Here is a 56775-nt window from a genome sequence, read left to right on the forward strand (position 1 = left end):
TCCAGCACCACCCGAAACTTGTCCTGGCTCGACCACTGGTCGGCCTGCTGTCCATCTGCCGGCACCACTGCTCCCGCTGCTCTGGCCTGTTTGCGCCAAGCATACAGGGTGGCATCAGTAATGCCTGTCGCTTCCACCAGCTCCGGCACCGTCCGGTTCAAGGGCGGCATCATCTGCCGCACCACCCACTCCCGATGCTCTATCGAATAACGCGCCACACGGCTCTCACTTCCGCCCACCGACCAAGACTCATCGAATCAACTCACACGACAACTATCCTGACGCGGCGGGGTTAACCGCGGTTTTTTCAGGGAGCTAAGTAATGACGGCAGCGGAGATCGCGAATTTCTGTCGGGCACTTCCGGGCGCCCAAGAGGATCTGAAGTGGGGCAGCAACCGGGTATTTTCGGTTTATGAGAGCAAAATGTTCGCCATTCTGGATATTTCAGGTGAGCGGCTTGCCTTCAAGGTGAATCCGGAGCTTTTCCTCGGTTATGTGGATCGCCCGGGCATCCGTCCCGCTCCCTATCTGGCGCGTGCTCATTGGATCAGCATGAGCGTCCCACATCTACCACTGACTGAGCTGGAACTGCGCCACCTGCTGATTGCCTCACACCAACAGGTGGTGCGGCGGCTGCCGAAAAGAATGCAGCCCGGGTTACTACTGAATCAGTGAGCACCTTATGAGCGGGCTGTGCTCCAGTCGATCACATGAAGCTGCCAGGTGGCGAGAATCAGCATCCCGAATGCGATCCGGTACCAGGCGAATAACTGGTAGCTATGGCTGGCAATGAACTTCAGCAAGGCCCGCACCGTTAGCATCGCGACGACGAAAGTCGTGCCAAAACCGATGGCAAACACCGGCAAGTCGCTCCATTGCAGGCTCTCGCGATACTTGAACAGCGAATAGGTCGTGGCACCAATCATGGTCGGCATTGCCAGAAAGAAAGAAAACTCGGTAGCCGCCTTGCGCGAAAGCCCCAAGGCTAAGCCGCCGATAATGGTGGCACCGGAGCGGGATGTGCCGGGAATCATGGCCAAGCACTGCGCAAAGCCCACCTTGAGGGCCAGCACCCAGTTCATATCCTCGACCGACTCCACCCGCACCGTATGCTGACGCTTCTCTGCCCAGATCATGATCACTCCGCCAAGGATCAGCGCGCTGGCCACTGTGATCGGGTTAAACAGCCAGTATTCGATAAAGTCGGCAAACAGCAGGCCAATGATGGCTGCAGGAAGAAAAGCGATCAGCAGATTGACGCTAAAACGTCGGGCCGAGTGTTCTCTCGGCAGTCCCCGAACCACGGAAAGGATTCGTTCGCGAAACTCCCAGATCACCGCCAAGATGGCGCCTAACTGGATGATGATCTTGAACGCCGTGGCCTTCTCTCCCTTAAACCCCAGCAGGTCTCCTGCCACGATCAGATGGCCGGTACTGGATACGGGAAGAAACTCCGTCAAGCCTTCGATTACGCCCAGAATCAGGGCCTGAAAGGCCACCCAGATATCCATCAACTCCCCCGACAACGACACGGAACCGTGCAAAAAATGAAATGCTGCCCCGGCCTTGGGACAAGCTGGCGCCATAGAGGTTCCTTATGATGGCTCGACCGCTTCGCCTCAGGCATCGCCTCCGCTCTCAGAGGGGAAAGCAGATATCAAGAGGGAGAGATGCAGACACCGAAGTGGCGTTTGCGCCAAGCTCCGATACCCTGTCTGCTGGAAAACCGGCACCGCCAGAGTGCCAAGCCCTAGAGATGCTATCAGACATCTGGGGGGAATAATCCAGCTTTCGCTGCATTACCGCATGCAGAAGCTGCCAGTGCTGTTCAACGTCCGGCAGACCGGTACAATCGGCTGCTTTTTTCCATCGCGAGGATAGCGGATGTCCTGGGTTGAATTCATTGCGGCCGGACTCGGTGTCCTGGCTGTATGGCTTACTGTGCGCCAAAACGTCTTGTGCTGGCCGGTTGGGTTGGTCATGGTGCTGCTCTATGCCTGGCTGTTCTACGACTGGCGCCTGTACTCCAACCTGATACTGCAACTGCTGTTCGCCCTGCTGCAACTCTATGGTTGGTGGCAGTGGACACGCGGTGGCGAGCACCATGACGGACGTCAGGTCAGCCTGCTGGGCTGGCAAGGCATGTTCGGCGGTCTGCTCGCTGGCACACTGGGTGCAGTATTTCTCGGTTACCTGATGCAGGCCCACACCGACGCCAGCGCTCCTTGGCTGGACGCTGCACTCACCGCCTTCAGCCTGGTTGCCCAGCTTTGGATGGCACAAAAGCGCCTGCAATGCTGGACACTGTGGATCGTAGTGGATCTGTGTTACGTCGCCTTCTTCCTGCACAGTGCCCTGTACCTCACCGCGGCTCTGTATGCCGTCTTTACACTACTGGCCATTAGCGGCTGGCTCAGCTGGCGTCGGCAGCAACAGCTGCGAGGTGGCTTGTGAAAGTACTGGTATTGACCGGTCCAGAGTCCACGGGCAAGAGCTGGTTGGCTGAGGAAATCCGCGCTTGTTTCGGTGGCTGCGTAGTTGGCGAGTACGTGCGCCATTTCATCGACAGTGAGCAACGTGATACCTGCCACGCCGATATCCCGACCATCGCCCGGGGCCAGCTTGCCTGGGAGGATGCAGCACGTGCACAGCGCCCTCACCTGCTGATTCTCGATACCCATCTCCTGAGCAATATACTCTGGAGCCGCTATCTGTTTGGTGACTGCCCGGACTGGCTGGAACAGGAACTGTTGTCCCGGCACTACGACCTGCATCTGCTGCTTGACCCGCGTGGCGTGCCTTGGGTAGCTGACGGCCAGCGCTGCCAACCTCAGCTGGCCGAACGATTGGCTTTCCACAGCGATTGCAGAGATTGGCTGCAGGCGAATGAACAACCATTACGGGAACTGGGCGGCGACTGGCTGCTGCGACGTCAGACAGCTCTGCACGAGGTACAACGACTGCTGCACAGCGAATAACTCGTCCTTTTCTTTGGCTGAAGCGATGGCAACTTGCCAATAACTGAAGGTATTGGCATAACAGGCCGGTTAATAAGAACGCTACAAGGAAGTCTCCGATGCTTCGCCTACTGAGTCGTCTTGTCAAACTCGCCGTGTTATTGCTGATAGCTGTCCTGGCGGCGGTACTGTATTACATTGCCAACCCCAACCTGCCGGCATACGAACAGCCGTCGCAATTGCATTATCTGCAGCAGTGGAGCGACGAGCAGCGCCAGACCTACTACTACACCCCCCAGGGCACGACGGTAAAAGGCCTGCGCTACGACTGGTTTGTTGCTCTGGAAATGCCCTTTGGCACCGAGAAATTTGCTCGTCCGGATTACCTGGCGCGCTTTGGCTTCCTCAGCGATCCGCAGCAGCAGCCAACCGAACTCAACCCTGGCAACCTGCCTGTGGGTTTTGCCCGCCATCTGGATGACGAGAGCGGCGAACACTTCCTTGATATCAGTTGTGCCGCCTGTCATACCGGTGAGCTGCGCTACAAGGGCCAGGCCGTTCGGATCGACGGCGGTGCCGCGCTGCATTCGCTGGCCTCCACGGTACCTACCTTGCGAGGTGGCGGTTTTGGCCAGGCACTGGGCATGAGCATGGCCTTTACTTACTACAATCCCTCGAAATTCAACCGCTTCGCTCGCGAAGTGCTGGGTGAAAACTACTCCGAGGACAAGGATCGTCTGCGCAGCGACTTTAAGGCAGTACTCGACCGCCTGCTGGCCACCGCGTTTAACGACTGGCACCGTGGCCTTTACCCGACCGAAGAAGGGTTCGGCCGTACCGACGCCTTCGGACGTATTGCCAACAGCGTGTTTGGCGATGCCATTGACCCGGCCAACTACCGAGTGGCCAACGCCCCGGTGAGCTATCCGCACCTGTGGGACATCTGGAAGTTCGATTGGGTGCAGTGGAACGGCTCGGCCATGCAGCCGATGGCGCGCAATATTGGTGAGGCACTGGGCGTCGGTGCCAGTCTGCATCTGTTCGACGAGCAGGGTAACGCCGTTGCCGAGTCAGATCGCTACGCATCCAGCGTGCGCCTGCACGATCTCTACACCTTGGAAGAAACGCTCAAGTCTTTGCAGCCACCGAAATGGCCGGAAGAAATCTTCGGTCCAGTGGACCTTGCCCTGGCTAGTCAGGGCAAGGCGCTCTATCTCGAGAACTGCGCCTACTGCCACGCCCCGAACCCGCAACCGGAAGAGCGACGACTGGCGCCTAGCCGCGATCCAGAATGGAAGATGCGTGTTGTACCGACAACCATTGTCGGCACCGACCCCACTACCGCCAACAACATTGCCGATCACCGCTTCGATATCAGCCGCCTGGGCTGGACACAAGCCGAGCTGAACCGACTGGATGTCAAACTGTTTGGCACTGACCCGGAAAGCATAGATCTCACTAGTATCTCCAGCGCCAAGGGCCTGGCCTATATCACCGCTTACGTGGAAAACCGCGCCTATCAGGATGCCGGTATCGGCACCGAACAGCGCCACGCCATGGATGGTTACGGGCTGTCCATCGGCGTACAGGAAAAACGCGGTTATAAGGCCCGCCCTCTGGATGGCGTCTGGGCCACGCCGCCATTCCTGCACAACGGTTCCGTCTCCAATCTGTTCGAGTTGTTGTCGCCTATCTATGAGCGGCAAAGCGAATTCTGGGTAGGTAGTTTCGAGTTCGACCCGGTGCGTGTTGGCTATCGCACCGAGTCGTTCCCCGGCGGCTTTCGTTTCGATACCCGAGTCACCGGCAACTCCAATCGTGGTCACGAGTTCCGTGACGGTTGCCGCCAGGACGGCGTAATCGGCCGGGGACTTTCTCCGCGAGAGCGGATGGCACTGATCGAATATCTCAAGGTGCTCGGCAACCCGGAGATGGAGGGACGTCTCAGCGAAGTGCCGGTTAAACCCTGGACGCCCGGCCCGAGTTGTGAAGGCTGAATGAATCCTCTAGAGCAAGGAATCCGACAATGTTGAAACGCTTCTGGCTCTGGCTTGGCCGGCTGCTTGGCAAGACCCTGCTGATTCTGTTGTTTGCCGCTCTGGCCGGTTGGGGACTGGGCGAAGCCTATTACGCCTGGAAATTCTCCGGCCCGGTGGCCAGCGATGAGGAAATTCCGCCTGACGAAGCCCTGTTAACCCGCCTGATCATCGACGATGCTATCCGCATCGTCGAACAACATCGCGACAATACCCGGGTCTTGCGTGATGCCCATGCCAAGGCTCACGGCTGTGTCCGGGCCGAGGTACAAGTGATCGAAAACCTCGATCCGGCACTGCGGCATGGCGTTTTCAGCGAACCTGGACACACTTGGCAAGCCTGGATGCGGCTGTCGAATGGCAATGCCTACCCACAGTTCGATCGGGTACGCGATGCCCGCGGCATGGCCCTAAAACTACTGGACGTGCCTGGTGAGAAACTGATGAAAAGCTCGGCTCATGCCCGCGAGCAGGACTTTGTAATGTTCAACCATCCGGTGTTCTTTGTCCGGGATGTAGCCGAGTACCGCAGCAATTTCGCCGCCCAGGCCGAAGGGAAGAAGGCATTGGCCTTCTTCCCGAGCTGGGATCCGCGCAGCTGGGAATTCCGTCATCTGCTGATCGCACTCAAGACCCTGGCACCGGCGCCAGAGAGCCCAGTGGCGACGACTTACAACTCCATTGCTCCGTTCAAACTCGGCCCGCTCAACATCAAATACCGCGTCGTGCCGGCACCGCAGAACTGTCCGCCCTACGAGCTACCGGAACAGAACACCGATCTGCCTAACTTCCTGCGCAATGCGCTCTATCAGCAGCTTTCTCTGGATCGCAGTGCGGCCTGCTTTGAACTTCAGGTGCAGCGGCAGAATCCCGAGCACTACATGCCTATCGAGGACACCAGTGTGGAATGGAGCGAGGCGGTTTCCCCATTCGAGACGGCCGCTCGTATCCATGTGCCGGCACAGGATTTCGATACCCGTGAGCAGAACCTCTTCTGCGACAACCTATCCTTCAATCCTTGGCATGCGCTGCCCGAGCATCGCCCGATTGGCGGCATCAACCGCCTGCGCAAATCGGTGTACGAAGCCGTCAGTGCCTATCGACAACAGCGCAATGCCGCTGACCAGGTAGCAACACCCAGGGAGCCTGAGCGGCTACCAATGACGGAGCAGCCAGCTCACTGACTGGGATGATTGCGTGCGCCACTTGCGTACTTTTTCACTAACTTGACAGGACAGTTAAATATTTTCCAAGGATGTGTGACTTTTACGGTGTCTGCGGTCATCAACAGTAGTGAAAGGCCAGCCAATGAACGATTGGCTGCATTCATTACTGGGATCATTACGGAGAAACCGGATCCATGAACACTCCTCTGCGCGCCAACGATGCTTTGCTGATTGCTGATCGTGCATTTCGTCCCTTCCAGTGCGTAGCCTGGTCTCCTCAGGATGGTAGTGGCATGATCAGCATCAGCGTGATCGACCGTACCAGCACCCGCCTGCTCGGGCGTACCCAGCTGTCCTGCGAGACATACACCGATCCGGCCCAGTTGGCCGTTGTCCTGACTCGCTCCCGCGAGGAACTGCGCAACAAGGGCTTCGACCTGGCACCCTGGAGTATGCCGGAGTAAGTCTTTCAATCAGGGGCGCCAGATGGCGCCCTTAGATAACCGGGCTTCCGCCCTTGCTTGACTACTGCCCCTGAAAAGAAAAAGGGGCGAACATGTCGCCCCCTCCCTTCCGACCTTTGCGCTTAGTAATAGGCGTTTTCGCGGTTACTGTGATCCGTGATATCGCGCACGCCCTTGAGTTCGGGGATACGTTCTAGCAGCGTCTTCTCAATGCCTTCCTTGAGAGTATAGTCGGCCTGTCCGCAGCCCTGACAGCCACCACCAAAGCGCAGTACCGCAATCCCCTCCTCGACTACATCAACCAGACTAACCTGACCGCCATGACTGGCTAGGCCGGGGTTGATCTCGGTTTGCAGGTAGTAGTTGATGCGCTCATTCAACGGGCTGTCTTCGTTGATCATCGGTACCTTGGCATTCGGCGCCTTGATGGTCAGCTGCCCGCCCATCCGATCAGTAGCGTAGTCGACCACGGCATCCTCGAGGAAGGGTTCACTGACGCCATCGATCCAGGCCGTAAAGCTGGCCAGGCCGAGCGCTGTGTCCTCCGGCTTCTGCTCACCCGGTTTGCAGTAGGCAATACAGGTTTCGGCGTAGGGCGTGCCCGGCTGGGTGATGAAGATGCGGATGCCGATACCGGGCGTGTCCTGCTTACGCAGCAGGTCGGCCAGGTAGTCTTCGGCGGCTTGAGTAATGGTGATGGCGCTCATGACAACTCCTCGCGAACATGCAGGAAGTGTACGCCAGGGCGCGCCTCGATTAAAGCCCAAGTAAATTGGTAGGAATTGATCCTTTTCAGCGATCCGGCTCTGCAGTGCTCGGATCGTTCAGGATAGCGACTCATAGGTTCTGATAGCGGTTCATGTCCAGCACTCCGCTTTCCAAAGCTTGGGTCTCGCGAATATGTTCGGCCAGATCATGGAAGTAGTACCAGAATCGGGGATGGCTACGACGCACTCCCCAGCGCTCGACGATAGCCTCGAAATCACGACGCTCTACGACTTGCTCCATCAGCCTGACAAAAGTCGCCACATCCCCGGCCGGTAGGTTGAAGATGAAGTTCGGGTAACTGCTGAGTACCTCTGGATAAAGGGTCAGGGTGTCCAGCTGCGGCTGATAGCGCAGTTCTTCACCCAGCATGAAAGCCACATTGCTGTGTGCACGATTACGCAGCAGGCTGTAGATCTCACGGCGACCATCACTCAGCTCGATACGCAGCAGAGTCGCCTCTGGCAACTGCTCGATCACTCGCAGACCACCGGCCGGCCGGCTGGCGAGCCGTGCCAGCGTTTGCTCGGCCTGTCGCAGCTCGGCGGGCAGTTCTTCGCGGTGACAGTAGGCACCAGGGCAGCGGTTGATTGGATCGGGCCTGGCGTTAATTGCTGTAAAACGTTGCAGCAAGCCTTCGGCGAACTGGCGCTTAGGATCGCCGCCTGCCAGGCCGGTGGCGCTAGGCGTATGGTGATCCACTGTGGTGTAGTCCAGCAGCATCTTCAGCTTGCCACTGCTCTGGTACCAGTCATCCAGATAGCTCTTGCGGCTGTCCGCCGGCAGCAGACGCAAAAAATTGACCTCGGCGCCGTTGCGGATCAGATCGAAGTACAGGCGTGTCTGCGCCTGGTGCGAGACATTGCCGAAAACGTCGAAGTTGACCACCAACTGGTAGTAGGTGCGTTCCAGCAGCGGATAGTCCATCCACCAGATGGTCTGCGGCACCGCGCCGATCAGACCCTTGCGTACCGATGCGCTGTCATGCTGGCGAAAGATCGTCAGCAGCGCGTTGTCATTGCCGGCCCAGATGTGCGACCAGTCGGCAGGAGCCGACTCAGCATAGGCCTCACGGCGCAGGTTCTCGTAATCGTTGCGTTTGTCGCGATAGTTGCGCCAGAGCCCCAGCAAATCGCCGATTTCGTCGAACTGTCCAGGCATCGCCAGCAGCGGCGTGGCTTGCTGGCGGTACTCGGCATTGCTCAGGTAAAGGTCGTGCTCCGGAGCCTGGAATAAGGCCCAGAACTGGTCACGGATCACATCGGTGGCGATCTGCCCGCGGCAGACCGGGCCGCGGATGAAGGTACGCACGAAGTATTCGGCGTTATCCAGCATGAACTGATAGCGGGCTTGTGGAGGAATCGCGGCAAAGGTCTCGAAAGGATTGGCACGGCGCTGGGCGCCATAACCCGGCAGAGCCTCCAGTGTCCATTCCTCGCTGAAAAACAGATCCTGCACCCTCGTCAGTTTCTGTTCGCTGAGTGGATAGGTGATATGTGTTTTGTGCACTATCACTCCTTCCAACGGACGCAGCCGGTAGTAGAACTCGGTGCCCGGGTCGTCGTTCGGCCGGCGCGTGGCAATGGGATCGACCGGTTTGCCGCTGGGCGTGCGCGAGCGTACCAGCTCAAAGAAGTGTCCGGTCTCGTCGCCTTCGAAATGCAGATGAGCAAGAAACAGGTGCTCGTAAAGCCAGCGCGATACCAGTGCCTGGCGCGCCCCAGGCGCATTTAGGAAGTTCTCCCAGGTGACGATCTGCTGTTGCTCGGCGGCGCTGGGTACGAGCTCCTGCCGAGCCACCCTCCCTCCTTGTTCCAGCCAGCGCTGCAAGGTGCTGTATTCCTCGTCGCTCAGTCCGGTCACGGCAAAGGGCATGCCGCCCAAGGGCGTCTTGGCAGCATAAGCCTCAAACTGATCCGGCAAGGCGCAACTGTTGCTGCGAGTAATGGCCAGCTCGAGATCCTCCGGCAGCCGTTCGTTGGCCGGCAGAGGCTGGCTGTGGCCCAGCTCCAGCATGCGCCGCAGCAGCGCTGGCTGTCCCTGCTCGCCTTCCAGCACCGAGTGAAAACCTCGCTGGCGCCAGGCGGCTTCATCATGGGCGTCCAGAAACAGTCGTGTGGTGTCCTGTGCCTTGCTTCGTGCGCCATCGTACACAGGTTGTTGGCTGGCACCGCGCAACAGCCCTTCGGAGCTGCCGAGGTTGAGCTGGCAGGGGGCGTCGTAGCAACTGTGACAGGCCACGCACTTGTGGGTGAAGATGGGTTGAACCTCATCCAGATAGGAGACTGCCTCCGCCCGGGCCAGGCCCGCTGCGAAAGATAGAAGAACCACAGCAGCGCGCTTGAACATGGCCATTTCCCTGATCACGAAGGCGTCATTCTATCGACATACAGCACGCGGCAACATGAATGGAATTCATGAACATGCCTCTGCCGATCCAGAGCACGACAGCTTTGCTATCATCTCCGGCCTTTGTTTTCGCTTTGCTCAGGTAGTTCCCATGTCAGATCGCAGCAGCCGCCTCGCCCTTCTTCAGCAAGCCCTGAAAGAACGCATCCTGATCCTCGATGGCGGCATGGGCACCATGATCCAGAGCTACAAGCTGGAGGAAGCCGACTACCGCGGCGAGCGCTTCGCCGACTGGCCGAGCGACGTCAAGGGCAACAACGACCTGCTGCTGCTGACCAGGCCCGAAGTGATCGCCGAAATCGAGCGCGCCTACCTGGACGCCGGCGCCGACATCCTCGAGACCAACACATTCAACGCCACGCGAGTCTCGCAAGCCGACTACGGCATGGAGGAGCTGGTCTACGAGCTGAACGTGGCCGGCGCCCGCGTCGCCCGCCAGGTAGCCGATGCCAAGACCCTGGAAACACCGGATCGCCCACGCTTCGTCGCCGGCGTGCTTGGCCCGACCAGCCGCACCTGCTCCATCTCCCCGGACGTCAACGACCCGGGCTATCGCAACGTCACCTTCGATGAACTGGTGGAGAACTACAGCGAGGCCACCCGCGGTCTGATCGAGGGCGGCGCCGATCTGATCCTGATCGAAACCATCTTCGACACTCTCAATGCCAAGGCGGCGATCTTCGCCGTACAGGGCATATTCGAAGAGCTGGGCATCGAGCTGCCGATCATGATTTCCGGCACCATCACCGACGCCTCCGGCCGCACCCTGTCCGGCCAGACCACCGAGGCCTTCTGGAACTCGGTTCGTCATGCCAAGCCGCTTTCCATCGGTCTGAACTGCGCCCTCGGCGCCAAGGAGCTGCGCCCCTACCTGGCCGAGCTGGCGGCCAAGGCCGACACCCATGTCTCGGCTCACCCGAATGCCGGTCTGCCCAACGCCTTTGGCCAATACGATGAAACGCCGGAGCAGATGGCCAGCGTAATCGAAGAGTTTGCCGCCTCGGGCCTTCTCAACATCATCGGTGGCTGCTGCGGTACTACCCCGGCACATATCCAGGCGATTGCCGATGCCGTGGCCAAGTATCCGCCACGGGTGATCCCGGAGATTCCGCGCGCCTGCCGGCTGTCCGGTCTGGAGCCTTTCACCATTGACCGCAACTCGCTGTTCGTGAACGTCGGCGAGCGCACCAATATCACCGGCAGCGCCAAGTTCGCCCGACTGATTCGCGAGGAGAACTACACCGAGGCGCTGGAAGTCGCCTTGCAGCAGGTAGAAGCCGGTGCTCAGGTGATCGACATCAACATGGACGAAGGCATGCTCGATTCGAAGGCTGCCATGGTCCGCTTCCTCAACCTGATCGCCGGCGAGCCGGACATCTCGCGCGTGCCGATCATGATCGACTCCTCCAAGTGGGAGGTGATCGAGGCCGGCCTGAAGTGCATCCAGGGCAAGGGCATCGTCAACTCGATCTCCATGAAGGAAGGCGTCGAAGCGTTCAAGCACCACGCCAAGCTGTGCAAGCGCTACGGCGCCGCCGTGGTGGTGATGGCCTTCGACGAGGTCGGCCAGGCCGACACCGCCGCGCGCAAGAAGGAAATCTGCCAGCGCAGCTACGACATTCTGGTCAACGAAGTCGGCTTCCCGCCGGAAGACATCATCTTCGACCCGAACATCTTCGCCGTCGCCACCGGCATCGAGGAACACAACAACTACGCGGTGGACTTTATCGAGGCCTGCGCCTTTATCCGTGACGAGCTGCCCTACGCGCTCAGTTCGGGTGGCGTGTCCAACGTGTCCTTCTCGTTCCGAGGCAACAATCCGGTACGTGAGGCGATCCACTCGGTGTTCCTCTACCACGCAATCAAAAACGGCCTGTCCATGGGCATCGTCAACGCCGGTCAGTTGGAGATCTACGACGAGATACCGGCCGAGCTGCGCGATAAGGTCGAGGACGTCATCCTCAACCGCCACGCCGGCGCCACCGAGGCGCTGCTGGCTATCGCCGAGGACTATCGTGGTGGCGGCGCGGTCAAGGAGGTGGAAAACGAGGAGTGGCGCTCGCTACCGGTGAACAAGCGCCTGGAACACGCACTGGTCAAGGGCATCACCACCTGGATCGTCGAAGATACCGAAGAAGCCCGCCAACAATGCGCGCGCCCCATCGAAGTCATCGAGGGCCCGCTGATGGCCGGTATGAACGTGGTCGGCGACCTGTTCGGCTCGGGCAAGATGTTCCTGCCCCAGGTGGTCAAGTCCGCCCGGGTGATGAAGCAGGCGGTGGCCCACCTGATCCCCTTCATCGAGGCCGAGAAAGGCGACAAGCCGGAAGCCAAGGGCAAAATCCTGATGGCTACGGTCAAAGGCGACGTACACGACATCGGCAAGAACATCGTCGGCGTGGTGCTCGGCTGCAACGGCTACGACGTGGTCGACCTGGGCGTGATGGTGCCGGCAGAGAAGATCCTGCAGACCGCCATCGAGGAGAAATGCGACATCATCGGCCTGTCCGGCCTGATCACCCCGTCTCTGGACGAGATGGTGCATGTGGCCAAGGAGATGCAGCGCCAGGGCTTCCAGCTGCCGCTGATGATCGGCGGCGCCACCACGTCCAAGGCCCACACCGCAGTGAAGATCGACCCGCACTACCAGAACGATGCCGTGGTCTACGTCACCGATGCGTCCCGTGCCGTGGGGGTAGCCACCCAGTTGTTATCGAAAGAGCTGAAGGCTGACTTTGTGCAGAAGACCCGCGCCGAATACGCCACCGTGCGCGAGCGCACCTCGGCGCGCGCCTCGCGTACCGAGCGCCTGTCGTATGCCGACGCCATCGCCAACAAGCCGGTGTTTGACTGGAATAGCTATATCGCACCACGTCCCAGCTTCACCGGGGTACAGGTGTTGGAAGATATCGATCTGCGCACCCTGGCTGGCTATATCGACTGGACGCCCTTCTTCATTTCCTGGGATCTGGCAGGCAAGTACCCACGCATTCTCACCGACGAAGTGGTCGGCGAAGCAGCCACCAGCCTGTTCAACGATGCCCAGGCGCTGCTGGGCAAGCTGATCGACGAGAAACTGATCAAAGCCCGGGCAGTGTTCGGCTTCTGGCCGGCCAACCAGGTGCAGCACGACGACATCGAGGTTTATGGCGACGACGGTCGGCCGCTGGCTACCCTGCACCATCTGCGCCAGCAGACCATCAAGCCGGACGGCAAGCCGAACCTGTCGCTGGCCGACTTCATCGCCCCGAAGGAAAGTGGCAAGACCGACTACGTAGGCGGTTTTATCACCACCGCCGGCATCGGTGCCGAAGAACTGGCCAAAGCCTATGAGGCCAAGGGTGACGACTACAATGCGATCATGGTCAAGGCCCTGGCCGACCGCCTGGCCGAGGCTTGCGCAGAATGGCTGCACGAACGGGTGCGCAAGGAGTACTGGGGCTATGCGACAGACGAAGCGCTGGACAATGAAGCGCTGATTCGTGAGCAGTACAAAGGGATCCGCCCTGCTCCAGGCTACCCGGCCTGCCCCGATCACACCGAGAAAGCGACCCTTTTCAAGTTGCTCGATCCCGAGGCGGACTACAACAAGGCCGGCAGAAGCGGCGTGTTTCTTACCGAGCATTACGCCATGTTCCCGGCAGCCGCAGTTTCCGGCTGGTACTTCGCCCACCCAGAAGCCCAGTATTTTGCAGTTGGCAAGGTGGATCGCGACCAAATCGAGCAGTACAGCAAGCGCAAGGACCAGCCGGTCGAACTCAGTGAACGCTGGCTGGCCCCAAACCTGGGTTACGCCGACTGACCCGCAGCAGGGCCTGCAGCCGCAGGCCCTGCTGTCCGGCGAACTTGTTGGTACGCCGTGGCCTCCAATGCAACAACCGGAATCAGGGGGCTCCGGCTGCAAGATCAGCCACGGCAGGCAATTTTTCTCTTCTCAGGCTGCTCCTTAAGCTCCCGCCAGCCAGAAGCTCAGCAGCGAACCTGCAATGTCTTCAGCCCTTCGAGCGTCGGACGAATCTGATGCTGTACTCCATTTGCGGCTTGCGTGTCATGCTCACCGCGCGGCGGCTTACCGTGTCAAGAGTAATGTTCCAGAAACCACTGGATGGCACACGGATCTTTGCCGGGAAACGAATGAAGGCGCCACCGTGGTAACCGTGTCGACCACGGTTTCTGAAGGCGCGGAAGTTGGCATCGTTCATCAGACGGATATTGCACGGCTGCGAACACTGGATAACCACCAGGTCGCCCTCCTCCAGATATTCGCGTTGGTGGATGAATTTCATTGCGCAGAACTCGCAGGTAAAACGGGGACGCCATACTGCCGCAAGCGCCCGTGCATCGCCAGCGACTGCAGCTTTTCCCGTCGTATCGCCGTCATTTGCTCCTTATGAAATCACTGCTCAATCATCTTCCCCGTTTGTTGGCGTTATTCCAGCGCTATCCCGGCCTGGTAGCGCTGTTCGGCTTCTGCTCGGGAGTGGCCAGCTTCCTGCTGGTGGATCGTCAGGCCCATCTGGCTAAGGTGCTGGGTGTGGTGCTGCTGGTCAGCTGGATCTGGCTGCTGCTGGAAAATCTGCTGCGCGAACGCATTGCCCGCCGCTTTGGCTTCGAGTTGCCTCTGCCGCTGCTGCGCTACGGCACCCAGATAATCCATCAAGAAAGCCTGTTTTTCGTTCTGCCGTTCTTCATCATCACCACTACCTGGAACAGCGGGCAGCTATTGTTCAGCGGCCTGTTGGCGCTGGCTGCGCTAGTCTCGATCATCGATCCGCTTTACTTTCGTTGGCTGGCTCCGCGCCGCTGGTTGCTGCTGATAATGCACAGCCTGGCACTGTTTGCCGTATTGCTCACTGCCCTGCCAATCATCTTTCATCTAAGCACACCTCAGAGCTATTACCTGGCCCTGGCCACTGCGACGCTGCTGGCACTACCAAGCCTGCCCGGACTGATCGGCGGAGCTGGCTGGCCTCGGATTCTGCTCTTGGCTGTACTGCCACTATTACTGGCCAGCGGCGGCTGGTTGGCACGGGTATGGGTTCCACCAGCAACCCTGTGGCTGACCGAAGTGGCCATTAGTGATCGCTTCGACGGTGCCCTCCGCACGCCCGGGCGCAGCCTGAAGCAGATTAGCAGCGACCAGTTGCGGGCCGACGGGCTCTACGCCTACACCGCCATCAATGCTCCGCGCGGACTGAACGAACGCATCTATCATGTGTGGCAGCACAACGCTCGCGAGGTCGATCGCATTGCACTGAACATTCACGGCGGCCGTGAACAGGGTTATCGCGCCTGGACACACAAGCGGCACTTTCCGCCCAAGCCAACAGGACAGTGGCAGGTGCGAGTGCTGACCGAGGCCGGACAGATGATCGGCGTACTGCGCTTCGAGGTGGTGGCGCCTTAGCGATGCGCTTGGCGCCAGGCCGAGGGGGACTGCCCGAAGTGATTGCGAAAGGCCCGGGAGAAGGCAGCCTGATCCGCATAGCCGAGCACGTCGGCGAGCAGCGTCAACGGCATATTGGAGGCCTGCACGTACCAGCCGGCGTGATCCATCTTTACCTGATGTACCAGTTGCCTGAAGCACAGCCCCTCTTCCAGCAGGCGCCGCTGTAATGTACGCGGGTGTAAGTCAAGCAGTTTGGCGATGTGTTCCAGAGAATGCTGACGCACGCCCAATGTCTGAGCGATCAGGCTGCGCACCTGTAGTTCCAGATTCTGCTGCAGGCTTTCCAGCAGACTCTTCAAGTAGCCGTCGAGCCGCTGCGTCTGCGCCTTGGCCATCGACAGTACCGGGCGCTGCAACACGCGGGCGTCATATATCAGACCGTCATGCTCCTGATCGAAGTAGACCTCACACCCCAGATACTGGCGATAACTGGCGCGCGCTGCCACAGGGCTGTGGCTGAAGGTCACCCGCAGCGGACGCAAATCCCCCCCGCCCATGGATTGCACCATCCGGGCGTAGGCGGCGATGGCCATTTCCCGGTAGTACTGCGCTCCCTCCAGGGCAAAAAAGTGCTCGATGCGCAGGATCTGCACTTGGCCATTGAGTGGCACCAGACGCCAGTGTTCTGCTTTGTTGTGTAGTGCCAGATAGCGCTGAGCTGCGGTGAAGGCTGACTGCAGATCCGTCTCGCGCACCAGCAGACGACCAAGCAGACCGAGCATCTCCAGATTCTGGTGGCTAGCCACGCGCAAGCCAAGATCTGCACAGTCAAGACAGCTTGCTGCTTCGGCCAACAGACGAATCAACTGCTCGATGCGAATCATCCGGTCGCCATCTGCCAGTGCCGTCGGATCCAGCCCAACTCTCTCCAGCAGCGCCGTCAGGTCACCACCCAGCCGGGCAATCTCCTCCGGCAAGCCAGTCAGTGCAGCACTGCGTACCTCGTAGCGAATGGACATGCAAGCTCCTCCGGCAGTTGGCAAGAAGGTGCCAACTCTGTCGTCTCATGACAAGTCGAAGAAACCACGGCCTACTACCCTGACAGCACAACAACAAGAGTCGAGGCTATTGCCATGTCCAGCTATGACCTGATCATCCAGGGCGGCCGCTATTTCGACGGCAGCGCTGCCCCCTCTGCCATCCGTAGTCTGGCGATCAAGGACGGACGCATCTCCTTGATCAGCGCCGAGCCACTGGATGCAGGCCTGGCCAAACGGGTAATCGACGCCCGGGGCAAGTGGATCACCCCGGGCTTCCTAGATACCCATACCCATTATGACGCCGAGCTGATGGTCGCCCCGGCGCTGTCCGAATCGGTGCGTCATGGTGTAACCACAGTGCTGGTGGGAAGTTGCTCATTGAGCATGGTCTGCAGCGAGGCCGAGGACGCTTCGGACATCTTCACCCGGGTGGAGACCGTACCGCGCGAGAAGGTGCTGCCAATTCTGCGCGAGCGCAAGAGCTGGAGCACTCCTCGACAATGGCGCGAGTTCGTCGAACGGCAGCCGCTCGGTCCCAATCTGATCAGTTTCCTCGGCCATAGCGACCTGCGCGTCTCCGTCATGGGCCTGCATCGCGCCACGGATCGCCAGGTAGTCCCCAGCGAGGCAGAAATGCGGCGCATGGAAAAGCTCCTTACCGAGGCGCTGGACTGCGGCTTCCTCGGGCTTTCTACCATGTGCCTGAAGTGGGACAAGATTGATGGCGACCGTGAGTGGTCGAAGAGTCTGCCCAGCACTTACGCCCGCTGGAGAGAAGTGAAACGCCTCAACCGTCTGTTGCGCCAGCGCGGCCGTGTACACCAGGGCGCACCGAATGCTGCCAACCCGTTGCAGATCACTCGGTATCTGGGACAGGCCATCGGCCTGTTGCGCAAACCGCTGAAAACCACCCTGATCTCCCTGCTCGACCTCAAGGGCAACCGTAGCCTGGCGCTCCTCGCCCGCCTCTCCGGCTGGCTGACCAACCGTCTCGGTGGCGACTTCCGCTGGCAATTGTTGCCGACGCCATTTGCTATCTATGCCGATGGCATGGACGTGGTGCTGTTCGAGGAGTTCGGCGCCGGCGAGATGGCACTGGATCTCAAGGATCAAATCGAGCGCAACAAACTGCTGCAGGACAAGAAGTATCGACGCACCTTCCGCAGGTTTTACTCGGACAAGCTGTCGCCACGGGTCTGGCAACGCGATTTTGGCGATGCAGTGATCCTAGGCTGCCCGGACACCTCACTGATAGGCCGCAATTTTGCCGAGGTGGCGCGCGAACGCGGCCTGCATGTGGTCGATCTGTTTCTCGACATGGTGGTGCAGTACGGCCGCCAACTGCGCTGGTTCACCGTAATCGGCAATCACCGCAAGGAAAAGCTGCGGCGTATGGTGCAAAGCCCGAACACGCTGATCACCTTCTCCGACGCCGGTGCACATATTCGCAACATGGCTTTCTACAACCTGCCACTGCGCTTTCTCAAGCTGGTCAAGGAAAGCCATGACGAGGGCCAGCCGGTGATGAGCCTGGAACGTGCCGTGCACCGCCTTACCGGCGAGCAGGCCGACTGGCTCGGCATCGAGGCTGGCTATATTCGTCCGGGCGACCGTGCCGACCTGGTGGTGCTCGATCCAAACGGACTGCAGCAGGATCTGGAGCGAGAAAACTGGGACGAGATGCAGGGCTTCGGCATCCAGCGCATGGTCTGCCGAAACCCTGGTTGTGTCAGTCATGTACTGGTAAATGGCCGTCTGGCGGTGGATGACGAGCAGATCGTTCCCGAACTGGGTCACGAGCGCGGCTTCGGGCAGTTCCTGCCGGCCCGCTGATCCGCCTACGCAAGAGCGCACGGCGGTGGTAGCATGCGCGCCCCATGCAGCTCGCAGAACTGAATCAGCGCCTCGCCGACCTCGGCGCCAAACCCCGGCACATTGGGCGGATAACCCGTGCCTGGCTGCTGGGCAAGCCACTGGATACCGGCACCCGCCATCAGAAGACCGAAAACTTCCTGCCGTTATCCGTCCGTCAGGCCCTGCCGACCCTTGCCGGGGAGTTGGACGGTCTGGCGCGCCTGCGCTCCGAACATCCGGGCGCCGACGGCTCGGCCCGTCTGCTGGTGGAGCTGGCCGACAAGCAGATGGTCGAAAGCGTGCTGCTGCCACGCGACGGCCTGTGCATCTCCAGCCAGGTCGGCTGTGCGGTGGGCTGCGTATTCTGCATGACCGGCAAGAGCGGTCTTTTGCGCCAACTCAGCAGTGCCGAAATGGTTGCCCAGGTAGTTCTGGCCAGACGCCTGCGTCCGGTCAAAAAAGTGGTGTTCATGGGCATGGGCGAGCCGGCACACAACCTCGACAACGTGTTGGAGGCCATTGACCTGTTGGGCACTGAAGGTGGTATCGGTCACCGCAATCTGGTGTTTTCCACCGTAGGCGATCCACGTGTTTTCGAGCGCCTGCCGCAGCAGCAGGTGCGCCCTGCCCTGGCGCTGTCGCTGCATACCACCGATGCCGAGCTGCGCCGGCAGTTGCTGCCCAAGGCGCCGCGTATCGACCCTGAGGAGCTGGTAGAACTGGGCGAGGCCTACGCCCGGGCCATTGATTACCCCATCCAGTACCAGTGGACGCTGCTGCGCGGCATCAACGACAGCCAACAGGAGATGGATAACCTGCTGCGCCTGCTCAAGGGCAAGTTCGCCGTACTCAATCTGATCCCCTACAACAGTCTGCAAGACGATGAGTTCCAGCGTCCGGACGGTGACCGTATCGTGCAGATGGTGCGCTATCTGCACAGCCGCGGCGTATTGACCAAAGTGCGCAACTCAGCCGGGCAGGATGTCGATGGTGGCTGCGGCCAACTGCGTGCCCGCGCTGCCGGACTGGTCGTACAGCGGCGCTCATCGCCGCTGGCGGATCGCACCTGAGACGCCCCGAATATCAAAACGGGCTCAAGAAGCCTTGCGCCGGCCCGATACAGTAGACAGGGACACCCTCAATCAAGGCACAATGCCATCATTCTAATGGCATGCTATACAACAATAACTGCAGGGATGCAGAGCCCGTCGTACTGATGCGTCAGGAGCATTCAATGAAAATTGCCCATAAGGTTGGCATCGCTGCTGCCACCGTGCTGTTTCTTACCACCAGTCTGTTGTCGCTGTCCCAGGTCGGACAGGTACGCGACACCCTGCGCACGCAGGCCGAGTCGAGCATTACTGCCTCAAGCAACGCACTGGCCAGACAGATTGAAAACTGGCTAAACGCCAAACTGCGTTTGATGGATATGATGTCCCAGGCCATCGACAGCAACTACAGCCCGGAAGAGAACCAGCGCATCTTCGATCTGCCGCTGCTAAAGAACGAGTTCATTCTGGTATTCGGAGCACTGGAAAGTGATGGCAAACCAATCAAGAACTCCGAACACTGGAAGCCCAGCCCGGACTGGGACGGGCGCAAGCGCCCCTGGTACAACCTGGGCAAGGAAAATCGTCAGGCCATGCTGACCGAACCCTATGTGGACTCCACTACGGGCGAGATCCTCATCTCGGCGGTAGCCCGGATCAGCGATAGCGGCCGCTTCCTCGGCGTATTCGGCGGCGACATCCGCCTGCAGTCGGTGGCCGATGCCGTTAACACCCTGGATTTCAATGGCGCCGGTTACGCGTTTCTGCTCAGTCGATCCGGCAACATCATTTCCCACCCCGACGCCAGCTATAACGGTAAGCCGATCAGCGAGCTGTTCGCCGGCAAAACTCCGACACTGCAGCAGCAGCTGCAGGAAGCGAGCAACGGCACTCAGGATTTGCTGATTTCCTTTACGCCATTGCCAAATCTGCACGGCATGGACTGGTATATCGGTGTAGTTCTGGACGAAGACCTGCTGATGGCAGAGGCTGACCGGCTGACTTGGCTGGCGGTGATCGGCACCATCATTGGCGTAATCATCAGTCTGCTGGTGCTTGGTGTGCTGATGGGACGTCTGCTACGCCCGCTGTCCCAGCTCAGTGACTCACTGCACGAAATCAACAACGGTGAAGGCGATCTGACCCGCCGTCTGGCCATTACCAGCCAAGACGAAATCGGCGAGCTGTCCGGCGAGTTCAACCGTTTCCTCGAGACGCTGCAGAAGCTGATCGGCGATGTCATGGGAAGTTCACAGCAAGTGCGTGCAAGTACCGCTCTGACCTCCAATGAATCGGAGCAGGCCGCTCGCCGCCTGCAAGAACAGCTGCAAGAGCTGGATCAGTTGGCTACTGCCATGCAGGAAATGGCCTCTACAGCCGAAGAGGTGGCACGCAATGCTCAGGCCGCAGCCCAGGCTGCGGTAGCCGCCAACGAAGAGACCGAAAACGGCGTGCGCGTAGTATCTCAGTCCAGTGCAGCAATCCGTCATCTGGCCGATGAAATGGATGAAACCAGCCATGCCATCAATGAGCTCTCCAAGCTCAGCCACAATATCGAGTCGATTCTTCAGGTAATCACCAGCATTGCCGAGCAGACCAACCTGCTGGCACTTAACGCGGCTATCGAAGCAGCCCGAGCGGGTGAATCCGGCCGAGGTTTCGCCGTGGTGGCCGATGAGGTGCGCTCGCTGGCCTCGCGCACGCAACAGGCCACCCAGGAGATCCGTCAGATGATTGATCAGCTGCAAGGTGGCGTGCAGCAGGTAGAAAACCGGATGCAGCAGAGCCGTGATGCTGCCAGTCGCACTGCCGAAGAAGCTGGAGCTGCCAATGACATGCTCGGACGGATCCGCGATGCCATCACCCGCATCAACGATATGAACCTGCAGATTGCAACCGCTGCCGAGGAGCAGAGCGCTACCACCGAGGAGATTAACCGTAATACCACCAATATTCGCGACATTAGCCACGAGTTGGCCGGTGGCGCCGAGCAGCAGGTGCGTCAATGCTCGGTAATGGTGGATCAGGTAGGTCAACAGGATCGCTTGCTGGGCCGCTTCAAGGTCTGATCGACTTGCAAATCGTGAAAACGAGAGAGCCCCGCTTTGTGCGGGGCTCTCTCGTTCCAGCTATGGATCAACGACCACTCTTGACTCGGGTCCAAAGGCGGGTACGGATACGGTCGATATCCTTGGGCATGGCTTCCAGAGCGTACAGCTTGCTCATGACTTCCTGTGGCGAATAGACCGTCGGATCGTTCAGCAGCGCAGGTTCGACATAGGCATCGGCCGCCGTATTGGCATTGGGATACTGCACAAAGTTGGTGATAGCACCGATCACCTCGGGCTTGAGCAGGTAATTGATGAAGGCGTAGGCGGCGTCCTCATTGGGGCTGTCGGCGGGAATCGCGATCATGTCGAACCACACCGGGGTGCCCTCCTTGGGTATTACATACTCGATTTGCATGCCGTTGCCAGCTTCCTTGGCGCGATTGGCGGCCTGCATGATGTCGCCGGAAAAACCGACAGCCAGGCAGATTTCACCGTTAGCCAGATCCGCTACATACTTCGAGGAATGGAAATAACGGACACTCTTGCGCATCTCCAGCAATAGCGCCTCGGCCTTGCTGTAGTCGTCCTTGTTCAGACTGTGATGCGGCAGTCCCAGATAATGCAGCGCCATAGGGATCAGTTCGGGGCCGTTGTCCAGGATGGCCACACCACAATCGGCCAGCTTGCTCAGATGTTCGGGATTGAACAATACCTCCCAGGAGTCCACTACATAGTCGTCGCCGAGTGCAGCACGAACCTTGTCGACGTTGTAGCCGATACCCCCGGTACCCCAGAGATAGGGAATGCCGTAGACGTTGCCCGGATCATTGGCTTCCAGAACCTTGAGCAGTTGCGGATTGAGGTTCTCGTAGCCCTCCAGGCGGCTGCGGTCGAGCGGCTTGAATGCGCCGCCCTTGATCTGCCGGGCCATAAAGTGGTTGGACGGGAACACCACATCATAACCACTACGGCCGGCCATTAGCTTGGCATCGAGCGTTTCGTTGCTGTCGAATACATCGTAATGCACGCTCAGGCCGCTATCACGCTCGAAGTTCTTGACGGTGTCAGGCGCAACATAGTCGGTCCAGTTGTACACGCGTACATCAGCGGCCTGCGCGCTTGCGGCGGCCATCAGACTCAGGGCAAAGACTTTCTTAAACATTGAGACCTCGGTTCTTTTTGTTAGGCAGGTACAAGGCAAGCAAAGTGGATAGGCAGCCCGCGATCAGAAGGTGCCTGGCCGGTGCTTCTACTTGAAGATCAGCACGTAGCTCTTACGTACGGTCTCGTGGATATCCCAGATACCAGTGGTATTGGCCGGCATCATCAGTGCGTCGCCAGCGTTGATTTCCATAGGCTCGCCACCGTCCGGAGTGAAGGTGCAGCGCCCGCTGATGAAATGGCAGAACTCCTGCTGTACGATCTGCCGCCGCCAGCGCCCCGGAGTGCACTCCCAGATGCCTGTCTCGACCTGATCATCACGCTTCACGCTGGTGGTAGAGGCCACGGCTACAGGCTCGCCGAGCGGAACGGCTACGGGATTGGACTCGTCAAGGACGATGTGCTGTGTGTCACGAAAGTGGGTGATATTCATAGCTACTCCAGGTCAACCAACCTTCCATGTCATCAGTGCTTCCATGCGTTCGGCCAAGGTTTGTGCCAGACGCCGGCGCCATACCGGGCTGTTCGGATTGGCCAGCACCCGATCCTCATGAACGAAGCTGCGGATGATGGCGTTGTACCCCAGCCAGCGGCAGGGCTCCGGCTCCCAGCGGCGAAGGCTGGAAATCGGGCTGTCAGTAATGACCCAGGGATGCTGCAGCAACTCGCTGTCGCGCCCCAGGATCAGATCGGCCAGGGTGCGCCCGGCCAGATTGGTCGCACCGACGCCTTCGCCACCATAGCCACCGGCCATGGCAATGCGGCTACGGCAATCGCGCAGCATGTGGGGTTGGAAACGTCGAGCCATACCCAGGTTGCCGCCCCAGGCATGGGTAAGGCGAACGTCACGCAATTGCGGAAACAGCTCACCGAGCAGATAGCGGCGCAACTCGCGCTCGTCCTGAGTCAGATTGAAATCGCTGCGCAGCCGGCCGCCAAAGCGATAGCCTCCACGTGCGCCAAAGACCAGGCGGTCGTCCAGAGTACGCTGCCCATAGGTCACCTGTCGGCTGAACTCGCTGAAGGCCTGGCCGCGTTCCAGACCGATTCCGGCCCATACCTCGGCTGGTAGCGGCTCGCTGGCGACGATCAGGCTTTGCACCGGCAGCACGTGATCGTTCAGTGGTGGCAGCGTGGGAGAATATCCCTCCACGGCGGGTACGACCCAGTCGGTGCGAACCCGGGCAGCAGCCGTGTGCAACAGACCAGGCTGCCAATCGATGACTGGGCTGCGCTCGAAAATCTGCACCCCCATGGCTTCCACACAGCGGGCCAGGCCGCGCACCAGGCGGGCCGGCTGAATGGTGGCGCAGTGCGGGCTGTAAACCGCGCCATAGGCATTGTCCAGCCGCAGCTGCTGCATCAACTGGTTCGGCTCCAGCCAGCGATAGTCTTCTTCGCCCAGTCCCAGCCCACGCAGCTCGGCCAGATATTCGCGCAGCCGTACGTCCTGCTCCGGATAACGTGCGGCACAGTACAGCACACCGCCCTTGCGCAGGTCGCAGTCGATACCTTCGGCGGCAGTCACCCGTGCCACTTCGTCTGGAATAGCATGCAACAAGTCAAAGGAAGCTCGGCGCACGGACGGTGGTAGGCCGGCGAGTAAACGATCTTCGCCGAGCAGGTTGCCCATCAGCCAGCCACCGTTGCGCCCCGAAGCTCCGAAGCCGGCGGTTTCGGCTTCGATAACCACCACGTGCAGGCCAGGGGCCTGGCGTTTGAGGTAATAGGCTGTCCACAGTCCGGTGAAGCCGGCACCGATGATCGCCACATCGGCGTCCAGGTCGTTTTGCAGTGACGAACGGGCCTGCAGCGGATCCTCAAGCTGATCCATCCATAAACTGACATTGCGCCAGGAAGTCATCCTCGCCTCCATCGGTATTCAATGGCGCAAGGCTATTAGCGAGGCTCAATGGCTGTCTTGTGCGCGTGCCCGCGAGGAAATTTGCTTGAGATAGGCCTTGGGCGACAGGCCGGTATGGCGGCGAAAACAGTTGTAAAACGCCGACAGAGAGTTGAACCCGGCAGCAAAAGCCAGCTCATCAACCCGTTTGAGATCGCTGCCGGCCTGCAGTTCATCAAGCAGATACTGCAGACGAGCACGGTTGACATAGCGGTAGAAACTTTCGCCCAGAACCTGGTTGAGCAGATGGGAAATCTGGTTGCGGCTATAGCCGGTGGCTGTGGCCACCTGCTGCAGGTTCAGCTCGGCATCGAGAAAAGGCTTGCTGTTCTGGAAGTATTCCTGGAGATCGCGTGCCATCTGCTGCAACTGGCGCGGAGACAGACCAAGACGGCTGATCGCCGAACGTCCAGTGAAACCTCCTTCTCGGCCACAGACTTCGCGCACCAGAGTGGCGTACTCGTTGATTCTCCAGATCAGCCCGTCACGAACAGTAATCGCTTCGCCCGTACGGAAGGTTACCAGCCCCTCGCCGCCCAGCAGGCTTATACGAAACTGGATGAAGGCGGTATGACCATCGATGCGGATACGATCCACATGCTCAAGCAATTCGCCCGGGCGCTGCGGCAAGTTGTTCTCAACATACTCGCGCAAATCATCGAGGCGCATGCAGCGCTGCTGGTAGAAGTCGTTGTACTCGATGTCCGGGTGATACAGCGCCATCACCGCTTCCAGGTCGCGGCGCTTCCAGCTTTCGTGGTAACGCAGAATGGTTTCGCGCGTGCGCTCGGTCTGCGCCGCATCGTCGGCAAAGAGGTCGTCGGCAGACATAGTCGTTCGCTAACAAAAGGTAATGATGTCTCGCTTCACGGCATAAGGCATCCAGCGGCCTATTCCTTCAGCGCCTAGACTATAAAGAGATGCGTGCCGATCAGAGGATATGCCATGAATCGAGACGAAGATCAAAAACCGCTGAGTTTTCTGGAGATGCTGCAAAGCGTGCTGGCTGCAGCGCTTGGTGTGCAAAGCGGGAAAAACCGCAGCCGCGATTTCAGTCGCGGCAAGCCTGCACACTTCATCCTGCTCGGCGTAGGCTTCACCAGCTTGTTCGTCCTGCTATTGCTGGGCCTGGTCAAACTGATTCTGCACTTGGCAGCAAGTTGATCATTCCAACAGAGCATCAATGGAGCAGGCGTAGCGCTGCGCGCCCGGATTATGCACCATGCTGAAACGAGTAAAGTCAAGATTCAGTCGGGGCTGCCGCAGGCGTCGAGCCAGACGTGCAGCCTGCTGCGCATCAATCAGCCGTAACAGTTCGGCCGTTTGATCCTTACCGCCGCGCTCTGCGAAGTCCATACCGTGGGCATGGTCGTGAAGCATGGCCAGAGCGCAGCTACCCAGCAGGAAGTGGCCGCTGGCAAGAACCTCAATGCGGCCGTCGGCGCGGGCCTTGAGTACACGCTGAGAGTTATTCAGGGCAGTGTAATGCAGTGAGCGCCCCTGTTCATGCGCCGCTTGCATAACACCAAAAGCCATTTCGTCGTTGGCCGACCAGACAAGGCTAACCTCGGGATAGCGGTGCAACAACCGGCTCGCCTGCTCGTAGGCACGCTGCTGCTTCCATTCACCATACAAAGCCTGGACCAACCGCACGTGCGGCGCTTCATCGAGAGCCCGCTGTAGCCCTTCCAGGCGAAGGGTTGCTGAAGGAGTCTGTTTGATACCGGTAAAGGCGAGCATTTGAGCAGGCTGGCCCTGAGCCAGTTCGACCAGCGCACGGCCCATCTGGTAACCAGCCTGCTCATCATTGGGTACCAGGCTGCCGATCCAGTCGGCATAGCGCTCCCGACTTCTGCCGACAATCTCCAGTTGCTCCTGGTTCAGGGTATTGTGCAGGGCGAACAGTTTGATTCCACTATCGGCATACAGGCGCAGGATTTCCGGAGCGCTAAACTGCTCATTGGTGAAAATCAGGTAGTCGGGGCGCTCAGTCTCCCCCAGCACCTGCCGAGCATGATTCATCAGTCTTGCGGTGTCTCGCTCGCCATGAAGTACCCGAAACTTGATGCCAAGATCCTCGGCCGCTTCGTGCATATAGCGTGTGTAATCGACCCAGAAGCGTTCGTGACTGAAGCCGGGGTTCAAAAAAACAACGGAAATCGGGCGTTCCAGCGCTGCCAGAACCGGGGACATCATCCCCAGGATGGCCAACAGCCCCACCATACACTTGATCACCGGCACTGCCTCCCTACTCGAAAGGGCAGTATACGGTGATCTGCAGGCGGAAGCCGCCCCCGTTGTGTCTTTCGGTACAGTTAGCGCCCGCTGACCCAAAATACCGCCGTGCTGACTGCAATTAGAATCAGGAACAGGATCGCCCAGGCATCGACGACGCTGTCGCGGTTACCAGCATCTCCGTGATCGTTCATGCTTTTCCTCCGCTCTGTTCATTTCATTCAAGGAAACCGGCATCGTACCTAAGGCAGTAAAGACCAGCCTGATGCTGTCCTCAAGCCGAGTCAGTTGAAAGCGGCAGGCTTATTACCAAATGAACAAGCCATATATTCAAACTTCACTTTTACGCATAAAGCCGAACTGGTATGGTGCGCACGCTTCGTAGCCTGACGAGGCGCGCGGTCGTGCGCGCGGATTAGCAGTAGCCTGATAACAGGATTCTTATGTACGTATATGACCAGTACGATCAGAAGATCGTCGAGGATCGCGTCAAGCAATTCCGCGATCAAACCCGTCGCTATCTCGCCGGAGAGCTGAGCGGCGAGGAGTTCCGCCCTCTGCGCCTGCAAAATGGCCTCTACATTCAGCGGTACGCCCCGATGCTGCGAGTCGCAGTGCCCTACGGACTGCTGTCTTCAGCCCAGGTACGTATGCTGGCGAAGATCGCGCGCGACTACGACAAGGGCTATGCGCACATCAGCACTCGACAGAACGTTCAGTTCAACTGGCCGGATCTGGAGGACGTGCCGGAGATTCTCGCCGAGCTGGCGAGCGTACAGATGCATGCCATCCAGACCAGCGGCAACTGCATCCGCAACACCACCACGGATCAGTTTGCCGGTGTGGCCCGCGACGAACTGATCGATCCGCGCCCGTGGTGCGAGCTGATCCGTCAGTGGTCGACTTTCCATCCGGAATTCAGCCACCTGCCGCGCAAGTTCAAGATCGCTGTCAATGGAGCCGTCCATGACCGCGCGGCCATTGAGGTTCACGACATCGGCCTGGAGGCAGTGAAGAATGCTGCTGGTGAACTGGGCTTCCGCGTTTCTGTAGGCGGTGGCCTCGGTCGAACTCCGATCGTCGGTAGCTTCATCAACGAATTCCTGCCCTGGCGTCATCTGTTGAGCTATCTCGACGCCATCCTGCGCGTATACAACCGCTACGGTCGTCGCGACAACAAGTACAAGGCACGTATCAAAATCCTGGTCAAGGCGCTGACGCCCGAAGTCTTCGCCGAGCGGGTTGAAGCCGAGTGGGCCCACCTCAAGGATGGACCAAATACGCTGACCGAAGCCGAGATCTCGCGCGTTGCAGCCCACTTCACGGATCCGGACTACCTGAGCCTGCAAGACGAAGATGCCCTACTCACCGAGCTTGATGCCGAGCACCCGGGCTTCGCCCGCTGGCGTCAGCGCAATACTTTCGCCCACAAGCAGCCCGGCTACGTGGCGGTGACCCTGTCACTGAAAACCACCGGCGTGGCTCCCGGCGATGTCAGTGACAAGCAACTCGACGCTATTGCCGATCTGGCCGACCGCTACAGCTTCGGCGAAGTACGCAACAGCCATAATCAGAACATGATCCTGGCCGACGTCGAGCAGCGTCAGCTGTTTACCCTGTGGAACGAGCTGCGCGAGTTAGGCCTGGCCACACCAAATATCGGCCTTTTGACTGACATGATCTGCTGTCCGGGCGGCGACTTCTGTTCGCTCGCCAACGCCAAGTCGATTCCGGTGGCTGAGGCAATCCAGCGCCGCTTCGATGATCTCGACTATCTGTTTGACATTGGCGAAATCGACCTGAATATCTCGGGTTGCATGAACGCTTGCGGTCATCACCATGTCGGCCATATCGGTATTCTCGGCGTCGACAAGAAGGGCCAGGAGTTCTATCAGGTATCACTGGGCGGCAGCGCCGGACGCGATGCTGCTCTGGCACAGATCCTCGGGCCATCCTTTGCCCAGGATGACATGCCCGACGTAATCGAGAAAATCATCAAGGTTTACGTGGAACGCCGCAGTGAAGAGGAAAGCTTCCTCGACACCTACCGCCGTATCGGTATCGACCCGTTCAAGGAGCGCGTCTATGCAGCGAATCATTAAGAACGGCCAGGTCGTCGACGAGACCTGGCAACTGTTGTCTCGGGATGTAACGTTAAACGACATCCCCAATTGCGGGGACCTCATCGTGCCATTACCATTATGGCGTGAACATGCTCACGCGCTTCAGGCCCGTGATGGCGGCCTGGGCGTGTGGCTTGCTGCCGGAGAGGAAGTCGAGGAAATTGTCGATGACCTCGAGCACTTCCAGGTTGTGGCTCTGGAGTTCCCCAGCTTTACCGATGGGCGGCACTCCTCCAGCGCTTACCTGCTGCGCACCCGCTATGGCTACAAGGGCGAGTTGCGTGCCATTGGCGACATCTTGCGCGACCAGCTGTTTGCCCTGCGCCGAGTCGGTTTTGATGCCTTCGCTCTGCGAGCAGACAAGGATCCCTACGATGCCCTGAAAGCCTTCGAGGACTACAGTGAGGTGTACCAGGCGTCGGCGGATCAGCCTGTTCCCCTGTTCCGTCGTCGCGGCTGATTGCTGCGACGGCTTTGATTTGAGCCTGTTGCAGGCTCAATGAGAAAAGCCCTGCTCTTTCGAGCAGGGCTTTTCTGTGTTAGCTGCGCCCTAATCTCAGTGCATGGGTAGCTCAACCTCACTGAACAGCTCTTCCAGCTCAGACTTGTTCGAACACTGAACGGCCCTGGCCAACATCTCACGATTGAGATGCGGAGCAAAGCGCTCGATAAAATCGCACATAAAGCCACGCAGAAAAGTACCGCGACGGAAGCCGATCTTGGTAATGCTGGGCTCGAAAAGCTCGTCGGCATCGAGCACTACCAGATCTGCGTCGAGCTTCTCATCGACAGCCATCTTGGCCACGATGCCTACGCCCAGGTTCAGTCGCACATAGGTCTTGATTACGTCCGCATCAGCCGCAGTGAACACAACCTTGGGAATCAGGCCGCGCTGGCTGAAGGCCTCGTCGAGCTTGGAGCGCCCGGTGAAGCCGAAGACGTATGTCACGATGGGGTGCTCAGCCAGCGCTTCCAGCGTCAGTTTCGGCAGTTTGCTCAGCGGATGCCCCTGCGGTACTACCACGCAGCGGTTCCAGCGGTAGCACGGCATCATGATCAAATCGTTAAACAGCTCCAGGCCCTCGGTGGCGATAGCAAAGTCGACACTGCCGTCGGCAGCCATCTCGGCAATCTGCGTTGGGGTGCCCTGATGCATGTGCAGTGCCACATCCGGATACTGACGGATAAAGGCACTGATCACCGGCGGCAGTGCATAACGCGCCTGGGTATGGGTGGTAGCGATGGAAAGGGTTCCCTTCTTCTCGTTAGAGAATTCCTGAGCAATTTGCTTGATGTTCTCAACCTTGCGCAGAATTTCCCCGGCTGTGCTGATGATCCGCTCGCCAGCTGGCGTGACGCGCGTCAGGTGCTTGCCACTACGGGCAAAAACCTCCACACCCAACTCATCCTCGAGCAAGCGGATTTGCTTACTGATACCCGGCTGGGAGGTGTAGAGGCTCTGAGCAGTAGCCGATACGTTGAGATCGTGATGCGCAACCTCCCAGATGTAGCGCAGTTGCTGAAGCTTCATAGATTTCCCTCAAAGCAGTAATAAGCCGTCGAAACTGTTGGCCCAGGGACACTCTTCCTTGTCAACTGCCATACGCTGCCATGGGGGCTGACGAGGCCGCTGGGAGCCGGACCATACGATGGGCTTATATAACCATAAATCTGGTTATTTAGGACAATCTAGATCATTTATATATTTTCTAACCTAAACTCCATTGTGGATGCGATGCTGCGGCATTGGCACCAGATAAACCGGCACTTCGCACAGCTGGATCAAGCGCGCCGCCGTACGCCCCAGTGGAACAACCAGCTCGGCCCCATGACTATGACTGCCGATAACCAGCAGATCCACACCCAGCTTCTGCACCTGCTCCAGGATCACCACAGGCGGATCACCTTGCAGTACATGTACCGCTCGAATCAACCAGGGATCCTGCTGAACCTCACTCAGCTCGTCCTGAAAACCTTCCAGCACCCGCTGCTCAATGCTGGCCATTACCGTATCTAGACCTCCCCGGCGTAGATCATTCATGGTGCCTTCGTCCAGATAGGTCTGCAGCACGGAGTCAGCAAACAGCCCCATCGGCTCCACCGCATGCACTACGTACAAGTCGGCCTTGAAACTACGGCTCAACGTCAGCGCATGCTGCAGCACATAGGAGGTATATAGCCCCAGATCGGTGGCATAGAGTATGGAGCGGATCACCGCGGCCTCCTGACTGCTTCAGGCCCCTCTTTGAGCTTAGCAGGACGCTGGATAAAGCAAGTTGGAAGGCATTATTTAGGACGAATGGCTATAAAGCTGCAGAAGGTGGACTGCCTTCCGGTTCGTAAAGGATTGCCGGCCTCCAACAGCATCTCAAGGCGATGGTTCGTTACTTATTCCGTGCGGTACGTGACCTGTGGCCACAACCTGGCGGGCCCTTTCGCAATGTCCACTCTGATCGTCAAAGAAAACATCGGCGGCAAAAGCCTCAAGGATTGCCGACTTATCCAGTCCGCCAAGGAAGAAGGACTCATCCAGGCGTATGTTCCATTCGCGCAGGGTGCGGATTACCCGTTCGTGAGCGGGAGCCGAGCGAGCGGTAACCAGCGCGGTACGGATCGGGCAGTCGTCCTCCGGAAACTCCTGCTGGAGACTGTGAAGGGCAGACAGGAATGGTTTGAACGGCCCTCCTGGCAGTACCTGTCTCGCCGCTTTGCGCTCATGATGCTGAAAGGCATGCAGGCCACCGCTCTGATAGACGCGTTCAGAATCATCGGAAAACAGCACCGCATCGCCGTCAAAGGCGATACGCAGCTCGTTACTACTGGCCCGCCGACTGCCGCCGGATAGCAGCGTGGCAGCGCCGAAACCGGCCTTCAGTGCGTTACGTACATCGTCGGCGTGGGTGGAAAGAAATAGATGGCAGCCAAAGGCCGCCAGATAGGGATCGGGACTGCGCCCGCCGACAAAGGCAGCTCGCGAGATACCGAGGCCATAATGCTGGATGGAGTTGAAGGCTCGCAGGCCAGTGTCAGCACTGTTGCGCGAGACCAGAATCACTTCGACGCGCTGCTCATTCAACCGACTATTGAGGCCCAACAGCTTCTCTACCAGCAAGAAGGCATCTCCCGGCATCAGGACCTCGTCCTCATGCTCAATCTGGTAACGCCGGTAGGCTTCCACACCTTCGCTCTCGTAGACTGCGTGACTCTCACTCAGATCGAATAGCGCTCTCGAGGAAATCGCCAGCACCAGCTTGTTTCCCAACTTCTCGCTCATGCTAGACCCCTTGGCGAGCCTGAATGAAACACAGCGCCTGGTATAGAACACGTACCTTCGGCATGTCGCAACCAGCTGCGTCAGCCGCAGCTAGCGGCTCGGCATAGATGGCCTGCAACTCAGCCACGCGTCCCTGGGCGAAGTCGTGATACATGCTGGGCAGATAGTCAGGCATCCGATCAGTCGCCGACAACAGCTTTTCCGCATAGTGTGCGGGCATTCCGTAGCCCAGAGTGCGACCGGTTTGCACCACCTCCAGCATAATGTCGTAGATCAGCGAGCGGCTGACGGGATTGCCCATCAGTTGACGGGTATTGGCATCAAGCAGCACGGAAAGACCGTTATAGGGAATATTCCATACCAGCTTCTGCCAGCGCGCCTGATTCAGATCCGCCATGGCAGCGGAATCCAGACCTGCTGCCCGGAACAGACCGGCCCCCTCCTCCGTGATCCCCAGACGCTGTGGTTGGTCTGCCGGGCCTGAGTGGTAGGCCAGATTTATAGCTCCCAAGGCCTGATGCTCAATCACTCCAGGAGCACTACGGTGCACACAGATGTAGCAAAGCCCACCCAGCAGGTGCAGGTTGTCCGGTAATAGAGATCGTAGTGCATCCTCTACTGCCAGGCCGTTTTGCATTAGCACCACCTTTGCGTCTGGCGCTGCTACTTGGGCAATCAGCGGCGCCAACTCGGCATTGGCGGTGGTTTTCGCTCCGACCAGTAGCCAGTCACAGGGCGGCATATCCTCCGCCTGCCGGTAGAGTTGAACAGGCTGCAGATGCAGCGTCCCGTATACAGAGCTGTTCAGCTGAAGTCCCCGCTCGAGCACAGCCGGATACTCGCTGCGCGATAGAAAATGCACGTCATAACCGGCACGGGCCAACAGCAATCCATAGAAACCGCCAATGGCACCAGTACCGATTATGCCGATACGCAGCCTTGAAACGTCAGACATCAGGGAAGCTCCTCAGCCGGGCGGGTCAAAGCCTCACCAATGGCAGTAGCAAGATCATCAGAAAGTAATCGACATTGCACGGGCCCCATGAAAAAACCGTCACGCACCAGGAACAGCGCGGGCAAATAAAAGACTTCGTAGCAGCTTACCAGTCCTGCGTTGCGCTCTGCGTCAATCCAGCACAGCCGTATCACCGGCAACACGATTGACGGCAGTATCTTCCGGGCTAACCGACAACTGTCACATTCCTCGCTGGTAAAAACCACAAGCGAGACGCCAGGCAGCTCGAGCAACTGATGGTCAGCATCCAGATCCGTGAGCTCCATTTGCGGGACTATACTGAATCCACAATATCAAATTGCCTCTATCGAGATCGCGACCCATGCGTAAATTCTTGCGTCATCCAAGCGACATGCCGGTGGAGCTGGTCGTACGGAAGCAGTCCCTCATCTCTGGGCAACGTCTGCACAATATCAGCCTCGGAGGGGGCGCATGCAACTCACCACGCCGTTTTCGTCGCGGTACAGCCGTGGAATTGCGAGTACCACTACTAGGCGATCAGGCTCGCTGTCCTGGTGTAATCGCCTGGTGTAAAAGCCAGAATGGCGGCTACCGTGTCGGCATCGCCTTCATCGACGAGGACAGCCTGTTTCGCGCTCGCATGATCGAACAGATCTGCCAGATCCAGCGCTACCATGATCAGTTAGAGCGGGAGTCCGGAGAAAGTCATAGCATCGAGCAATGCGCCCGACAGTGGATCGCAACGAACGCCGCCGACTACCCACACTGATACGTTGATAATCCTCAGTAGTAGTTGCCTTGAACTTAACGCCCATTGTCGTCAGGCCCGCTACGCGCTAAGGTTCGGCTCCCCCTGCACAAACTAGCTGTGCACCGCCACAGGGGATGCTGGCGGCCGGCACCCGTGACCTGACGACCTGACCCGATGAATAGCACGATAGCTGATTTACCGATCGACGACCTCAACGTCGCCTCCAATGAAACCCTGATCACTCCCGATGAACTGAAACGCGAAATCCCCCTGACTGATGCAGCTCTGAAGACTGTTGCCCATGGCCGTCAGGTGATTCGCGATATCCTCGACGGCAAGGATCACCGGCTGTTCGTGGTGGTTGGCCCCTGCTCCATTCACGATATCAAGGCAGCACACGAATACGCCAAGCGCCTTAAGGTACTGGCTGCCGAGCTTGCTGACAGCCTGTTCCTGGTCATGCGGGTGTACTTCGAGAAGCCACGAACCACGGTCGGCTGGAAAGGTCTGATCAACGACCCCTATCTGGACGACTCGTTCAAGATTCAGGACGGTCTGCATATCGGCCGCACCCTGCTGCGTGACTTGGCCGAACAGGGGCTGCCCACCGCTACCGAAGCGCTCGACCCGATTTCCCCGCAATACCTGCAGGATCTGATCAGTTGGTCCGCCATTGGCGCGCGCACCACTGAATCCCAGACTCACCGCGAGATGGCCTCAGGTCTTTCGTCAGCCGTGGGCTTCAAGAACGGCACCGACGGCGGCCTGACCGTGGCGATCAACGCACTGCAGTCGGTTTCCAGCCCGCACCGCTTCCTCGGTATCAACCAGCAGGGTGGCGTCTCCATCGTTACCACCAAGGGCAATGCCTATGGCCACGTGGTACTGCGCGGCGGCAACGGCAAGCCCAACTACGACTCGGTCAGCGTCGCCATCTGCGAACAGGAACTGGCCAAAGCTGGCATCCGCCCCAACATCATGGTCGACTGCAGTCACGCCAACTCCAACAAGGATCCGTCCCTACAACCTCTGGTGATGGAGAATGTCGCCAACCAGATCGTCGAAGGCAACCAGTCCATCGTTGGACTGATGGTAGAAAGTCACCTCGGCTGGGGCAATCAGCCGATTCCGAAGAATCTCTCCGATCTCAAATACGGCGTATCCATTACCGATGCCTGTATCGACTGGGAAACCACCGAGAAGAGCCTGCGCAGCATGCGCGACAAGCTTAAGGACGTACTCCCGGGCCGCAAGCGCGTCTGAGAGAGAAGCGGCGGCAGAGCTACCTGCCGCCGTGCTTTAGCGATTCAGCCAGCTTCCTGGCGCTGACGCCGCTCCATATAGCGCTCCACATAGGAGCAGGACGGAATCACCGTGTAGCCGTGTGTTTCGGCATAACGCAAGGCATGCTCGGTCAGAGCTGCAGCAATGCCACGCCCACGCAGAGAGTTCGGCACAAAAGTGCGATAGATATCCAGCGTCTGCTTGCCCAGATCCATGTAGGCCAGATAGGCACGATCTCCACCTACAGTCGTCACGAACTGGTGATTCGTCTGGTCATGGCTGATGGACAACGCTTCGCTCATCATCACTCCTCTTGCCGCGATCGCCGTCGCGACGCGTTCGTATTATTTGGCGGCCCTTATCAAACACGCAAGCGCTGGTCGCCTGTGGTCTATTACTGCAAGCTTAACAGGCGAGCAAGCGCTCAGGCATGAACAATTGCTACAACCACACCAAGAACGTTCGAAAATCGGCCCATCTAGCTGCCTCGTTTCACAAGGCCTTAAAAGGCTAAGCGAGCATCCCGAGAGTTTAGCCGGTGACAAAAGATGTCCAGCTAAGAGCCGCTACGCGTCTTTTCAAGTCCACCCAAGCCTTCGTTCCAGAGAAGCCGGATCTTTTTGCGGTTTTCTTGGCGACATTTCCTTAAGTAGACCGGCGACAATAAAAAAAACGCCACTCTTGCTTCGCCTCCGTTTACTTACTAAAAGTAATAGGTAGTATGTACGCCGGCCAATTTCCCGCAGTTGGGGAATTGCTTTTTATGGAAAACTCCACCGCAAGGGGAACACGATGAACAACGTTCTGAAATTCTCTGCTCTGGCTCTGGCTGCCGTTCTGGCAACTGGTTGCAGCAGCATCTCCAAAGAAACCGAAGCTCGTCTGACTGCCACCGAAGACGCCGCTGCCCGTGCTCAGGCTCGTGCCGACGAAGCCTATCGCAAGGCTGACGAAGCTCTGTCTGCTGCTCAGAAGGCTCAGCAGACCGCTGACGAAGCCAACGAGCGCGCCCTGCGCATGCTGGAAAAAGCTAGCCGCAAGTAATTGCGATCTGGCTTTCAAAAAGCCGATCCGGATACCCGGATCGGCTTTTTTATTGATGTTTTTCGACCAGACAAGAAAAAACGCCGACACAGGTGCGAGCGTTTTTCCTGGAGGGGGACTATCAGAAGGCGATCTGCTCGCTGATTTCGAGCGGTTCGACTTGTCGGGCGATCGCTACTGGCAGACCATCCTCGGCGGCCACTACTTCGCGCACCATCTCCCAATCCAGACTCAGGCCACTGAGCTCCTCGCGCTGTAGCAGCGCATTGATCACCGTGGTGTGTTTGTCCACCACTGATGGTGTACCCTCGTCATCCAGCGGTGCATGTGCCTCCAGGTAGACCTTGCCACCACTGATGCCGAACTTGTACGGTTCGTTGATGATACGCACTGGCGTGCCCACCGGTACCATCGCCGCCAGCTCCAGTACGTTGTGGTTGAGCATGCGAAAACAGCCGTGACTGACTCGCATGCCGATACCGAACTTCTTGTTCGAGCCATGAATCAGGTAGCCCGGGAACGACAGTGTCATCTTGTACGGCCCAAGTGGGTTGTCCGGCCCCGGCGGTACCACGCTGGGCAGGAGCTCTCCTTCGGCAGCATGCTCCTCGCGAATGGACTTCGGCGGATACCAGGCTGGATTGGGCGTCTTGAGCGTCACCCGTCCGGTGCCCAGCGGAGAACCCCAGCCCTCTCTCCCGATACCCAGAGGATAGGTGTACACCACGCCTCGACCCTTGGGGTAATAGTAGAGGCGGTACTCAGGCAAATTGATCACGATGCCTTCACGCGGACCAGGCGGCAGAATGTAGCGTGTCGGCAGGATGATCTCGGTGCCTTCTCCCGGCAGCCAGGCATCAACCCCCGGGTTGGCCGCCACCATCTCAAGGTATCCCAGGTGATTGGCGGTTCCCAAATCCGCGAAGGTATCCTCGTAACGCGCCTTGATGACCTGAACTTCACCCACCACATCCTCTCCCGTAGGTGGCAGGGGAAATTCGAGCGCATGCGCAGTTGCGCTACAGCACAGCGCCAGCAGTGTCAGGCCTCGCCTGATTGCAACAAGTCGCGACAACATCCGGGCTTCCTTGGTGAGTTGAGTGAAATTGCGCCGATTGTACATCGCCCGAATATCGCAGTGCAGTGGTCAGCCATCGGCCCAGTTGGAGCACAAACCCTGGCGCTGCGCCTCCAGCGTGGCCAGGCATTGCGGGCACAGCCTCCGGTCACGCAGGCAGGTCCGCTCTACGTTCTGCCAGCGGGGCCTGGCCGGCAGCAGACTGCCGCACAGCGTGCGATCAGCATGACCTCCCAGGCGCAACTGTCGTGCCACCAGATGCAGACGTGCTTCCTGGCAGGCGAAAAGATCCAGTTGCTCGTCCGGCTCGATCAGTTGGTAGGCATACAAGGACCAGGCAAGGCGAGGCATCTGGGGCTCCATTGCGGGAGCCGGCACATTAGCCGAAAGACCGCAGTCGGGGAAGTCTCAAAGCAGTGGTTTCAGGGTCGGCCAGACATTGTCCAGAAGATGCTGCTGTGCCTCGGCGGTGGGATGGATTCCATCGCTCTGCATCATGCCTGATATCCCGCCAACCCCTTCGAGCAGAAAGGGCACAAGAGATACCTGCTTCTGTTCGGCCAGGTCGCTGAACACTCGGGCAAATGCCGTGGTGTAGCGCGGCCCGTAGTTGGGCGGCAGACGCATGCCAAGCAGCAAGACCTGGGCGCCAGCCTGACGCGAATCATCCACCATTGCAGCAAGATTCTGTTGCAATTGCGCCGGTGGCTGACCACGTAGTCCGTCGTTACCGCCCAGCTCGATAATCACCAGTTCCGGGCGATGTGCCTCGAGCAGCGCCGGCAGACGAGCCGCTCCACCTGCACTGGTGTCACCGCTGATGGAGGCATTGACAACCTGGTGCGGAAACCCTTCCTCCTCCAGTTGTTGCTGCAGTAATGCCACCCAGCCGTGGCGGCTATCCATGCCAAAAGCCGCGCTGATACTATCGCCGACTACAAGCAGGGTGCCAGCAACAGCTCCCTGGGCCCAGAACAACAGGGTCAAGGCTCCCCCCAGCCACCATACACGCATTGGGATTCTCCATGAACTCGAGCATTCTCGCTGCACGGAACCTTAGCAAAGTGGTCGACAGCACGGAAGGTGAACTAACCATCCTGCACAGCCTCGATCTCAGTCTGAGCAGAGGCGACAGCCTGGCCATCGTCGGCAGCTCCGGTTCGGGCAAGTCCACTCTGCTCGGCCTGCTCGCCGGCCTGGATCTGCCCAGCTCCGGCACAGTAGTACTGGCCGGTCAGCATCTCGGTGCACTGGGGGAGGATCAGCGTGCCCGCCTACGGGCCGAGCATGTCGGCTTCGTCTTTCAATCGTTTCAGTTGCTCGACAGCCTCAACGCGCTGGAAAACGTCATGCTGCCTCTGGAGCTGGAGGGCCATGCCGACGCCCGCCAGCGTGCCCGTGTGCTGCTTGAGCGCGTCGGCCTGGGCCAGCGTCTGAGTCATTACCCTCGCCAGCTTTCCGGCGGCGAGCAGCAGCGTGTGGCTATTGCCCGGGCCTTCGCGGCTGACCCTGCGGTTTTGTTCGCCGACGAGCCAACGGGCAACCTCGACAGCCAGACCGGCGAGTGCATCAGCGATCTGCTGTTTGAACTCAATCGGGAGCGTGGCACCACGCTGGTACTGGTCACACATGATGAGCGTCTGGCCCACCGTTGCAAGCGCCTGATCCGCCTCGAAGCCGGTCATCTGATCGCCTGCGTGGAGCCCTGATGAAACTGTCCATGAGTCGCCTGCTGACGCTGGCCTGGAGGCAGTTATTACGCGATGCCCGTGCCGGTGAGTTGCGCATTCTGTTTCTTGCGCTGCTGGTGGCCGTTTCGGCCAGCAGCGCCATCGGCTATTTCGGCGCCCGCCTGCACGATGCCATGCTACTGCGGGCCAGCGAGTTTCTTGCCGCTGACCTGCGTCTGAGCGGCAGCACGGCAGCAACACCCGAGCAAATCGACGGTGGCTTGCGGTTGGGACTGGAGCATGCACAGACCGTGGAATTTTCCAGTGTGGTCGCTGGCGCCGAGGCCATTCAACTGGTTAATGTCAAGGCAGTCAGCAGCAACTACCCACTGCGCGGTGAGCTAAGGGGGACTACCGCACCCTATGCGACGGAGCAACACCTGGCTGCACCTGCTTCTGGCGAGGTCTGGGCTGAGGCACGGCTACTAGTGGCGCTTGATCTGAAGATAGGTGACGAGATCGAAATCGGCGCCAGACAACTTCGCCTGAGTCGAGTACTGACCCACGACCCTGCCACTTCCGGCGACTTCTACAGTCTGACCCCACGAGTCCTGATGAGCCTCGAGGATCTGCCTTCGACCGAAGTGGTGCAGCCTGGCAGCCGAGTACGTTTTCATGACCTTTGGCGAGGCGATAGCACCACCCTCGCGGTCTACCGCCAAACCATGGAGGCGGATCTAGCACCACATCAGCGTCTGGAGGACGCCCGCGATGGAAACCGGCAGATTGGCGGTGCCCTCGGTCGCGCTGAGCGCTACCTGAATCTTGCCAGCCTCGCTGCGGTGCTACTTGCAGGGGTCGCTGTGGCCCTCTCAGCTGCTCGCTTCGCCCGCCGGCGCTACGACGCCAGTGCGCTGCTGCGCTGTCTTGGTCTATCCCGTCGGGAGACGCTGGCACTATTCGCCCTGCAACTGTCCGCGCTTGGCCTGATTGCCAGCCTACTCGGCGCCCTGCTCGGTTGGGCTGGCCAGCACCTGCTGTTCCATCTGCTACGTGACCTGCTGCCAGCGAATTTACCGCCTGCTGGTGTGGCACCGGCACTGGCCGGAATCGCCACCGGCCTGGTGGCCCTGGCAGGGTTTGCTCTGCCGCCGCTGGCTGCCTTGGGACGTGTACCGCCACTACGGGTGCTGCGACGAGACATCCTGCCGCTGCCGCCCAGTACCTGGTTGATCTATACCGCTGCCCTACTCGCTCTGGGGCTGATCATGTGGCGGCTAAGTCTGGATCTGAGCTTGACCCTGTCGTTGCTCGCTGGAGGCCTGCTGGCGGCACTACTGCTGGGTGGTCTGTTGCTGCTAGGGATGCAGAGCCTGCGCCGCCTGCTACAGCGTGCTGCCCTACCCTGGCGCCTGGGCCTGGGACAACTGCTACGCCATCCGTTGGCAGCTGCCGGTCAGTCGCTGGCCTTCGGCCTGATTTTGATGGCCATGGCACTGATTGCCGTACTGCGTGGCGAACTACTCGACACTTGGCAGGAACAGTTGCCGGAGAACGCACCCAATCACTTCGCCCTGAACATCCTACCTGCCGAGCACGACGCCTTTGCGGAGCACCTGACGCGCTTGTCGGCACATTCCTCTCCACTGTACCCGATAGTTCCCGGTCGCCTGCTGTCGATCAATGGCGAACCTGTGCGCCAGTTGGTAAGCAAGGAAAGCCGTGGCGAACGCGCGATCCAACGTGACCTGAGCCTCACCTGGGCACAGCAACTGCCAGAGGGTAACCGGATCGATAGAGGCCTGTGGTGGCCCGAACGTGGTCGGCGCGAAATACCTGGCGTCTCGGTTGAAGCCGAACTGGCACAGAGCCTGCGGCTCAAGATTGGTGACCGTCTGCGCTTTCATGTCGAAGGAGTCGAGCGCGAAGCGGAAGTCAGCAGCCTGCGCAGTGTGGAGTGGGACAGCTTCAGGCCCAACTTCTACATGATCTTCGAGCCACAGACGCTGGAGGACCTGCCTGTCACCTATCTGACCAGCTTCTACCTGCCACCGGACCGAGACAGCGAACTGGTGGCCCTCAGCCGAGCATTCCCCACGGTCAGCCTGTTGCAGGTCGATGCCTTGCTGGAGCAGCTGCGCGCTATCGTGGCACAAGTAACGCTGGCCATTGAATACGTATTACTGTTCGTGCTCGCCGCCGGTATCACGGTGTTGCTGGCCGGGCTACAGGCCACGCTGGACGAACGCATCCACCAGGGTGCTCTGCTGCGGGCACTTGGCGCGGAAAGACGCCTGCTGGTCAATGCACGGCGTGCCGAATTCGGCCTTCTGGGGGCGGCCGCCGGCCTGCTTGCTGCACTGGGCTGCGAACTGGTGACCTACCTGCTCTACCACTACACCCTGGATCTGCGCTGGCAACCACACTACTGGCTGCTGGTGCTGCCACTGATAGGTGCTTTACTGGTGGGCTTCGCCGGTGTGTTTGGTACTCGCCGGGCGCTCAACGCCAGCCCACTAAGCGTACTGCGCGAGGGCTGAGCTGTCGTGAGCGTTTTGCTAGACTGGCCTGCCCTGAAGCCAACTGAGATGCCATGAGTCGTTACCGTCCACCCCGCCCCGCCGGTACCCCGCTGATCACTCCCGAAGGCGAAGCGCGCCTGCGCGCCGAGCTGCATGAGCTGTGGCATGTCCGCCGCCCGCAGGTAACCCAGGCTGTCAGCGAAGCCGCCGCTCAGGGTGATCGCTCGGAAAATGCCGAGTACACCTATGGTAAGAAGATGCTACGCGAGATCGACAGCCGTGTGCGCTTCCTGACCAAGCGCCTGGAAAAGCTCAAGGTGGTCAGCGAGAAACCGTCCGATCCGAACAAGGTGTATTTCGGCGCCTGGGTAACCATCGAGGATGAGGACGGCGAACAGTCGCGCTACCGCATCGTGGGCCCCGACGAACTGGATCTGAAACAGGGTCTGATCAGCATCGACTCGCCACTGGCCCGCGCCCTGGTCGGCAAGGAACTGGACGCCGAGGTGCGGGTACACAGCCCCGGCGGCGAGAAGACCTGCTACATCGTCGAAATCAACTACCCATAGGCGCAGACATTCAACGTCGGGTAATCAGCCCCTGACGCGCTACCCGTACCAGCTCCTGCACCGTCTCGGCCACAGCCTCGGCAGCCGGAGCCTGAATCACCGCCAGGTCGAAGCTGTCTCGGGCGAAACGGGACAAAGATTCGCCGTTTTGCACGAACTGGATGCGAAAGGCACGCGGCCCGCCCCAACGCTTGGGCCAGCCTTCTAGGTAGCGCAGCAGGGTCGGTTGGTGATTTCCGCCCAGCAGAACACGGGGATTGCGCAGTTGCAAGCCGGTGGTAATAGGCACCAGACGAATCGGGGGTTTGGGACAAATCATTTATCGAGTCTCCGCCTCGGGCATCCCGCTGGGCAGCGGTGAGAGGCGACACCGAACCAGCGCTTTAGCGGAATTTCAGGCGTTGATGACAACACCCTGAGGCGCCCCGCAAGTAGCTGTTTAAATCGGCGCAAGGAGGCATCCTAGAGACTTGCTTGCGATAGTGTCAAGAAGCGATTTCTCAGGCGCTGTCACGCATCACCAGTTCGAACCCCACATCGATGCAGCGCTGCTCGGGGGTTTCTCCGCGCATCAGGGTCAGCAGCATGCCTGCGGCCAGTTCGCCAATACGCCCCCGGGTGGTACGCACCGTACTCAGGGCCGGATGCATCCAGGCGGCGGCCGGCAGATCGTTGAAGCCGGCGATTGCCAGGCGCCCCGGCACATCCAGACCAAGCTGACGCGCCCGGAACAGTGCGCCCATGGCCAGGTCATCGTTGTTGAAAAACACCGCATCGATCTGCGGCTGCTGGGCCAGCAGGCGATCAAGCAGCTCCGCCCCCAGGCCAATGGAAGAAAACTCCGGTGTCAGCAGCTCCAGTGACGCGTCATAGCGGCCGAGTTCGCGCATCACCTGCCGATAACCCTCGGCCCTTTGCAGAGTACGCGGGTCAAGCTGGGCTGCGGCAAAGGCGATATGCCGATAGCCACGCTGCACCAGCGCACGGGTCATCGTCGCACCGGCATCGATCTGAGAGAAACCGACACAGTAGTCTTCCGGATCCTCGCTAAGCTCCATCAAGGTCACCAGCGGGCAATTGCTCGCTCCGAGAATCTCCCGTGCCGAATCGCTGCGTTCGAATCCGGTCAGCAGCAGCCCTGCAGGCTGGTGCGCCAGGTAGGCGCGCAGCAAGCGCTCATCCTCCTCAACACGGTAGTGGCTGACACCAATCATCATCTCGAAGCCTGCCGGCATCAGCACCCGCTGAATGGCCTCGACAGTATCAACAAATACCGAGTTGGAGAGCGATGGAATCACTACCGCCACCAGATTCGAGCGCGAACTGGCCAACGCACGTGCTGCCGGGTTCGGTACGTATCCGAGTTCCCGCGCTGCCCGCATCACCTGCTCGCGCAGGCTGTCAGACACCCGTCCGGGCTGCGATAGTGCCCGCGAGGCCGACATCAGTGAGCAACCTGCGGCCTTGGCTACATCGGATAGGGTGACGCGTTCGGCGGAACGACGACGACGTTGACTCATGCTGCCTCCATAAAAAACCAGGCGCGATTCTAGCAGGCTGCCACTCAACTACCTGCTACTTGGCGTGCTTGATTAAAACGCGGGGTACGCAGCCCGGAGCAAAGTCGCCATGCAAGGAGCTGCCTCCCCGCAAAAAACGGCAGCGGACGCACATCTACAAGGCGGCCTTCTCTGCCTCCTGCTGAACTTTTTCGAACAACTCTCGGCCCACCGTATCGATTACCTTTTGTACAGCCGGAGCCGCTTTCTCGCGCATGCGCCGCACCTCGCCGGCATCGATCTCGTTAACCTGCATACCTTTGGCCTGAAGCTCGGCCAAGGCGCGCTGGGCTTCCTCGCGAGTGTCCAGACGCTCGAAGTCACGAGCCTTGCGCGCAGCCTCCAGCAGGATACCCTGCTCGGTTGCCGAGAGTTTGTCCCACCAACGCTTGGACACGGTGACTATCCACGGGCTGTAGGCATGATTGGTCACCGTCAGGTACTTCTGCACCTCGTAGAAGCGCGATGTAAGGATGGTATTGAATGGGTTCTCCTGACCATCCACAGCGCGCGTCTCCAGCGCCGTGAACAACTCGGAGAATGGTAACGGCAAGGCATTGGCGCCCATCATCCGGAAGGTTTCGAGAAACACCGGATTGGGCATCACGCGCAGTTTGATGCCGGAGAACTCTTCCAGCCGGGTAACAGGACGAACATTGTTGGTCAGGTTGCGGAAGCCATTCTCCCAATACACCAGCCCGACCAGTCCCTTCTCCTCAAGCTTGTCCATGATCTCACGGCCGACCGGACCATCGAGCACGGCATCAGCCTGCTGCGCGCTGCTGAACAGGAACGGTGTATCCCATACCGCCATTTCCTTGCTGATGCCGACCAGAGTAGCTGTGGAGCCCACCATTATTTCCTGTGCCCCACCGATTAGCGCCCTCTGCATCTGGTCATCCGAGCCCAGACTGGCCGCACCAAAGGCACGCACCTTGAGTTTGCCGTCTGAAGCTCTGGCCACCTCTTCGGCGAACAATTTAACAGCCCGCCCCTGGTTGCTGTTCTCATTGAGACCGTAGCCAAAGCGGATCATCCGCGAGCGAATCTCCTCGGCCTGAACATTGGCCGTAACCAGCGAACTGCACAGCAGTGCAGAGGTAAGCAGTGCGATGAAAGGACGTTTCATGAGATATAGCCTCTTATTTTTGTTCAGCAGTAAGAACCAGACTCAGCGCATCCAGGCCAGGGGAGCAGTGATGATTTGCGGGAAGGCTATCAACAGCAGAACGATGCCCAGATAAGTCAGGAAGAACGGCATGATGCCGCGCACCAGCACCTCGATGCGGATACGGCCGATACCACCCACCACATTGAGAACGGTGCTGACCGGCGGAGTAATCAGGCCGATCGAGCAAATCAGCACGAACATCACACCAAAGTACACGGGATCAATACCTGCCTTGGCCGCCAGCGGCGCCAGCACCGGCGCCAGAATCAGTACGGTAGGCGTCAGATCAAGCACCATGCCGACCAGAATCATCAGCACCATCACACCCAGCATCAGCAGTTGCGGATGCTGGGCCAGCGGGCCGAGCATGGCACCTATTTCATCGGGCAACTGGGCCAGCGTGACCATGTAGGCAGACGCCGTAGCGGCAGCACAAAGAAACATCACAGAAGCCGTGGTGCGGCTGGCGCGCGTCAGGGTCTCAATCAACCCTTCCCAGGTCAGCTCGCGATAGAACAGGGTCGAGACGCCCAGAGCATAGACCGCCGCCACTACTGCAGCTTCAGTAGGGGTGAAGATGCCGAAGCGCAGACCGCCGACGATGATCACCGGCAGCATCAGTGCCGCCACACCATCGACCAGCACCCGCCGACGCTCGGCGGCGCTGGCCTTGGGCGGAGTTGGCTCGGTAAAGCCCCGGGTTATCAGATGCCAGGCGACGATCAGGCCCGTTCCCATGATCAGTCCGGGTACGACCCCGGCCATGAACAGCTGGCTGATGGAGGTGTTGGTGACCACACCGTAGATCACGAAGGCCATCGATGGCGGCAGGATCAGCGCGATGATGCCGCCGGCAGCTACCAGCCCGGCCGACGAATGCAGAGGATAGCCGCGCTGACGCATCATGGGCAGCAGCAGCGTAGCCAGTGCGGCAGTATCCGCCAGCGCCGAGCCGGACATGCTTGCCAGCAGCATCGCCGCAGCAATAGCCACATAGCCGAGCCCTCCGCGCATATGACCGAAGTAAGCCTGCGCCATGGCGATGATGCGTCGGGAAATCCCGCCAGCATTCATCAACTCACCAGCCAGAACGAAGAACGGAATGGCCAGTAGCGGAAAGCTGTCAGCCCCGGCCAAAAGATTCTGAGCCAGCAGTTGCACATCCCAAAAGTCCAGATACCACATCAGTACGGCGGCAGTGAGCAACAAGGCGAAGGCGATCGGCATTCCGAAAGCCATGAAGCCCAGTAGCGACGAAAGAAAAACTGCGACAGTCATCGGCGAATCCTCGGCGGGCATTGCCCGATTTTGTTATTGGCGTCGTGCAAATTCGGGCGTCAGTCCGCCGCGATACCAGTCAGTCCAGTTGATGTATTGGTCAGAGGTCGACGCCAGACATTGACCAGTTGCACCAGCGCCAGAATTACCAGTGCCGACATGCAGCCGAGAATCGGCAGCATGGTCAGCACCAATGGATAGCCCGTCACCGTACTGAGATTGCCCCAGCCATATTCCACCTGGTTCCATGCCCCCACTGCCGAGAGCAGACTGGCCACTGTCACAAGCAACCAGCTGCAGGAGTCCACCAGTCGCTGCGCCAATCCGGGGAAACGATCACGGATCATGCGAAAGCACATCAGTTCACCACGACGCATGCTCGAAGCCACACCGACAAAAACCAGCCAGACAAAGGCCAGCCGCGACAGCTCCTCCGCCCCTGCCCAGCCGGTGCCGAAGACATAGCGCAGTACTACATTGCCGAACACAGCTACCACCATGAAAGTCATCAGCAAGGCCATCATGCCGTCGGTTAGTCGGTCGAACAGGTGTGCTACTCGTCCCTCATAGATATGCTCTTTGCCTGCACAGTTAGCGCTATCATGTTGAGACGAAACAAGTACCTCTCCTGCCCCGGCAAAAGGCGACTGAATATCGCTCTGAAACCAGTTGCAAACCTCTTCGACCAGCACCTCGCGCGTATTAACCGCGTCCAGTACCAGTACCCCTGGCTCTCCGTCAGGATCTTCGAGAGTCGAGAACTGGCTGTCGACCAGCGAAGCAGGCATGAAATGTCCGGGTCGGTTGCCAACCCTTTGCAGTGCAGTGAGCGGATCAATCCTCAGGTGCACGAAAGACAAATCTGGAAGCGCTTGGCGCAGGCGCTCACGGTAGGCCCGTTTGAGCGCCGAGCAGGACAGCACAAAGCCCTCTCCAGCCGCCTTGGCCGCCTGCATTTCCTGGCACAAGGCATCGAGCCACTGCTGGCGATCATCGTCATTGAGAGGGATTCCAGCACGCATGCGGGCGACATTATCGGCACTGTGGAAATCATCGGCTTCGATATGACGCCATTGCAGGCGGGAGGCGACTACGCTGCTGATGTCACTCTTGCCGGAACCGCTGACGCCCATAACCACTAGGGCTCGGGTAGATGGCTTGGCAGCAGAGGCTAAAGGCTGGTACGGCATGTGAACTCCTGGGCACCATCGGGGTGGGCCGCTCATTGTTTGAATCGAATGTTAGCGCTATCCATCAACCTCGACAAGTCGTACAAAAAAGATTTTTCACCGCTGTCGCCGCGTATGTCCGAGACCGTCAACCTACCATTGATGGCCGCCAGAGCAGCAGAGATGCGACCAAAGTAGTGCGACCAATACACAAGTCGCAGTCGACTATCAGTCCATGGCACCTGCGGCGCTTGCCTGGCACTACTGGCAGCCCTAGAGAAAGAAATCGCGAAAGGAAGTTTCCATGCGCTTGCATCTTGGCAGTCTTGTGCTGCTACCCGGTCTAGCCCTGGCTGAGCAGTCTCCTTACGAAATCGATGAGCTGGTGATTACCGGCAGCCGCTATCAGGCCAGCGGCTGGCAGTTACCCTTCTCGGTCAACCGGATCGATGCCGAGCAGGCCAGCCTCGGCAAACCTGGCGTCAACCTGTCCGAGGCGCTCGGCAGCGTGCCCGGGCTGGTGGTGCAGAACCGGCAGAACTACGCGCAGGATCTGCAGGTGTCCTCGCGCGGCTTCGGCGCCCGCTCGGCGTTCGGCATCCGTGGCATCAAGCTGCTGGCCGATGGCGTACCGCTGTCCAACCCTGACGGTCAGGGTCAGGCGGCGACCTTCGACCTCGACACGTTGGAGCGTATCGAAGTACTGCGCGGGCCGTTCGCCAGCGTTTATGGCAGCAACTCCGGTGGCGTGATCCAGCTGTTTTCGCGTGACGGCGAAGGTGCACCCAAGGTTTCCGTCGATACCTCACAGGCCGCTTACGGCACCAGCCGCACCCGTATCGCGGCCGAAGGCGGCAACGACAAGGCCGGCTTTATCATCAATCGCTCGCACTTCGAAACCGATGGGTACCGCGATCACAGCGCCGCCATTCTCGAGAAAACCTTCGCCAAGCTGACGCTCTACCCGGATGATCTCAGCAAGCTCAGCCTGAGCTTCAGCGAGCTGGATCAGAACGACACAGAGGATCCACAGGGCCTGACCTGGCAACAGGCGCAAAGCGATCGCCGAGCAGCGGCACCAAGCGCTCTGGAGTTCAATACGCGCAAGACTGTTGATCACCGCCAATTGGCGCTCAACTACGAACGCAGTTTTACTGCCGGAACCTGGCAAAGCACGCTGTACAGCGGCACACGGCGAGTAATTCAGTACCAGTCCATTCCCGTCGCGGTGCAGGGCAACCCGTCGCACTCGGGTGGCGTGATCGATTTCGAGCGGCGCTTCCACGGCATCGGCAACCGCTGGATTCAGCCATTCGACCTCGGCAGCAGCCTGCTGACCCTGACCGCCGGGCTGGACTACGACTTCTCGCGCGACGACCGTCAGGGCTATGAGAACTTTGTCGGCAGTACCCTGGGTGTGAAAGGCAACCTGCGCCGCGACGAACGCAACGAGGTGACCAGCCTGTCGCCCTATATTCAGACGGCCTGGCAGCTGGGCAAGCTCGACCTGCAGGCCGGTCTGCGCCACAGCCAGGTGGAGTTCGAGGTGGACGACCGCTTCCTCGGCAATGGCGACGACAGCGGTTCAGTGACCTACCGCGAGCTGACCCCGACCCTGGGCGCCAGCTACGCCCTGCTCCCCGAGCTGAATATCTACGCCAGCTGGGGCAAGGGGCTGGAGACGCCGACGCTCAACGAGCTGTCCTATTCAGGCCCCGACAACAGCTTCGGCTTCGACCTGAAACCGGCTACCAGCGAGCAGATTGAAGTTGGCCTCAAGGCGCGTCTGGCCGAGACCACCAGCCTGCAACTGGCACTGTTCCAGATCGATACCGACGACGAGCTGGTGGTGGAGTCGGCCAGCGGCGGCCGTTCGCGCTTCCAGAATGCCGCCCAGACCCGCCGTCGAGGGGTAGAGCTGGCAGTGGAAAGCCAACTGAGCGAAACCCTGCGCGCCAATCTCGCCTACACCTATATCGACGCCATCTACAGCAAGGATTTCACCAGCAACGGCCGGCTGATCGAGGACGGCAACCACTTGCCGGGCATACCCGCCCGCACCCTGTTTGGCGAACTCACCTGGCAACCGCGGGAGGGCTTCAGCACCGCCATCGAAGGCCTGTACCGCAGCAAGCTCTACGTCGAAGACAGCAATACGGCCAAGGCGGCTCCGAGCTACGCGCTGTTCAACTGGCAGGCGCGTTTCGAGCAGAGTCTCGGCGCCCTGACGTTCAATCAGGTGCTGCGCATCGACAACCTGCTGGATCGCGAATACATCGGCTCGGTGATCGTCGGCGACGGCAACGGCCGTTTCTACGAGCCCGGCCCGGAGCGTGCCTGGTATGTCGGCGCGGGGATGCAGTATCAGTTCGATTGACCAGGCTGACCGTGAGTGAACCCTCTCCCACTTGTGGGAGAGGGTTCATTGCCTCGACAACGGCGCCAACCCGGTGCGCGCGGTGCGCCTACAGACTGCGTGCAATCACCATCCGCTGCACATCGCTGGTGCCCTCGTAGATCTGACACACTCGCACGTCGCGGTAGATGCGCTCGACCGGGAAGTCCTTGAGATAGCCGTAGCCGCCGAGAGTCTGGATGGCCGCCGAGCAGACCTTCTCGGCCATTTCCGAGGCGAACAGCTTGGCCATCGAGGCTTCGGTCAGGCAGGGCCGGCCGGCTTCGCGCAGGCTGGCGGCGTGATGCACCATCTGCCGCGCCACGGCGATCTGTGTGGCCATGTCGGCCAGGCGGAAGGCCACCGCCTGGTGCTCGATGATCGGCTTGCCGAAGGTCACCCGCTCGCGGGCATAGTCGCGCGCGGCCTCGAACGCGGCGCGGGCCATGCCCACCGACTGCGCGGCGATGCCGATGCGCCCGCCTTCGAGGTTGGCCAGGGCGATGCGATAGCCCTCGCCCTCCTCGCCCAGGCGCAGCTCCGCCGGAATCCGTACCTCGTCGAGCTGGATCTGGCAGGTGTCCGAGGCATGCTGACCGAGCTTGTCCTCGACCCGCACCACCGAGAATCCCGGCGTGTCGGTGGGCACGATAAAGGCGCTGATGCCCTTCTTGCCCGCCTGCGGATCGGTCACGGCAAAGACGATCACCATGCCGGCATGGTTGCCGGAGGTGATGAACTGCTTGGCGCCAGTGAGCACGTAATGGTCGCCGTCACGGCGCGCGCGGGTGCGCAGGTCGCTGGCGTCCGAGCCGGCCTGCGGCTCGGTCAGGGCGAAGGCACCGAGTATGCGGCCCTCGGCCAGCGGGCGGAGGAAGCGCTCTTTCTGTTCCTCGCTGCCGTACTTGAGGATCGGCATGCAGCCGACCGAGTTGTGCACGCTCATGATGGTCGAGCAGGCACCGTCGCCGGCGGCCACTTCCTCCAGCGCCATGGCGTAGGCCAAGTGGCCGGTTTCGGCGCCGCCCCACTGCTCCGGCACCAGCATGCCCATGAAGCCCAACTGGCCCATTTCGGCAATGGCCTCGACGGGAAAGCGGTGTTCGCGATCCCAGTCGGCGGCAAAGGGTTTCAGCCGATCCTGGGCGAACTGCCGGGCCGCTTCCTGAATCTGCAGATCCTGTTCCGATGGCAGCATCACAAGGCTCCTCAATACAGTTCGATGGCGACGGCAGTGGCTTCCCCACCGCCGATGCAGACCGAGGCCACGCCGCGCTTGCCGCCATACTGCTGCAGCGCCGAGAGCAGCGTGACCAGGATGCGCGCGCCGGAGGCGCCGATGGGATGGCCCAGCGCGCAGGCGCCGCCGTGCACGTTGAGTTTGTCATGTGCGATGGCCAGTTCGCGCATGGCCACCATCGGCACCACGGCGAAGGCTTCGTTGATCTCGAACAGGTCGACCTCGTCCAGGCGCCAGTCGATGCGCGTCAGCAGGCGCTGGATAGCCGCCACTGGCGCGGTGGTGAACAGGTTCGGCGCCTGTGCGTGGCCGGCGTGCCCGACGATCCGCGCCAGCGGCGTCAGGCCGCGCTCCTGGGCCTGGGACAGACGCATCAGCAGCAGCGCGGCAGCGCCGTCGGAGATGGAGCTGGCGTTGGCCGCGGTCACCGTGCCGCCTTCGCGGAAGGCCGGCTTGAGCGTCGGGATCTTCTCCGGACGGGCCTTCGGCGGCTGCTCGTCGGCCTCGACCAAGTGACGGTCACGGCCGTGCGGTGCGTCGACCGCGACGATCTCGCCGGCAAAGCGGCCGTCGCCCATCGCCTGCTGGGCGCGGCGCAGCGACTCCAGGGCGTAGGCGTCCTGTTCCTCGCGGCTGAAGCCGTAGCTCTGCGCGCAGTCCTCGGCGAAGGTGCCCATCAGCCGGCCGCGCTCGTAGGCATCCTCCAGGCCGTCGAGGAACATGTGATCGAGCACCTGACCATGGCCCATGCGATAGCCGCTACGGGCGCGCGGCAGCAGGTACGGCGCGTTGGACATGCTCTCCATGCCGCCGGCCACCAGCACGTCACTGCTGCCGGCCAGCAGTTGGTCGTGCCCGAGCATCAGCGCCTGCATGCCCGAGCCACACATCTTGTTCAGCGTGGTGCACTGCACCGCCTGGCTCAGCCCGGCGCCCAGCGCCGCCTGGCGTGCCGGAGCCTGGCCCTGGCCGGCCTGCAGCACGCAGCCCATCAGCACCGTGTCCACCGCCTCGGGCGCCAGGCCTGCGCGCTCCAGGGTCGAACGAATGGCGGCAGCGCCCAGTTCGGCGGCCGAAAGGCCAGCCAGATCGCCGAGAAAGCCGCCCATGGGCGTGCGCACCGCACTGACGATAACCACGGGGTCGAGTTGTTGTTTCATGATTGTCACCTGCAAATCGCGTAGCCGGATGCAATCCGGGAAATCGCTGTAAGTCCTCCCGGATTGCATCCGGGCTGCCAGTCCGTTATTTCGCTGCCATGCGCAGCGCGCCGTCGAGGCGGATCACCTCGCCGTTGAGCATCGGGTTCTCGACGATGTGACGTACCAGCGCGGCGAATTCATCGGGCCGACCCAGGCGCGGCGGAAATGGCACATTGGCCGCCAGCGAGTCGCGCACCTCCTGCGGCATGCCGGCCATCATCGGCGTCTCGAACACGCCAGGGGCGATGCACATCACACGGATACCCGAACGCGCCAGATCGCGGGCCGCCGGCAGGGTCAATGCGGCCACACCGCCCTTGGACGCGGCGTAGGCAGCCTGGCCCATCTGCCCGTCGAAGGCCGCCACCGAGGCGGTATTGATAATGACCCCGCGCTCGCCCTCTGCGTTCGGCGTGCCCTTGGCCATGGCTTCGGCGGCCAGGCGCAGCAGGTTGAAGCTGCCCACCAGATTGATTTCCACGGTACGCCGGAAGCTGTCCAGACCGTGCGCGCCGTTGCGCCCGAGCACCTTCTCCGCCGGTGCCACGCCGGCGCAATTGACCAGCCCGTGCAGACCGCCAAAGGTGTCCAGAGCCTGCGCCACTGCGGCGCGGGCATCGTCCTCACGGGTGATATCGGCACGCACGAAGCGCGCTGCTGCGCCCAGCTCCTCGATGGCCTGCGCGCCGGCCTCGGCGTTGATATCCAGCAGCAGCACCCGGCCGCCCTGCCCGGTAAGTTCGCGGGCGGTGGCCAGGCCCAGGCCGGAAGCGCCACCACTGATAAGGAATACGGAATCGTCGATACGCATGCTCAACCTCTGTGCTTGTTGTTCGGTGAGATTGACAGCCAGATTTGCACAGGTTTACGTTAACGTAAAGGTAAACGAGCGAAGACCATGGCCACCACCTACTCCATCTCCGATCTGGCCCGCGAACTGGACATCACCACCCGCGCCATCCGCTTCTACGAGGAGCAGGGCCTGCTCGCCCCCGAGCGGCGTGGCCAGGAGCGCATCTACACGCCCAAGGATCTGGTCACCCTGAAACTGATCCTGCGCGGCAAGCGCATCGGCTTCTCCCTGGCCGAGTGCAAGGAGCTGATTGATCTCTACGACCCGGCCAGCGGCAACCGCAAGCAGCTGGAAACCTTCATGACGAAGATCGCCACACGTCGCGCGCAACTGCAGCAGCAGTTGCTGGACATCCAGCAGATGCAGCTGGAACTGGACACCGCCGAAGAGCGCTGCCTGGCCGCACTCGAACAAACCAAGCGTTAATAACCCTCTGCTACCGCCAACAACAATTACAGGTGCCTTATGAGTTATCCCTCCCTGAACTTCGGTCTCGGTGAAACCATCGACATGCTGCGCGACTCGGTTCGCCAGTTCGCCCAGGCCGAGCTGGCGCCGCGCGCCGCGCAGATCGACCGCGACAACGAGTTCCCCATGGACATGTGGCGCAAGTTCGGCGACATGGGCCTGCTCGGCATGACCGTGAAGGAGGAATACGGCGGCACTGACATGGGCTACCTGGCACATGTGGTGGCGATGGAGGAAATCAGCCGCGCCTCTGCCTCGGTGGGTCTGTCCTTTGGCGCGCACTCGAACCTGTGCGTCAACCAGATCCACAAGAACGGCACGGAAGAGCAAAAACGCAAATATCTGCCCAAGCTCTGCTCCGGCGAACATATCGGCGCGCTGGCCATGAGCGAACCGAATGCCGGCTCCGACGTGGTGTCGATGAAGCTGCGCGCCGAAAAGCGCGGCGACCGCTACATCCTCAACGGCAACAAGATGTGGATCACCAACGGCCCGGATGCCAACACCTACGTGATCTACGCCAAGACCGACATCAACGCCGGCTCCAAGGGCATCACCGCCTTCATCGTCGAGCGCGACTTCAAGGGCTTCTCCCGCCACCAGAAGCTGGACAAGCTGGGCATGCGCGGCTCCAACACCTGCGAGCTGGTGTTCGAGGACTGCGAAGTGCCGGAAGAGAACGTTCTCGGCGCCGAAGGCCGTGGCGTGGCGGTACTGATGAGCGGCCTGGACTACGAGCGCACCGTGCTCTCCGGCGGCCCGACCGGAATCATGAGCGCCTGCATGGACGTGGTGGTGCCTTACGTTCACGAGCGTCGCCAGTTCGGCCAGTCCATCGGCGAATTCCAGCTGATCCAGGGCAAGATCGCCGACATGTACGCCGGCATGAACGCCTCGAAATCCTATCTGTACAACGTGGCCAAGGCCTGCGACCGCGGCGAGGAATCGCGCAAGGACGCCGCCGCGGTGATCCTCTACACCGCCGAGATGGCAACGAAAATGGCGCTGGACACCATTCAGATCCTCGGCGGCAACGGCTACACCAACGAATACCCGGCCGGCCGCCTGCTGCGTGACGCCAAGCTATACGAGATCGGCGCCGGCACCAGCGAAATCCGCCGCATGCTGATCGGCCGCGAGCTGTTCAACGAAACCAAGTGATACGTAGGGTGGAAAACGGCCAAAGGCCTTTTCCACCAATGGATCTATCGGTGGAAAACCGCTTCGCGGGTTTTCCACCCTACGGGACCCCAGTCATGGCCATCCTGCATACCCAGATCAATACCCGTTCACCGGAGTTCACCGCCAACCAGGCGGCCATGCTCGCCCAGGTGAACGACCTGCGCGCCCTGCTCGCCCGCGTCCATGAAGGCGGCGGCGCCAAGGCCCAGGAACGCCACATCGCGCGCGGCAAGCTGCTGCCGCGCGAACGCATCAACCGCCTGCTCGACCCGGGCTCGCCGTTCCTCGAGATCGGCCAGCTGGCCGCCCATGAGGTCTACGGCGAGGACGTGCCGGCTGCCGGCGTAATTGCCGGCATCGGCCGCGTCGAGGGCGTCGAATGCATGATCGTGGCCAACGATGCCACGGTAAAAGGCGGCAGCTATTACCCGCTGACGGTGAAGAAGCACCTGCGTGCGCAGACCATCGCCCAGCAGAACCGTCTGCCGTGCATCTACCTGGTGGATTCCGGCGGCGCCAACCTGCCGCGCCAGGACGAGGTATTCCCGGATCGCGAGCACTTCGGCCGCATCTTCTTCAACCAGGCCAACATGAGCGCCATGGGGATTCCCCAGATCGCCGTGGTCATGGGTTCCTGCACCGCCGGCGGCGCCTACGTGCCGGCCATGAGCGACGAGACCATCATGGTGCGCAACCAGGCCACCATCTTCCTCGCCGGCCCGCCACTGGTGAAGGCCGCCACCGGCGAGGTGGTGACCGCCGAGGAACTGGGCGGTGCCGACGTGCACTGCAAGACCAGCGGCGTGGCCGACCACTACGCCGAGGACGACGAACACGCGCTGGCCCTGGCCCGCCGCTCGATCGCCAACCTCAACTGGCGCAAGCTCGGCCAGCTCGACTGCCGCGCACCGATCGCCCCGCGCTATGCGGCCGAGGAGCTGTACGGGGTGATTCCCGCCGACGCCAAGCAGCCGTTCGACGTACGCGAGGTGATCGCCCGCATCGTCGACGACTCACAGCTCGACGAATTCAAGGCAATGTTCGGCACCACCCTGGTGTGCGGCTTCGCCCGCATCAACGGCTACCCGGTGGCGATCCTGGCGAACAACGGCATTCTCTTCGCCGAATCGGCGCAGAAAGGCGCGCATTTCGTCGAGCTGGCCTGCCAGCGCGGCATCCCGCTGCTGTTTTTGCAGAACATCACCGGTTTCATGGTCGGCAAGAAGTACGAAGAAGGCGGCATCGCCAAGCACGGCGCCAAGCTGGTCACCGCGGTGGCCTGTGCCCAGGTGCCGAAATTCACCGTGATCATCGGCGGCAGCTTCGGCGCCGGCAACTACGGCATGTGCGGCCGCGCCTACGATCCGCGTTTCCTGTGGATGTGGCCCAATGCGCGGATCGGCGTGATGGGTGCGCAGCAGGCCGCCGGCGTGCTGGTGCAGGTCAAGCGCGAGCAGGCGCAGCGCGCCGGCCAGGCCTTCAGTGACGAGGACGAACAGCGCCTCAAGCAGCCCATCGTCGAGCAGTACGAGCAGCAGGCGCACGCCTTCTACTCCAGCGCCCGTCTGTGGGACGACGGAGTGATCGATCCGGCGCAGACCCGCGAGGTACTGGCCCTGGCCCTGTCGGCCAGCCTCAACGCGCCGATCGAGCCGACCCGCTTCGGCGTGTTCCGGATGTAATTACCGACACCCCCTCCCGCTCTCGGGAAAGGGCAATAACAGAATGCCTGGAGCCGTTGATGACCGACTTCACCACCATACAGCTTGAGAAAGACCCGCGCGGCTTCGCCACCCTGTGGCTGAACCGTCCGGAAAAGAACAACGCCTTCAACGCCGAGATGATCCGCGAGCTGATTCTCGCCCTCGACGCCGTTGGCGAAGACAAGAGCCTGCGCTTTCTCCTGCTGCGCGGGCGCGGCCGGCATTTTTCCGCCGGTGCCGACCTGGCCTGGATGCAGCACGCGGCCGAGCTGGACTACAACGCCAACTTGAGCGATGCCCGCGAACTGGCCGAGCTGATGTACAACCTGCACGGCCTGAAAATTCCGACCCTGGCTGTGGTACAGGGCGCGGCCTTCGGCGGCGCGGTGGGCCTGGCCAGTTGCTGCGACATGGCCATCGGCGCCGAGGACAGCCTGTTCTCGCTGTCGGAAGTGCGTATCGGCCTGGCCCCGGCGGTGATCAGCCCCTTCGTCGTGCAGGCCATCGGCGAGCGCGCCGCCAGGCGTTACGCGCTGAGCGCCGAGCGCTTCGACGGCAAACGTGCCCGTGAACTGGGCCTGCTCGCCGAATGCTATCCGGCCGCCGAACTGGAGACGCAGGTCGAGGCCTGGGTGGCCAACCTGCTGCAGAACAGCCCGCAAGCCATGCGTGCCAGCAAGGATCTGCTGCGCGAAGTGGGCAGTGGCGAACTGAGCCCGGCCCTGCGCCGCTACACCGAGAACGCCATCGCCCGCCTGCGCGTCAGCGCTGAAGGCCAGGAGGG

General features: G+C 60.3%; 53 protein-coding genes and 1 pseudogene (1 of these 54 only partly in view). 26 read left to right on the forward strand and 28 right to left on the reverse strand.

From position 1 onward, the window contains the following. On the reverse strand, window positions 1-218 hold a 218-nt coding region (locus NCCP436_RS05840), incomplete at its 3' end, for a transposase (RefSeq protein WP_220802935.1). Between the two features lie 104 nt (window positions 219-322). On the opposite strand from NCCP436_RS05840, the gene NCCP436_RS05845 reads away from it, so the two are divergent. Continuing rightward, complete coding sequence (locus NCCP436_RS05845) at window positions 323-676, forward strand: MmcQ/YjbR family DNA-binding protein (protein WP_220802938.1); 354 nt, start codon at window positions 323-325, stop codon at window positions 674-676. A 5-nt stretch (window positions 677-681) separates the two neighbouring features. Here the strand turns inward: NCCP436_RS05845 and NCCP436_RS05850 are convergent, their stop codons facing one another. After that, window positions 682-1512 (reverse strand): undecaprenyl-diphosphate phosphatase, encoded by an 831-nt coding sequence (locus NCCP436_RS05850; RefSeq protein ID WP_220803299.1) that lies wholly within the window; start codon window positions 1510-1512, stop codon window positions 682-684. A gap of 373 nt (window positions 1513-1885) precedes the next feature. On the opposite strand from NCCP436_RS05850, the gene pnuC reads away from it, so the two are divergent. The 5 genes from pnuC (at window position 1886) to NCCP436_RS05875 (ending at window position 6624) form a co-directional block, all read left to right on the forward strand. Beyond that, entirely contained in the window at window positions 1886-2455 is a 570-nt protein-coding gene (pnuC, locus tag NCCP436_RS05855; RefSeq protein WP_220802940.1) for a nicotinamide riboside transporter PnuC, read from the forward strand. Further along, complete coding sequence (locus NCCP436_RS05860) at window positions 2452-2979, forward strand: AAA family ATPase (RefSeq protein WP_220802941.1); 528 nt, start codon at window positions 2452-2454, stop codon at window positions 2977-2979. Before pnuC ends, NCCP436_RS05860 begins: the two co-directional genes overlap by 4 nt. A 98-nt stretch (window positions 2980-3077) precedes the next feature. Then, on the forward strand, window positions 3078-4955 hold the full coding sequence (locus tag NCCP436_RS05865; protein WP_220802942.1) for a di-heme-cytochrome C peroxidase: 1878 nt from the start codon (window positions 3078-3080) through the stop codon (window positions 4953-4955). A gap of 29 nt (window positions 4956-4984) precedes the next feature. Then, window positions 4985-6178 carry a catalase family protein gene (locus NCCP436_RS05870; protein ID WP_220802943.1) on the forward strand — a complete coding sequence of 398 codons (1194 nt, stop codon included), beginning with the start codon at window positions 4985-4987 and terminating at the stop codon, window positions 6176-6178. 176 nt (window positions 6179-6354) lie between these two features. Beyond that, on the forward strand, window positions 6355-6624 hold the full coding sequence (locus tag NCCP436_RS05875) for a hypothetical protein (protein WP_220802945.1): 270 nt from the start codon (window positions 6355-6357) through the stop codon (window positions 6622-6624). Between the two features lie 122 nt (window positions 6625-6746). Here the strand turns inward: NCCP436_RS05875 and nfuA are convergent, their stop codons facing one another. Together nfuA and NCCP436_RS05885 are read right to left on the reverse strand one after the other, a co-directional pair. Next, window positions 6747-7331, reverse strand: coding sequence for a Fe-S biogenesis protein NfuA (gene nfuA / locus NCCP436_RS05880; RefSeq protein WP_220802946.1), 585 nt, complete (start codon window positions 7329-7331; stop codon window positions 6747-6749). Between the two features lie 130 nt (window positions 7332-7461). Beyond that, entirely contained in the window at window positions 7462-9738 is a 2277-nt protein-coding gene (locus NCCP436_RS05885; RefSeq protein WP_220802948.1) for a fatty acid cis/trans isomerase, read from the reverse strand. Between the two features lie 151 nt (window positions 9739-9889). Here NCCP436_RS05885 and metH point away from each other — a divergent pair, with 151 nt between their 5' ends. After that, complete coding sequence (gene metH / locus NCCP436_RS05890) at window positions 9890-13600, forward strand: methionine synthase (RefSeq protein ID WP_220802951.1); 3711 nt, start codon at window positions 9890-9892, stop codon at window positions 13598-13600. Between the two features lie 190 nt (window positions 13601-13790). Here metH and NCCP436_RS05895 read toward each other — a convergent pair whose 3' ends face one another. Then, window positions 13791-14084 (reverse strand): DUF1883 domain-containing protein, encoded by a 294-nt coding sequence (locus NCCP436_RS05895; RefSeq protein ID WP_220802952.1) that lies wholly within the window; start codon window positions 14082-14084, stop codon window positions 13791-13793. Between the two features lie 104 nt (window positions 14085-14188). On the opposite strand from NCCP436_RS05895, the gene NCCP436_RS05900 reads away from it, so the two are divergent. Next, window positions 14189-15205, forward strand: a complete 1017-nt coding sequence (locus NCCP436_RS05900; RefSeq protein WP_220802954.1) for a DUF5924 family protein — start codon at window positions 14189-14191, stop codon at window positions 15203-15205. On the opposite strand, the gene NCCP436_RS05905 is transcribed toward NCCP436_RS05900, so the two are convergent. Then, window positions 15202-16206, reverse strand: a complete 1005-nt coding sequence (locus NCCP436_RS05905; protein ID WP_220802957.1) for an AraC family transcriptional regulator — start codon at window positions 16204-16206, stop codon at window positions 15202-15204. The genes NCCP436_RS05900 and NCCP436_RS05905 overlap by 4 nt on opposite strands. A gap of 114 nt (window positions 16207-16320) precedes the next feature. Between NCCP436_RS05905 and NCCP436_RS05910 the strand changes: the two genes are divergently transcribed. The 4 genes and pseudogenes from NCCP436_RS05910 to NCCP436_RS17780 all read left to right on the forward strand — a co-directional run bounded on the left by NCCP436_RS05910 (window position 16321) and on the right by NCCP436_RS17780 (window position 21199). Then, window positions 16321-18060 carry an amidohydrolase family protein gene (locus tag NCCP436_RS05910; protein WP_220802959.1) on the forward strand — a complete coding sequence of 580 codons (1740 nt, stop codon included), beginning with the start codon at window positions 16321-16323 and terminating at the stop codon, window positions 18058-18060. A 44-nt stretch (window positions 18061-18104) separates the two neighbouring features. Continuing rightward, entirely contained in the window at window positions 18105-19151 is a 1047-nt protein-coding gene (locus NCCP436_RS05915; protein ID WP_220802961.1) for an RNA methyltransferase, read from the forward strand. A 164-nt stretch (window positions 19152-19315) separates the two neighbouring features. After that, window positions 19316-20341, forward strand: a pseudogene (locus tag NCCP436_RS17775) (cache domain-containing protein); the annotation flags it as partial. A 30-nt stretch (window positions 20342-20371) separates the two neighbouring features. Then, entirely contained in the window at window positions 20372-21199 is an 828-nt protein-coding gene (locus NCCP436_RS17780; RefSeq protein ID WP_375709475.1) for a methyl-accepting chemotaxis protein, read from the forward strand. Between the two features lie 67 nt (window positions 21200-21266). Here NCCP436_RS17780 and NCCP436_RS05925 read toward each other — a convergent pair whose 3' ends face one another. The 4 genes from NCCP436_RS05925 to NCCP436_RS05940 form a co-directional block, all read right to left on the reverse strand. Beyond that, window positions 21267-22343, reverse strand: a complete 1077-nt coding sequence (locus NCCP436_RS05925) for a polyamine ABC transporter substrate-binding protein (RefSeq protein WP_220802963.1) — start codon at window positions 22341-22343, stop codon at window positions 21267-21269. An 87-nt stretch (window positions 22344-22430) separates the two neighbouring features. Continuing rightward, window positions 22431-22775 (reverse strand): cupin domain-containing protein, encoded by a 345-nt coding sequence (locus tag NCCP436_RS05930; RefSeq protein ID WP_220802965.1) that lies wholly within the window; start codon window positions 22773-22775, stop codon window positions 22431-22433. Between the two features lie 12 nt (window positions 22776-22787). Further along, complete coding sequence (locus tag NCCP436_RS05935; protein WP_220802967.1) at window positions 22788-24206, reverse strand: FAD-binding oxidoreductase; 1419 nt, start codon at window positions 24204-24206, stop codon at window positions 22788-22790. A gap of 45 nt (window positions 24207-24251) precedes the next feature. Further along, complete coding sequence (locus NCCP436_RS05940) at window positions 24252-25076, reverse strand: nuclear transport factor 2 family protein (protein ID WP_220802969.1); 825 nt, start codon at window positions 25074-25076, stop codon at window positions 24252-24254. 114 nt (window positions 25077-25190) lie between these two features. On the opposite strand from NCCP436_RS05940, the gene NCCP436_RS05945 reads away from it, so the two are divergent. Continuing rightward, on the forward strand, window positions 25191-25409 hold the full coding sequence (locus NCCP436_RS05945) for a DUF2970 domain-containing protein (RefSeq protein WP_220802971.1): 219 nt from the start codon (window positions 25191-25193) through the stop codon (window positions 25407-25409). Here NCCP436_RS05945 and NCCP436_RS05950 read toward each other — a convergent pair whose 3' ends face one another. Beyond that, the gene (locus tag NCCP436_RS05950) at window positions 25410-26480 is read right to left on the reverse strand and encodes an ABC transporter substrate-binding protein (RefSeq protein WP_309295051.1); all 1071 of its coding nucleotides are present in this window, start codon (window positions 26478-26480) and stop codon (window positions 25410-25412) included. 443 nt (window positions 26481-26923) lie between these two features. Here NCCP436_RS05950 and NCCP436_RS05955 point away from each other — a divergent pair, with 443 nt between their 5' ends. Then, entirely contained in the window at window positions 26924-28582 is a 1659-nt protein-coding gene (locus NCCP436_RS05955) for a nitrite/sulfite reductase (protein ID WP_220802973.1), read from the forward strand. Beyond that, window positions 28566-29063, forward strand: a complete 498-nt coding sequence (locus NCCP436_RS05960; protein WP_220802975.1) for a DUF934 domain-containing protein — start codon at window positions 28566-28568, stop codon at window positions 29061-29063. Before NCCP436_RS05955 ends, NCCP436_RS05960 begins: the two co-directional genes overlap by 17 nt. Before the next feature lie 96 nt (window positions 29064-29159). Here the strand turns inward: NCCP436_RS05960 and cysB are convergent, their stop codons facing one another. From cysB to NCCP436_RS05985, 5 genes are all read right to left on the reverse strand, one after another. Then, window positions 29160-30134: an HTH-type transcriptional regulator CysB gene (cysB, locus tag NCCP436_RS05965; RefSeq protein ID WP_220802976.1), complete on the reverse strand. Its 975-nt coding sequence runs from the start codon at window positions 30132-30134 to the stop codon at window positions 29160-29162. Window positions 30135-30317: 183 nt separating this feature from the next. Beyond that, on the reverse strand, window positions 30318-30818 hold the full coding sequence (locus tag NCCP436_RS05970) for a universal stress protein (protein ID WP_220802978.1): 501 nt from the start codon (window positions 30816-30818) through the stop codon (window positions 30318-30320). A 153-nt stretch (window positions 30819-30971) separates the two neighbouring features. Continuing rightward, on the reverse strand, window positions 30972-31877 hold the full coding sequence (locus NCCP436_RS05975; protein WP_220802980.1) for a 5'-nucleotidase: 906 nt from the start codon (window positions 31875-31877) through the stop codon (window positions 30972-30974). 1 nt (window position 31878) lies between these two features. Then, a complete protein-coding gene (locus NCCP436_RS05980) occupies window positions 31879-32832 on the reverse strand; it encodes a putative 2-dehydropantoate 2-reductase (RefSeq protein ID WP_220802982.1) in 954 nt (317 codons plus the stop codon). Beyond that, a complete protein-coding gene (locus NCCP436_RS05985; RefSeq protein ID WP_220802984.1) occupies window positions 32832-33158 on the reverse strand; it encodes a thioredoxin family protein in 327 nt (108 codons plus the stop codon). Before NCCP436_RS05985 ends, NCCP436_RS05980 begins: the two co-directional genes overlap by 1 nt. 56 nt (window positions 33159-33214) lie before the next feature. Here NCCP436_RS05985 and NCCP436_RS05990 point away from each other — a divergent pair, with 56 nt between their 5' ends. Both NCCP436_RS05990 and NCCP436_RS05995 read left to right on the forward strand, forming a co-directional pair. After that, window positions 33215-33622, forward strand: coding sequence for a PilZ domain-containing protein (locus tag NCCP436_RS05990; protein ID WP_220802986.1), 408 nt, complete (start codon window positions 33215-33217; stop codon window positions 33620-33622). A 168-nt stretch (window positions 33623-33790) separates the two neighbouring features. Further along, a complete protein-coding gene (locus NCCP436_RS05995; RefSeq protein WP_220803301.1) occupies window positions 33791-34867 on the forward strand; it encodes a 3-deoxy-7-phosphoheptulonate synthase in 1077 nt (358 codons plus the stop codon). A gap of 44 nt (window positions 34868-34911) precedes the next feature. Here the strand turns inward: NCCP436_RS05995 and NCCP436_RS06000 are convergent, their stop codons facing one another. Further along, a complete protein-coding gene (locus NCCP436_RS06000; protein WP_220802988.1) occupies window positions 34912-35190 on the reverse strand; it encodes a GNAT family N-acetyltransferase in 279 nt (92 codons plus the stop codon). Between the two features lie 490 nt (window positions 35191-35680). Between NCCP436_RS06000 and oprI the strand changes: the two genes are divergently transcribed. Next, window positions 35681-35932 carry an outer membrane lipoprotei OprI gene (oprI, locus tag NCCP436_RS06005; protein ID WP_220802990.1) on the forward strand — a complete coding sequence of 84 codons (252 nt, stop codon included), beginning with the start codon at window positions 35681-35683 and terminating at the stop codon, window positions 35930-35932. Between the two features lie 121 nt (window positions 35933-36053). Here the strand turns inward: oprI and NCCP436_RS06010 are convergent, their stop codons facing one another. The 3 genes from NCCP436_RS06010 to NCCP436_RS06020 form a co-directional block, all read right to left on the reverse strand. Next, a complete protein-coding gene (locus NCCP436_RS06010; RefSeq protein WP_220802992.1) occupies window positions 36054-37010 on the reverse strand; it encodes a L,D-transpeptidase family protein in 957 nt (318 codons plus the stop codon). A gap of 69 nt (window positions 37011-37079) precedes the next feature. Then, window positions 37080-37361, reverse strand: coding sequence for a hypothetical protein (locus NCCP436_RS06015; RefSeq protein WP_220802994.1), 282 nt, complete (start codon window positions 37359-37361; stop codon window positions 37080-37082). Window positions 37362-37418: 57 nt separating this feature from the next. Beyond that, on the reverse strand, window positions 37419-38024 hold the full coding sequence (locus NCCP436_RS06020; RefSeq protein WP_220802996.1) for an arylesterase: 606 nt from the start codon (window positions 38022-38024) through the stop codon (window positions 37419-37421). An 11-nt stretch (window positions 38025-38035) separates the two neighbouring features. Here NCCP436_RS06020 and NCCP436_RS06025 point away from each other — a divergent pair, with 11 nt between their 5' ends. The 3 genes from NCCP436_RS06025 to greB are packed head-to-tail and all read left to right on the forward strand — an operon-like array spanning window position 38036 to window position 41771. Then, the gene (locus tag NCCP436_RS06025; RefSeq protein ID WP_220802998.1) at window positions 38036-38719 is read left to right on the forward strand and encodes an ABC transporter ATP-binding protein; all 684 of its coding nucleotides are present in this window, start codon (window positions 38036-38038) and stop codon (window positions 38717-38719) included. Beyond that, window positions 38719-41220, forward strand: coding sequence for an ABC transporter permease (locus NCCP436_RS06030; protein ID WP_259651450.1), 2502 nt, complete (start codon window positions 38719-38721; stop codon window positions 41218-41220). Before NCCP436_RS06025 ends, NCCP436_RS06030 begins: the two co-directional genes overlap by 1 nt. Window positions 41221-41273: 53 nt before the next feature. Then, window positions 41274-41771 (forward strand): transcription elongation factor GreB, encoded by a 498-nt coding sequence (gene greB, locus NCCP436_RS06035; RefSeq protein WP_220803000.1) that lies wholly within the window; start codon window positions 41274-41276, stop codon window positions 41769-41771. Between the two features lie 10 nt (window positions 41772-41781). Here the strand turns inward: greB and NCCP436_RS06040 are convergent, their stop codons facing one another. The 5 genes from NCCP436_RS06040 to NCCP436_RS06060 form a co-directional block, all read right to left on the reverse strand. Continuing rightward, window positions 41782-42090, reverse strand: coding sequence for a class I SAM-dependent methyltransferase (locus tag NCCP436_RS06040; protein ID WP_220803001.1), 309 nt, complete (start codon window positions 42088-42090; stop codon window positions 41782-41784). 181 nt (window positions 42091-42271) lie between these two features. Then, window positions 42272-43291: a LacI family DNA-binding transcriptional regulator gene (locus NCCP436_RS06045; RefSeq protein ID WP_220803002.1), complete on the reverse strand. Its 1020-nt coding sequence runs from the start codon at window positions 43289-43291 to the stop codon at window positions 42272-42274. 154 nt (window positions 43292-43445) lie between these two features. Then, window positions 43446-44459, reverse strand: coding sequence for a TRAP transporter substrate-binding protein (locus tag NCCP436_RS06050; protein ID WP_220803003.1), 1014 nt, complete (start codon window positions 44457-44459; stop codon window positions 43446-43448). 42 nt (window positions 44460-44501) lie between these two features. Beyond that, on the reverse strand, window positions 44502-45779 hold the full coding sequence (locus NCCP436_RS06055; RefSeq protein WP_220803004.1) for a TRAP transporter large permease: 1278 nt from the start codon (window positions 45777-45779) through the stop codon (window positions 44502-44504). A gap of 59 nt (window positions 45780-45838) precedes the next feature. Continuing rightward, window positions 45839-46969 (reverse strand): gluconokinase, GntK/IdnK-type, encoded by a 1131-nt coding sequence (locus NCCP436_RS06060; protein ID WP_259651451.1) that lies wholly within the window; start codon window positions 46967-46969, stop codon window positions 45839-45841. A gap of 283 nt (window positions 46970-47252) precedes the next feature. Between NCCP436_RS06060 and NCCP436_RS06065 the strand changes: the two genes are divergently transcribed. Then, window positions 47253-49325, forward strand: a complete 2073-nt coding sequence (locus NCCP436_RS06065; RefSeq protein WP_220803005.1) for a TonB-dependent receptor — start codon at window positions 47253-47255, stop codon at window positions 49323-49325. Between the two features lie 88 nt (window positions 49326-49413). On the opposite strand, the gene NCCP436_RS06070 is transcribed toward NCCP436_RS06065, so the two are convergent. From NCCP436_RS06070 to NCCP436_RS06080, 3 genes are all read right to left on the reverse strand, one after another. Continuing rightward, window positions 49414-50541, reverse strand: a complete 1128-nt coding sequence (locus tag NCCP436_RS06070) for an acyl-CoA dehydrogenase family protein (RefSeq protein ID WP_220803006.1) — start codon at window positions 50539-50541, stop codon at window positions 49414-49416. A gap of 11 nt (window positions 50542-50552) precedes the next feature. Beyond that, entirely contained in the window at window positions 50553-51743 is a 1191-nt protein-coding gene (locus tag NCCP436_RS06075; RefSeq protein ID WP_220803008.1) for an acetyl-CoA C-acyltransferase, read from the reverse strand. An 85-nt stretch (window positions 51744-51828) separates the two neighbouring features. After that, window positions 51829-52596 carry a 3-hydroxyacyl-CoA dehydrogenase gene (locus NCCP436_RS06080; RefSeq protein ID WP_220803010.1) on the reverse strand — a complete coding sequence of 256 codons (768 nt, stop codon included), beginning with the start codon at window positions 52594-52596 and terminating at the stop codon, window positions 51829-51831. Window positions 52597-52683: 87 nt separating this feature from the next. On the opposite strand from NCCP436_RS06080, the gene NCCP436_RS06085 reads away from it, so the two are divergent. The 4 genes from NCCP436_RS06085 to NCCP436_RS06100 all read left to right on the forward strand — a co-directional run. Then, window positions 52684-53064, forward strand: coding sequence for a MerR family DNA-binding transcriptional regulator (locus NCCP436_RS06085; RefSeq protein WP_220803012.1), 381 nt, complete (start codon window positions 52684-52686; stop codon window positions 53062-53064). A gap of 39 nt (window positions 53065-53103) precedes the next feature. Further along, window positions 53104-54267: an isovaleryl-CoA dehydrogenase gene (locus tag NCCP436_RS06090; protein ID WP_220803013.1), complete on the forward strand. Its 1164-nt coding sequence runs from the start codon at window positions 53104-53106 to the stop codon at window positions 54265-54267. Between the two features lie 95 nt (window positions 54268-54362). Next, window positions 54363-55970 (forward strand): carboxyl transferase domain-containing protein, encoded by a 1608-nt coding sequence (locus NCCP436_RS06095; RefSeq protein ID WP_220803015.1) that lies wholly within the window; start codon window positions 54363-54365, stop codon window positions 55968-55970. Between the two features lie 59 nt (window positions 55971-56029). Further along, on the forward strand, window positions 56030-56775 hold the 5' portion of the coding sequence (locus NCCP436_RS06100; RefSeq protein WP_220803017.1) for a gamma-carboxygeranoyl-CoA hydratase. The gene runs 55 nt beyond the window's last position; the window shows 746 of its 801 coding nt (coding positions 1-746); its start codon is at window positions 56030-56032; its stop codon lies beyond the right edge, outside the window.

Source organism: Pseudomonas sp. NCCP-436 (assembly GCF_019656335.1).
Lineage (GTDB): Bacteria > Pseudomonadota > Gammaproteobacteria > Pseudomonadales > Pseudomonadaceae > Aquipseudomonas.

Bases quoted from the DNA above. Each gene is read 5' to 3' on its own strand.
- NCCP436_RS06010 (WP_220802992.1), bottom strand. From the start codon at position 37,010: ATGTTGTCGCGACTTGTTGCAATCAGGCGAGGCCTGACACTGCTGGCG.
- NCCP436_RS06015 (WP_220802994.1), bottom strand. From the start codon at position 37,361: ATGCCTCGCCTTGCCTGGTCCTTGTATGCCTACCAACTGATCGAGCCG.
- NCCP436_RS05865 (WP_220802942.1), top strand. From the start codon at position 3,078: ATGCTTCGCCTACTGAGTCGTCTTGTCAAACTCGCCGTGTTATTGCTG.
- NCCP436_RS05910 (WP_220802959.1), top strand. From the start codon at position 16,321: ATGTCCAGCTATGACCTGATCATCCAGGGCGGCCGCTATTTCGACGGC.
- NCCP436_RS06075 (WP_220803008.1), bottom strand. From the start codon at position 51,743: ATGAAACAACAACTCGACCCCGTGGTTATCGTCAGTGCGGTGCGCACG.
- NCCP436_RS05940 (WP_220802969.1), bottom strand. From the start codon at position 25,076: ATGTCTGCCGACGACCTCTTTGCCGACGATGCGGCGCAGACCGAGCGC.
- NCCP436_RS05935 (WP_220802967.1), bottom strand. From the start codon at position 24,206: ATGACTTCCTGGCGCAATGTCAGTTTATGGATGGATCAGCTTGAGGAT.
- NCCP436_RS06030 (WP_259651450.1), top strand. From the start codon at position 38,719: ATGAAACTGTCCATGAGTCGCCTGCTGACGCTGGCCTGGAGGCAGTTA.
- NCCP436_RS06025 (WP_220802998.1), top strand. From the start codon at position 38,036: ATGAACTCGAGCATTCTCGCTGCACGGAACCTTAGCAAAGTGGTCGAC.
- NCCP436_RS05895 (WP_220802952.1), bottom strand. From the start codon at position 14,084: ATGAAATTCATCCACCAACGCGAATATCTGGAGGAGGGCGACCTGGTG.
- metH (WP_220802951.1), top strand. From the start codon at position 9,890: ATGTCAGATCGCAGCAGCCGCCTCGCCCTTCTTCAGCAAGCCCTGAAA.
- NCCP436_RS06045 (WP_220803002.1), bottom strand. From the start codon at position 43,291: ATGAGTCAACGTCGTCGTCGTTCCGCCGAACGCGTCACCCTATCCGAT.
- pnuC (WP_220802940.1), top strand. From the start codon at position 1,886: ATGTCCTGGGTTGAATTCATTGCGGCCGGACTCGGTGTCCTGGCTGTA.
- NCCP436_RS06055 (WP_220803004.1), bottom strand. From the start codon at position 45,779: ATGACTGTCGCAGTTTTTCTTTCGTCGCTACTGGGCTTCATGGCTTTC.
- NCCP436_RS05990 (WP_220802986.1), top strand. From the start codon at position 33,215: ATGCGTAAATTCTTGCGTCATCCAAGCGACATGCCGGTGGAGCTGGTC.
- NCCP436_RS05960 (WP_220802975.1), top strand. From the start codon at position 28,566: ATGCAGCGAATCATTAAGAACGGCCAGGTCGTCGACGAGACCTGGCAA.
- NCCP436_RS06000 (WP_220802988.1), bottom strand. From the start codon at position 35,190: ATGAGCGAAGCGTTGTCCATCAGCCATGACCAGACGAATCACCAGTTC.
- NCCP436_RS06050 (WP_220803003.1), bottom strand. From the start codon at position 44,459: ATGAAACGTCCTTTCATCGCACTGCTTACCTCTGCACTGCTGTGCAGT.
- NCCP436_RS05870 (WP_220802943.1), top strand. From the start codon at position 4,985: ATGTTGAAACGCTTCTGGCTCTGGCTTGGCCGGCTGCTTGGCAAGACC.
- NCCP436_RS06085 (WP_220803012.1), top strand. From the start codon at position 52,684: ATGGCCACCACCTACTCCATCTCCGATCTGGCCCGCGAACTGGACATC.
- NCCP436_RS05915 (WP_220802961.1), top strand. From the start codon at position 18,105: ATGCAGCTCGCAGAACTGAATCAGCGCCTCGCCGACCTCGGCGCCAAA.
- NCCP436_RS06060 (WP_259651451.1), bottom strand. From the start codon at position 46,969: ATGCCGTACCAGCCTTTAGCCTCTGCTGCCAAGCCATCTACCCGAGCC.
- NCCP436_RS05905 (WP_220802957.1), bottom strand. From the start codon at position 16,206: ATGTCCATTCGCTACGAGGTACGCAGTGCTGCACTGACTGGCTTGCCG.
- NCCP436_RS05985 (WP_220802984.1), bottom strand. From the start codon at position 33,158: ATGGAGCTCACGGATCTGGATGCTGACCATCAGTTGCTCGAGCTGCCT.
- NCCP436_RS05980 (WP_220802982.1), bottom strand. From the start codon at position 32,832: ATGTCTGACGTTTCAAGGCTGCGTATCGGCATAATCGGTACTGGTGCC.
- greB (WP_220803000.1), top strand. From the start codon at position 41,274: ATGAGTCGTTACCGTCCACCCCGCCCCGCCGGTACCCCGCTGATCACT.
- NCCP436_RS06090 (WP_220803013.1), top strand. From the start codon at position 53,104: ATGAGTTATCCCTCCCTGAACTTCGGTCTCGGTGAAACCATCGACATG.
- oprI (WP_220802990.1), top strand. From the start codon at position 35,681: ATGAACAACGTTCTGAAATTCTCTGCTCTGGCTCTGGCTGCCGTTCTG.
- NCCP436_RS05885 (WP_220802948.1), bottom strand. From the start codon at position 9,738: ATGTTCAAGCGCGCTGCTGTGGTTCTTCTATCTTTCGCAGCGGGCCTG.
- NCCP436_RS06040 (WP_220803001.1), bottom strand. From the start codon at position 42,090: ATGATTTGTCCCAAACCCCCGATTCGTCTGGTGCCTATTACCACCGGC.
- NCCP436_RS17780 (WP_375709475.1), top strand. From the start codon at position 20,372: ATGGGAAGTTCACAGCAAGTGCGTGCAAGTACCGCTCTGACCTCCAAT.
- NCCP436_RS05875 (WP_220802945.1), top strand. From the start codon at position 6,355: ATGAACACTCCTCTGCGCGCCAACGATGCTTTGCTGATTGCTGATCGT.
- NCCP436_RS05850 (WP_220803299.1), bottom strand. From the start codon at position 1,512: ATGGATATCTGGGTGGCCTTTCAGGCCCTGATTCTGGGCGTAATCGAA.
- NCCP436_RS06095 (WP_220803015.1), top strand. From the start codon at position 54,363: ATGGCCATCCTGCATACCCAGATCAATACCCGTTCACCGGAGTTCACC.
- cysB (WP_220802976.1), bottom strand. From the start codon at position 30,134: ATGAAGCTTCAGCAACTGCGCTACATCTGGGAGGTTGCGCATCACGAT.
- NCCP436_RS05845 (WP_220802938.1), top strand. From the start codon at position 323: ATGACGGCAGCGGAGATCGCGAATTTCTGTCGGGCACTTCCGGGCGCC.
- NCCP436_RS06065 (WP_220803005.1), top strand. From the start codon at position 47,253: ATGCGCTTGCATCTTGGCAGTCTTGTGCTGCTACCCGGTCTAGCCCTG.
- NCCP436_RS06070 (WP_220803006.1), bottom strand. From the start codon at position 50,541: ATGCTGCCATCGGAACAGGATCTGCAGATTCAGGAAGCGGCCCGGCAG.
- NCCP436_RS05925 (WP_220802963.1), bottom strand. From the start codon at position 22,343: ATGTTTAAGAAAGTCTTTGCCCTGAGTCTGATGGCCGCCGCAAGCGCG.
- NCCP436_RS05930 (WP_220802965.1), bottom strand. From the start codon at position 22,775: ATGAATATCACCCACTTTCGTGACACACAGCACATCGTCCTTGACGAG.
- NCCP436_RS05975 (WP_220802980.1), bottom strand. From the start codon at position 31,877: ATGAGCGAGAAGTTGGGAAACAAGCTGGTGCTGGCGATTTCCTCGAGA.
- nfuA (WP_220802946.1), bottom strand. From the start codon at position 7,331: ATGAGCGCCATCACCATTACTCAAGCCGCCGAAGACTACCTGGCCGAC.
- NCCP436_RS05955 (WP_220802973.1), top strand. From the start codon at position 26,924: ATGTACGTATATGACCAGTACGATCAGAAGATCGTCGAGGATCGCGTC.
- NCCP436_RS06080 (WP_220803010.1), bottom strand. From the start codon at position 52,596: ATGCGTATCGACGATTCCGTATTCCTTATCAGTGGTGGCGCTTCCGGC.
- NCCP436_RS05900 (WP_220802954.1), top strand. From the start codon at position 14,189: ATGAAATCACTGCTCAATCATCTTCCCCGTTTGTTGGCGTTATTCCAG.
- NCCP436_RS06020 (WP_220802996.1), bottom strand. From the start codon at position 38,024: ATGCGTGTATGGTGGCTGGGGGGAGCCTTGACCCTGTTGTTCTGGGCC.
- NCCP436_RS05945 (WP_220802971.1), top strand. From the start codon at position 25,191: ATGAATCGAGACGAAGATCAAAAACCGCTGAGTTTTCTGGAGATGCTG.